This window comes from Pseudomonas sp. MWU13-2100 (assembly GCF_023242365.1).
Classification (GTDB): Bacteria; Pseudomonadota; Gammaproteobacteria; order Pseudomonadales; family Pseudomonadaceae; genus Aquipseudomonas.
The window spans coordinates 114,887-170,301 of the sequence record NZ_JALLIX010000007.1 but is presented as its reverse complement, the minus strand read 5'-3'; the positions used below and the strand labels follow the sequence as shown (position 1 = coordinate 170,301).

Below are 55,415 nucleotides of genomic sequence, written 5' to 3'. Positions count from 1 at the left end.
ATGCTCGCCTTCAGCGGCCAGGCAAGTGCCGAGCAGGCCCTGATACAAGGGTTCGGCGTCGTTACGCCCGAGCAGGCGCAGTATCCGCGCCTTGCGCAGGCGAACCTGAACCAGGTTGTCGGGCAGCCCTTCCAGGTTCGCCAGGCTGGCATACAAACGACCATCGTTGGTCATGTCGTCGGCCAGGTTCAGGCTCAACTGCTGATCCGAACTGGGACTGGCGCAGCTGCTTGGTCGCGAGGACAGGCCATTGCTGGCACAACCTGCGAGCATCACTGTCGCCGCTATGGCTATAAGCGCTTTCATTGAGTGTCCTCTGGGTTCAGGCTCGGACTTATTGCGATAGGCCCATGCGATTGTCGAAGTCGCCACCATCGAGGAAGTACATACGGTAGAAGTTCGGGTCGTAGTTGCGTAGCTGCTCGCCAGGCAACGACGGTAGTTGTGCGTTGGCTGCCAATGGCTGAACCAGGTGCGGGGTGACGATCATCAGCAGTTCGCGCTCTTCACGGTTGATGGTGTTATTGCGAAAGAACGCGCCGAGAATCGGGATATCACCCAACCCCGGAAACTTGTTCACCTGGGAGCTGTTGTTGGTGCTGATCAGGCCGCTGATGACGAAGCTTTCGCCATCGGCCAGGGAAATGCTGGTGTCGGTACGCCGTACGGTCAGCGCCGGGACAATGGTGCCGGCGATCTGTACGGCGTTGGTGAAGTCCAGCTCGCTCACCTCGGGTGCCACCTTCAGGGCAATCCGATTTTTGCCGATGATGGTTGGGGTCAGGGTCAGGCGCACGCCGAACTCCTTGTACTCGATGGAGATGTTGTTGCTGCTTGAACTGGGCACCGGAATCGGCACCTCACCACCGGCCAGGAAGCTCGCACTCTGGCCGCTGAGGGCCACCAGGCTTGGCCGTGCCAGGGTGTAGGCAAAGCCACTGCCTTCCAGGGCATTGATCATCCCCAGTACGTTGCCGCCGCCAAAGCCGATATTGAAAGTGCCGTTATTCAACGGGATGTTGGGCGCCAGACTCCCAATGCGGCCGGGGGTCACCGTCACTCCGGGCACAGTGCCCGGCGAGCCGAACAGAAAATTGCCGCTTTTGCCGAAGATCGACGTGCTGGCCTCTTTCAATTTGGAACGACTGACTTCGACGAAGCGAATATCGGTTTGCACCTGGCTCGGCAGCAGCGGGTCTTCGGAAGGCATCGTCGACAGGCTGGTCAGTGCCGCAGTGGCTTTGCCCTTGACGAACACCATGCTTTGACGCGGTGTCGGCGAACAGCTGGTCCAGACCATCAGGCTGGTGGTGCCCGGAGTGATGCCGGTGAGGATAAAGGCACTACCGCCGCTGGCTTGTACGTCGGCAATTTTCGGGTCGCCCACTGCCAGTTGGGTAATCGCGACCGGCATGCGCAGTTCATCCTGAAGTCCCTGGCCGACCTCGAACGCGCTGGGCAAACTGGCCAATTGCGAACAGTTGTCCGCGGCGGCATGAGCTGCGTCCATACCAAGGACCAGCAACAACAGACTATGAGTAATTGTGTTGCGAACGGGCAGAGTACGATCGTTCATAGGTACATCCTCGCCGAACAGGCCGTCTGTGGGTTGACCTGGTTTGCTCCAGGCCAGCCCAACCACCAATGGTTTGCGCAATATCCTCGATACCGCGCACGACCAGACGTCAGACGCTGGTCTGACTGCTCCGCTATCTGATCGCTGAACAATGCGTGGGTAATTCAAGCCGGTATGGCTTGTTCTTTGTTTGACGGTAGTTCAATCAAGGCAAAGCGCCATGCTCTACCAGAAAACTTTCAGTGCAAATGTGCGGACGAGTCGGCAAGCGGATGGTCGAAGTGGTGTTCGGCGATGGCTCGTCGATTGGCCATTACTCTTCGCGGGTTGCGCAAACCCGCGCCCGCCCGCCACGCTTCGCCTCATAGAGCTGCACATCCGCCGCCGTCAACAACACCTCAGGAGTGCTGCTGAGGGTGGGTAGCAGCGTCGCCACGCCCGCGGAGGAGGTGACCACGTGATCAACGTCCGAGCCTCGATGCTCGATATCCAGCGCCCGGATACGCCCCAGCATGGCCTCGGCTATCCTGACCGCGTCTTCACGTTTCGTTTTTGGCAAAATGCAGGCGAACTCTTCTCCGCCATACCTTGCCACTTTGTCATGTGGACGTCTGAGGGACTCGGCAATCGTTTTGGCGACCAACTTCAGGCAACTGTCGCCACTCTGATGGCCATAGCGGTCGTTGTAATGTTTGAAGTAATCGATATCCAGCAGGATAAGCGAGATGGGCGTCTTGTCGCGCAGGCATTGACGCCAATTGGTGAGCAGGTCGTCATCGAACTTGCGTCGATTGCCCACGCCGGTCAAACCATCCAGGAAGGCACTCGCACGCAACAAGTCGCCCTGCAACTTCAAGGTCAGGTGCGTTCGGACCCGGGCGCGGACGATAACCGAGTTGATGGGTTTTACAATAAAGTCGACCGCCCCTAGTCCTAGTGCAATGACCTCATCCGCGGCCTGGTTCTGCGCGGTGATGAAGATGATCGGTATCGTGCTCGTCAATGGATCGGCCTTCAGTCGACGGCACACCTCGTGACCATCGATATCCTCCATCACGACGTCGAGCAGAATCAGATCCGGCAACTCGGCCTGGCATAGCTGGAGCGCCTGCTCGCCGTTGCTCGCCATAAAGATGTCGCACTGCGCGGAAAACAGCTCGTACAGCACCCGGATATTAGAGGGCTGATCGTCCGCAATCAGAATCTTGGGGCGTCGGTTTGCATGAAGCAGCCAATCTTCGAGAATTCGCTCCATGGTCAGGCTTGCTCCAGCATTTCATAGGCACTCTGTGCCGCCGCTGTAAAATCCAACGCTCTGACCTGTTTGATAAACGGATTGAATCGGGCCAGTCGTTCCGCTGGCGTTTGGCTCAGCAGTGCTTCAGCTGCCGCAATGGCTTGCAGGTTCGAAGCATTCAGCAGCGCTAATATCTCGTTTAAATGTGCCCGCCATTCAGTCAAAGGCAACGCCTCTCCAGCCGGTTCAATCGGCCCCACGGGCTCGGCGAACGCTGTCGTCAATTGCTCAAGGCTGGCCTTTATCAATTGCCGCAGCTCAGCGCTGCACCCATTGACCAGAGGATCGGCGGTTGCCGATGCGGCGCCACCTTTGAGCATCTGTTCAAGCTGGCCGGCTCTTCTTGAAAGCGCGAGGGCACCCATGGTGCCGGCGCTGCCCTTGATGGCATGCAAGACGCTGGCGGCGCCCATCCGGTTTTTTTGCGCTATTTGTTCGTCCAGGTTCGCGAGTTGCTTTTCCATCTCGGCACCAAAGATCTTCAGGACACTGCGTATCAGGTTCAGGTTTCCATCCAGACGCTTGACGATCGATGCATGGGATTCAATGAGTTCATCCTGTTCCGTGAGCTGATAATCCACGGCTGGCGCGGCGACCGGTGCCGGCGGCTCTTTTCCATCGAGTTGCGCTCGCAGCACCGAAACCAGATGTTCGATATCGATCGGTTTGCCGACATGCCCGTTCATACCCGCCTGCAAGCAGGCTTGCCGATCGGAAGAGGACGCATTGGCGGTAATCGCAATGATGGGCAGCGTGGTAAAGCGAGGATTGGCTCGAATTCTCCGGGTCGCTTCGTAGCCATCGATGTCAGGCATCTGTACATCCATCAGCACGGCATCGAAGGACTTGTTCCCCGCTATCACGCAGTTGACCCCCTCAAAACCGCCTTCAGCCAGTTGCACGCAGGCCCCCTCCGACTTCAGCAGTTCCTCGATGACCTGACGGTTCAAGGCATTGTCTTCCACCACCAGGAAGTTGAGACCCGCGAGGCGCCTTGAAGGCTTGTGTTCGAACGCTGGAGTCTCGGTCGGCGTGTCGACGCCTCGCAATGCCCGTAAAATGACCTCGGTCAGCTGTCGGGGCGTCACGGGCTTGGTAATGAAGCCGGCGAAAGGCGCATCGCCTTGATCATGGCTCTCGGCGAGCACTTCGCGGCCGTAGGCGGTGATCATGACGACCACCGGCGGCGGTACCCGTCCTTTCAGTTCGCGAATCAACTTGGCCGCGCTCATGCCATTCAAATCCGGCATGCGCCAATCCATCAGGACCACGTCATAGCGCTCTCCTTGATGGAGGGCCTCACTTATCCTGCTCACGGCGTCGAGACCCGAGGATACGAGATCGGCCTGCCAGCCCAGGGCGGCCACCGTGCGCATCAGCAACTCGGCGGCAATCGGGTTGTCGTCGACCACCAGCACCCGCATCGAATGGTCGGCGGGCAGGGGGATGGTTCTTGTGGTTGTGCCTGTGTCCACCTTCAGCCAGACATCGAACCAGAATCGGCTCCCCACATCCGGACGGCTTTGTACCAGCAGGTCGCCACCCATCAGTTTGACCAGGCGCTTACAGATGACCAAACCGAGACCCGAGCCGCCGAAGCGACGTGAGGTAGAGGCTTCGGCCTGATTGAAGCCTTCAAAGATATGCTCTATCTGCCCGGCGCTCATGCCGATGCCGCTGTCCGTCACGGCAATTCGAACCTGGACCGCCGAATCCCTGCGCTCCAGCAGCTCAAGACTGACGATGACCTGTCCTTTCAAGGTGAACTTGAGGGCGTTGCCGGCGAGATTGATCAAGATCTGCTGCAAGCGCAGGCTGTCGCCAATCAGACCGCCGGGGAGGGCCTGATCGATATCGAACAGCACCTCGATATCCTTCTGGCCCTGGTTGCCGGCCAATACGACGCCCAGGTCCTGCATCAAGGGTTCGAAGTCGAATGGATGCGGATCCAGCTGGAGCTTACCTGCCTCGATCTTCGAATAGTCGAGAATGTCATTGAGCAGGCCGAGCAACGACTGGGCCGCGGACTGGGCCTTGCTCACATAGTCACGCTGACGCAAGTTCAGGGGCGTGAACTGCACCAGATGCAGCATCCCCAATACGGCGTTCATGGGCGTGCGGATTTCATGGCTCATGTTCGCCAGGAATGAAGACTTGGCGGCACTCGCCGCGTCGGCCTGCTCCTTGGCATGGCGCAGGCTCACTTCCATCTCATGCTGGGCCGTCACGTCATGATTGATCCCGGTCATGAGGACCGGTGTACCCTTGGCGTCGCGCTCGACACGGACGCGCGTTTCCAAGTGACGCACGCGTCCGTCGGGCAGTACGATCCGGAACGATGGCAGGCGCTGTTCGCGATCATCGATCACCGCGTTGAGCGCGGCGATGACGATATCCCGGTCATCCGGGTGAAACCGCGAGCGCCAGTGCTCGAAGTTCAGAGCATGTTCGAGCAACGTCTGCGAGTAGCCATAGATCTCGAACATGCGATCATTCCAATGCAAGGTATTGTTGCAAAGGTTCCACGACCAGATGCCGAGCTCGGCGATATCGGCAGCCAACAGCAGGTGGTCACGGGTCGCGGCGAGATCGCTGCGGTCTTTCTTCTGTTCGGTGATATTGGTCATGACACAAACGAAGCAGCGTTCGTCGGTGCCTTTCATGGCGCTGGTGGAGGCGTAGAGGGGAAAGGTCGATCCATTCTTGCGCAAGCCCAGCAATTCCACGCTGCTGCCGCTTTCGATGAAGCCCTGCTGCGAGAACGCGGCGGTGTATTCGTTGTACGCGGCGAGGTGAGACTCCGGGACAAGCGTCCTGATATTGCGCCCGAGTATTTCCTCCAGGTCGTAGCCGAACTCCCGTTGGCCGGCAGGGTTGAGCGATCGCACCTTGCCAGCGCCATCGACCGTGATAATCGGGTTGGCCGCGGTCTCCAGGATCGCCCGTGTGGTTTCCAGGCTCGCGGCCAGCTCTTTTTCCGTTTTGCTTTGCAGATTCACCTGGCGAATCAGACGCAGACCGAAAATCACCAGCACGCAGACCAGCAAACCCACACCCGCGGCATGCCACAGCGTATCCGACCACCAGGCGGCGAGGTTTTCATCCTTCGAGAGTGCCGCGGCGACGAACAGCGGATAGTCATGCAGGCTGCGGTAGCTATTCAGGCGGACAACGCCATCCTGAGCCGAAGCAATGGAAAAGATACCGCTCTCCGGTTGTCGTTTGTGCTCCTGGAAAAGTCGGGTGCTGGTCATGTCCGCACCGATCAGGCGCTCTTCGAATGGACGCCGGACGGCCATGGCGCCTGAGTCAAACTCCAGGGCAACGGCGCCTTCTTGCCCGATCTCGAGGCGATTATAAAACTGCGAGAAAAAATCAATATCGATCGTGGCGCTGGCGACCCCGGCGAAACTGCCGTCTGGATTGTCAATGCGCCGTGACACGGGAATCGTCCATTTTCCAGTAGAGCGACTGCGTAGCGGAGAGGCTATATGCACGCTTAGATCAGGATGAGTTTGATGAAAGATGAAGTATTCACGATCGGCGTTGCTATAACTGCGCAATGGCCCCGGTGATGAACTGGCGATCAATTCGCCGTTGCGGTCGAACAGATAGAGGCCATCGAGTTGCGGGAGCTCGCTGAGCCGCGCGCTGAAGAGTTGGTGCAAGCGCTCCAGTACCGGCGGGGCGGTGCCGTCATGTCGGACGCGCTCGACAATTCCGCTCAGTACGAGGTCGGCTTCCTTGATGGTGTCGTCGGCGTGTTGAGCCATCGCGCGGGCAAGATTGGCGGTGGCGGTTGTCACCTCGCCCAGTTGCACCGAACGCGCGGTAAAACTGCGCCAGATATCGGAGCCGACCAGTACTGCGCACATGATGAAAATGAACAGCGTCATTCTGGATGTGAGCGAGAATCGATGGGTCACGGTTGCATTCCCGAGCGCTGGATCAGCCATTGATAAGGCAGTCTGGATTAAACCTGGTGGTGCGGCAACTTGTCCTTCGGAAGAAATGATGCCCATCCGAACGACGCTTTCCCAAGCCTAGACAGGCTGTTACCGAATGTATTGTCGTGCTGCAAAAGAATTCCGAACGCGGCGGCAGAAAAACCCCCGTCGCCTCAGGTCGCGGTCCCGGCACCCTCGGCATAAACCCGGCCAAGAAAGCCGAGCATCGCCGCATTCACGGCCTCGGCTTTCTCGCTCTGTATCCAGTGCCCGCAATCCTCGATCAGCTGTTGTTCGAGTTGCGGCACCAGCCCCGGCATACGTTTGATGGTGTGGGCTTCCAGTACACCCACCGGGTCGCGATCACCGATCAGGAACAACGTCGGTTGCCGGACCTGCGCGCCAGCCAGGAACTCCGTGCGCTGCCAGTTGCGTTCAAAGTTGCGATACCAGTTCAGCGCGCCGCGAAAGCCCTGGCCGGTAAAGGTCTGCAGGTAGACCTGGTAATCCTCGGGTGCACACCAGTCGGGTAACTCCGTGGCCACTTCCACAGCGTCAAACAAGCGTGCATCGACCGCCTTGGTTTGCAGGAGGAATTCGGTGTCGCCCATGAATGCCCGCAGGCTCCGGTCGATATCCGCGTCGAGTTCCTGTTCGGCGACCCCGGGTTCCTGGAAATAGAGGATGTAGTTGAAGCGATCGGCATAGTGTTCGCGCATCAGCTCGGTCGCCGGGCGCCTTGGGCGTCCGCCAAAGGGCACCGACAGGGTGACCAGCGCCTTGACCCGTTGCGGCTCCAGTAACGCCAGGTGCCAGGCCACCGGCGCGCCCCAGTCGTGGCCGACGATGCAGGCTTGCGTGTGCCCGAATACATCCATGGCCCCCTGGATATCGGCGCAGAGTGTCAGCAGCTCATAAGCGGCCACGTCGGCTGGAGCACTGCTGCGCCCATAACCGCGCATCTGCGGGACAAACACCCGATAACCGGCCTGTACCAGCGCCGGTACCTGGTTACGCCAGGAATGCCAGCATTCCGGGAAACCGTGGAGCAGCCACACCGGCCGGCCGTCGAGCGGGCCGGCCACATGCACACTCAGTTCGATCCCATTGACCGACAAGATCCGTTGTTCGAATTCGTTCATCCGCCGTACTCCCTGACCCAGGTAACAGACCCTAGCAGAACGGCGGCGCGTCGCTAATCATCATTCATTGACCGAATCATGACTAAAACACGCGCTTCAATTCAGGCTGGCGAGCAGGGCCCTGGCGGCGTACAACACCCCGAATAGCGCCATGAGCAGCAGCAGGATGCCGGAAGCGAAGGTGATCTTTGCCTTGTGCCGGATTGCAAAAGCCTGGCGGGCGAGCAGGATGTAGAAGGTCATGGCCGCCAGGTCGATCACCGCCCAGAGCAGCGCAAGCAACGCCACGCTATGGCCGAAGGATGGCGTGACCTGGATGAACTGAGGGAAGAACGAGACGAAAAAGATGATCTCCTTGGGGTTGGAAATACCCACCAGGAATCCGTTGACGAACCCGGTGCCTCGTTCGCTCCTGATGGTTTGTACGCTGTCGTCGACGGCTGTCGAGAGGGCTTCCTGGAGACTTTTTACCCCCAGGTAACCGATAAACAGGCAGCCGCTCAGGCTGACGACATTGATCAGTTGCAGATTCAGCGAAAGACCTCCGCCAAGGATCAGCGCCGCCAGCAGCGCCAGTACCAGCGACGCGCCATTGGTGCCGAGCATCGTCAGCAGCGCCCGGCCGCTGCCCGCGCCCAGGCTGGTGTTGACCAACAGCGCGACCACCGGGCCGGGTGTCACGATCAGCAGGGAAATGCTCAGCAGGTAAAGCAGCAGCAACGAGACGTTCATGGTGGGGCGCCTGCACGGGAGAATCGAGTCCGCCAAGCCTGAGGGCGCGCGAGGTGTTTGAAAAATGGATAAATCTGTGCCTCACTATGATTATTAATCATAGTGAGGCTCGACCATGGCCGAACGTATCCCACCGCTCTATGCTCTGCGTGCCTTCGAGGTGGCGGCCCGCTCCTCTTCGTTTACCCGCGCCGCCGAGGAGTTGTCGCTGACCCAGAGCGCCATCAGTCGACATATTCGCAACCTGGAGGCGCTGTTTGGCTGTCACCTGTTCGAGCGCAACGGCCCGAAACTGCAATTGACCGAGGCCGGACAACGCTTGGCCCATGGCTTGAAAACCGGGTTCAAGGTGATTGAGGAGGCCTGTCTGCCTTTTCGCGCCACTGCCGAGCAACTCCGGCTGAAGGCGCCCTCCAGTCTGACCATGCGCTGGCTGTTGCAGTCGCTGGAAAATCTCAAGCAGGTCAACCCCGACTTGCCGGTACAGTTGTCCAGTGTGTGGATGGACATCGACACCGTGGACCTCCACACCGAACCCTACGACTGTGCGATTCTGCTGGGCGACGGACGCTTTGGTGCCCAGGTCGAGTGTTGCAAGCTGTTCGATGAGTGGCTGATTCCGATCTGTTCGAGCCAGCTTCTGGGGACGGCGCCGTGGAGTCTCGATACCCTGGAGCAGCACGAACTGATCCACTCGTCCACGGACCGGCGCGACTGGCGGCGCTGGCTGGCGGGCATGGGATGGGAAGGGCAGGCGAAGGTGGAGCGCGGCAAGCTGTTCAGTACCCTGGACCAGGGGATCTCGGCCGCCATGCGCGGACATGGTGTTTCGATCGGTGACCTGTACCTGATCCTCGAGGATGTCCGTGGCGGTTTGCTCGGGCTGCCATTCAAGACCGCCGTCGGCTCGGGAGAGGCTTACTACCTGGTCTGGCTGAAAAGCAGCCTGCGCAAGGAACGCATCCTGGCCTTTCGCGATTTCCTGTTGAGCGACGTGCCTGAAATGGATTTGCCGGGCATCGAGTTTCGTTGATCGGTGTCAGGTCGCGCTCAGGGCAGGACGATATAGTCATTGCCCTGCACGATGCCGCGATGCGGCCCCTGCACCAGTTCGATATAACGTCCGCCGACCTGGTCGATGGGCAGGCAGTCGTCGATATCCAGCAGGGCATCGGTGTGCGCCTGGTCCCAGCCTGCCAGCATCCGGCGCTTGCCCAGATGCTTGGCCTCGGCCTTGTCGCGGGCCACCAGCAGCAGGTAATGGTGCGCTTCGCCGAAGGTCCGGGCTTCGTAGCCGCCCAGGTTGATGAAATACAGGCGCGGTGAGCCGGGGGCGGGCGCCAGGTTACTCAGTTCGACTTTCCAACCGTCGATGCCGTCGACCTGCATCCAGGCATCGATGTGCAGGCCGGCCGGGCTGCCGAACCACTCCTGGCGCAGTTGCGGGTAGGTGGCTTCGAGGCTGTCGGCCAGCACAAAGGCCACATCGTGCACTTCTATTTTTGCCCGCGGATGTTTTCCGCCGAGCATGACCACCCAAAGCATGCCTGTTCCTTTCTGTCAGTCGTCGGTCAAACATGAATTTTTTTTCACGAAACGCTCTGCAAGCAGCGTCTATAGTGTTTGCGCTCGTTCAAAAGCTTCCCTTGCCCGCCCTCCCGCGGGCTTTTTTTTGCCTGGGAATTGAGCCGCTCATGGCCGCGCAATCCGGCAGGATACCTGCTGTGCCGATCACCGTTCGTCAGTCCCGTGATTTTTTTCTAAACCTTGCCCGCTCAATTATTTCCAATCCTTCAGCCCACCTGTTTTCTTAAAGTGCTGGAGAAAGCCCATGAGCCGAAAGGCCCCCCTGTTACGTCTCACCTCGCTTGTCCTGCTGCTGGGCGCGAGCCTCGCGGGGCCGGTCAGTGCCGGTACCCCCGCGGAGTTTATCGATACGGCCTCGGCATCCGGGATTGCCGAGATCGAGACCAGCCGCCTGGCGATCCAGAAAACCACATCCACGGACATCAACAGCTTTGCCGTGGAAATGATCAAGGACCACACCGATGCCAATCGCGACCTGAAGGCCATCGCCGCCCATCATGACCTGCCCATGGCCCCGGAGGCGGAAATCCTCGACCGGGCGCGCAAGCTGATGCTGCAGGTGCAGGAAGGCGAATCCTTCGATATCGCCTATGTGGCCAATCAGATCAAAGCCCATGAGGACGCGATCCAGCTGTTCAAGGATGAGGCCGAACATTCCGCGTCCCCGGAATTGAAGGCGTTTGCCATACAAACCTTGCCCAAGTTGCAGATGCACCTGGACATGGCCAGGAAGCTGGAGATGAGTCATCACAAGGGCAATTGAGCGAGTGCCGGGGGGCATCGGAATACTGGAGATGATGGCGTCGGTGTAAGCAATTGCGTACGCAAGTAAAAGCGATCGGTGATGGCGACTAAGTGGCGTCAAATGGCTACGATGGTCGCCAGGGCCTCTATCGAAGGCCCGTGCCAGAAGCGCTGGACTTCTGGCGTTGACAAGGACGCACGGATTGCCTTGCGCGGTTACCTTTCCATCACTCTATAGGGACGTATTGATGTGATTTCCATTCTTGAACTGCGCAACATCATTGAACTCGGTTTTTTACCCCTTCGCTGCCAATGTACGGTGAGCCATGACAGCTCACTGACGGTGAAGGTCTTCGACTCGGAAACGGGGAGGGTGGACTTGCTGGTGACCGGGATTTCCACGGTCAGCTTGACCAGCGCCAGGGCTATTTCCAACCTGGTGGGCGAATTGCGCACCGAGTTGGTGGCCAATCAACGGGGGTTCTTCATTGGCGGGGGACAATTGGCGGGGCAAATGCCCGCCAAACTTCTCTAGGCGTCCGTCAGGGCGTACAGGCTCGAAACAGGCGTTCAGCCGGCCTTTTCCCGGGGCAGATCATTGCTGCTCGGTACCACTACCCGGAAGGTTTTTCTTGGCACCGGAGTCACCGGAGTCACCGGAGCCCCCGGGGTTGCTGCGGGCTTCATTGCCGACGGGGCCATTGCCATCGGTGTTCACACCGCCTTGGCGTCCCGGGTCATTGCCCTGGGTCCGAGGGTCGATGCCGCTGTCGGTGCCGGGCGGCATGGCGCCGTTGTTGATCAGCGGATTATTGCCTGCATTGATACCGCCCGGTGCCAGGGGCGGTTGCCGGCTCTCGAGCGGATCGGTCGGCCCGGTGCTGGTCCGGGCGGCGAAGCTTGTCAGGGACAGAGAGGACAGCAGCGCGGCCAGGGCCAGCTTGGCAATGGGGGACGGATTCATGGTGAGTATCCTTGTCGATAAAGAGTCCTTACCTGGTATTGGTCCCCAGCCGCCGGGCCAAGTGCCGTTGGCGCGACGAACGGCTCAGTCTTCGCTGATTTCATTGAACGAGCGGTACTCGTCCCAGTCCATGCCCAGGGCCTCGGCTACTTCGCGGTGGACTTCCAGGCGCATGGCCTTGAGTTCCTCGGGCGTTTCGGCCACCAGTTGCAGGGTCAGTTCCCAGGCTTCGATCCCCTGGTTTTCGGCTTCATCCTCGAAAGCCCACTGGAACTGTTGCTGTTGCTCTTTCGGGCTCAGGTCGCGGGTTTCTTCGCGCAGGTGCGGGTGGGCGTCGAGGAACTTGGCGAGGGCGACCTCGTTTCGGGATTCTTTGGCAATCATGCTGGCATCTCTGTTGGATGGCCGGGCGGCAGCCGTCGGCGGGCCCGCGGGCCTGGAAAATACAGCGGCCATGCTAGCGACTTCACTCTCGTATGGAAAGAATCGCCCGGCTCTGCGACGCTAGCAGGCTTTCTACCCTGTTTACGGCGGATGCCATGAGCGCAGCACTCTCTACCCTGGGCCCGGTAAAGGCCGTGATTTTCGATATGGACGGTTTGCTGCTCGACACCGAGGGTATCTACTCCGAGGTGACGCAATTGATCGTCGGTCGTTATGGTCGGACGTTCGGCTGGGATCACAAGCAGCACATCATCGGCCGTGGCGCCGGCGACCTGGCCCGTTACGTGGTCGAGGCCATGGCGCTGCCGTTGAGCCCCGAGGAGTTCCTGGCGGTGCGCGAACCGCTGATGCGCGAGCGTTTTCCCAAGGCCGGTTCCATGTCCGGCGCCGAGGCGTTGGTGCGGCATCTGTCGGCCCACGGGATCCCGATTGCGGTGGGCACCAGTTCCTCGCGAAGCTCGTTCGAGTTGAAGACTACCCTGCACCGGGAGTGGTTTGCGCTGTTCGATACCATTGTCACCGCCGATGACCCGGAGGTCGGCGAAGCCAAGCCGGCCCCGGATATTTTCCTGCTGGCGGCCAAGCGCCTGGGGGTGGCGGCCGAGGACTGCCTGGTGTTCGAGGATTCGCCGTTCGGCGTGACAGCGGCCAAGGCGGCGGGGATGTATGCGGTGGCGGTGCCCGATCCGGCGATGGCGGCGGAGAAATACCAGCATGCGGATCGGATCGTGCAGTCGCTCAAGCATTTCCCTCTGACACCGGTGGGGTTGCCGGCAATTGACTGGGCGGTTGTTTGATGGCGTTGTCGTTCAGGCGGCCGACACCGACAGTCCGCTGCGGCGCTGCATCACCACCCAGATCCCCAGCGCCAGGGCGGAAATAAAACCACCGGCGGTGACGATGCCGTTCCAGCCATAGGGCCCGTACAACTGCGCCCCGAGCAGCGAGCCCAGCGCGCCGCCGATGAAATAGCAGGTGATGTAGCCGGCATTCAGGCGGTTGCGCGCCTGGGGGCGGACCTTGAACACGGCGTTCTGGTTGCTGACGTGAATCAGTTGCACGGCAAAGTCCAGCACCAGCACGCCGATCAGCAGCGCCACCAGCGAATGCCCGGCAAAGCCCAGTGGCAGCCACGACAACAGCAACGCCAGCAGGCCCAGGGTGGTGGCGAATTCGCCCTTGCCGCGATCGGCCATGCGTCCCCCCAGGTTGGCTGCCATGGCACCGACGGCGCCGGCCAGGCCGAACAGACCGATGACCCCGTCCGAATAGCCATAGGGCGGGCTTGCCAGCAGGAAGGCCAGGGGCGTCCAGAACAACGCGAACAGGCAGAAGGTCAGCAGGCCCATGACGGCGCGCAGCCGCAGCACCGGCTCCTCGACGAACAGGCGGAACACCGAGCCGAGCAGGGCCGGATAACTCAGTCCGGCGTGCTGGTGATGTTCCGGCAGGGCGCGTAGCAAGGCAAAAGCACAAATGAACATCAGGCCGGCGGCCAGCAGGTAGATGCTGCGCCAGTCGCCGACATCGGACAGCAAGCCGGCCGCCGTGCGCGCCAGGAGAATGCCCAGCAACAAGCCACTCATCAGCGTGCCGACCACCCGCCCGCGCTGTTCCGGCGCGGTCAGGCTGGCGGCCATGGGCACCAGCACCTGGGCCACCACCGAGAACAGGCCTGCCAGCGCGGTGCCGAACAGCAGCCAGGGCAGGCTCGGCGAAAACGCGCTGATCAGCAGCCCGAGGGCGCTGAGCAGGGTCATGATGAAAATCAGCCGGCGTTGTTCGAACAGATCCCCCAGCGGTACCAGCAACAACAGTCCGGCGCCGTAACTCAGCTGGGCGGTGATGACGATGGTGCCGGCGGTGCCAGTGCTCAGGCCCAGGTGCTGGGCGATGGTGTGCAGCAGCGGCTGGGCGTAATAGTTACTGGCGACCGCGAGGCCGGTGGCGATCGACATCAGCAGGATCAGGGCAGAACTCAAAGGTTTGTGTGTGACGTTGGTGTCGGACATTGACTGTCTCTGAGTAGGAATTCGATGCGCGAATTATCTGGAATGTCCTAGCATGACGCCAATGCATTGTTTTCATTCTATCCATCTTGAAACGAGATACAGGCGATGAACCTCAAGCAGATCGAATATGCCCTGGCGGTGGCGGACGAGGGCAGCTTCACCCGCGCGGCCGAGCGCTGCCATGTGGTGCAGTCGGCCCTCAGTCATCAGATCGCCCGTCTGGAAGAGGATCTCGGCGCGTCGCTGTTCGAGCGCAGTTCGCGCAAGGTGCGCCTGACCGCGGCCGGCGAGGCGTTTGTACGCAGTGCGCGACCGGCGTTGGAGGCAACCCGACGGATTGTCGCCGAAGTGGCGGCGGCTTCCGGCGAGGTGCGCGGCAGCCTGTCCATCGGCAAGATCTCGTCCCTGACCGAAGTCGACCTGGTGGGTTTGCTCGCGCGGTTCCACGGACTTTATCCACAGGTGGATATTCACTTGAACATGAGCAAGAGCGAGTCGCTGATGCTCGATGTGCGTGAACGACGGCTGGACCTGGCGTTTGTCGGTTTATGGCCTGGGGAAAAGATCGAGGGCCTGGCGCAGCGTTTGCTGGCGGAGGAAGAGTTGGTGGCGGTGCTGCCGCCCGGGCATCCGTTGACCCGTTTCGAGCGTCTGCCGCTGGCGGAGCTGGAGAACCAGCCGTTGGTGGATTTCCAGGCCGGTACGGCGGGGCGCCGTCAGACCGATGAGGCCTTTGCCGCGGCAGGCTTGCGCCATCGGGTGCAGTTCGAGGCGGGCAATGTGATGCTGGTGGGGGAGTTCGTGCGTCGGGGGCTGGCGTTGGGCTTGGTGCCGAAGAAGATCGCCGAGGGCTTCGAGGGCGTGGTGACGCTGGCGGTGTCCGACGCGCCGTCGCGTCACCTGTACGCGGTGTGGTCGCATACGCCGACGCCTGCGGCCGCGGCATTTCTGCTGTTGCTGGAGCAGGCGTTGGCCGGACGGGATGCCGTGTCGTGAGGGAGAACGCTATCGCAAGCAAGCTCGGCTCCCAGGGTTTGCGGATCGAACCGGAGTTCTGTGCACGAGCGCAATCCTGTGGGAGCCGAGCTTGCTCGCGAAGGCGTCAGTTCGGACAACCGCGCCTCAGGCGCTGAACCCGCCATCGATGGTCAGGCTGGCCCCGGTGATGTAGCCGGCTTCCGGCCCGGCCAGGTAGGCGACGAAGCTGGCGATTTCCTCGACCCGGCCATAACGGCCACCGGCCATGAGGCTGATCAGGCTCCCGGCGAAATCGCTGTCGGCCGGGTTCATGTCGGTGTCCACCGGACCGGGTTGCACGTTGTTGACGGTGATGCCCCGTGGCCCGAGATCCCGTGCCAGGCCCTTGGTCAGGCCCACCAGCGCGGATTTGCTCATGGCGTACGGGGCGCCCCCGGCGAACGGCATGCGCTCGGCGTTGGTGCTGCCGATGTTGATCACCCGACCGCCTTCGCCCATGTGCCGGGCGGCTTCCTGGGTGGCGATAAAGACGCTGCGCACATTCACCGCCAGGGTCCGGTCGAAGTCTTCCAGCTTGAACTCGTCAAGCGGTGCCATGGCCAGTACGCCGGCATTGTTGACCAGGATGTCGATTCGGCCAAAGGCTTCGACGGTGTTGCTGACCGCATGGCGAATGGCTACGGCGTCGGCGCTGTCGGCCTTGATCGCCAGGGCCTTGCCGCCGTCGGCGATCACGCTGTCCTGCAGGGCCTTGGCCTTGGCATCGGAACTGACGTAGGTGAAAGCCACTGCCGCGCCCTGGGCCGCCAGGCGCTTGACGATGGCGGCGCCGATGCCACGCGAGCCGCCCTGGATCAGGGCTACCTTGCCGTTGAGATTGTGTTCGTTCATTTCGTCCTCCAAAGTTCCGGGCCGGGAAGGGAAGCGGCCGCGTTGTTGGAGTCTAGTATCGAGCTCGGGTTACGGGCTGTGTAGACGGTAAACGTTACCGTCTGTGTAAACCGTATCGGGCCGTGCGCCGGGCAGTCGTCGGGCCAACGCTTCGATGCCCTGTTTGACAAGCGGTCCCTCGCCGCCGGATAGTCTGGAGGCCTGCCCAAGCACTGCTTTTCTCTCATCGATCGAATAATAATTAAATCGGAATCGGAGCTTCGGATGTCTGTACCCCGCGAGACGGCTAGTCAAACTATTTCCTATGACGATCTGGTGGCATTGCTTGCCCAGGTCTTCCGGCGGCATGGCACCTCGGCGGAAGTCGCCCGGGTGCTGGCCGAGAACTGCGCCGGCGCCGAGCGCGACGGCGCCCACAGTCACGGTATATTCCGGATTCCCGGTTATGTCTCCACGCTCGCCAGCGGCTGGGTGGATGGCAAGGCCATTCCCCTGGTCGAAGATGTCGCTTCCGGCTTTGTCCGGGTCGATGCCGCCAACGGTTTCGCCCAGCCGGCCCTGGCCGCCGCCCGCGGGTTGTTGCTGGAAAAGGCCCGCAATGCCGGGATCGCCGTGCTGGCGATTCGCAATTCCCATCATTTCGCCGCGCTCTGGCCGGATGTCGAGCCCTTCGCGTATCAGGGGCTGGTGGCTCTGAGCGTGGTCAACAGCATGACCTGCGTGGTGCCTCACGGCGCCGAGCGCCCGCTGTTCGGGACCAACCCGATCGCCTTCGCCGCACCGCGGGCCGGCGGCGACCCGATCGTGTTCGACCTGGCCACCAGCGCCATGGCCCATGGCGATGTACAAATCGCCGCCCGCGAGGGCCGCAGCCTGCCGCCCGGCATCGGCGTGGACCGCGACGGCCAGCCGACCTGCGACCCCAAGGCGATCCTCGACGGCGGCGCGCTGCTGCCGTTCGGCGGCCACAAGGGCTCGGCGTTGTCGATGATGGTCGAGTTGCTGGCGGCGGCCCTGACCGGCGGGAACTTTTCGTTCGAGTTCGACTGGTCGAAACACCCCGGCGCCAAGACCCCCTGGACCGGGCAGCTGATTATTGTCATCGACCCGGCCAAGGCGGCCGGGCAGGACTTCGCCGAGCGCGCCCGGACGCTGGTCAGCCAGATGCAGGGTGTCGGCCTGCAACGCCTGCCGGGAGACCGGCGCCACCAGCAGCGGGCCGAGTCCCTGCGCGACGGGATCGTCCTGGCCGAGGGCGATCTGCAACAGTTGCGCGAACTGGCTGCTCAGTAGGCATTGCCGCCTGGGGTGTGCGACAGCGCAGGCGCGCGGTTGGCCTCTCGCTGGGGGAGGGGGTGGTACTCGAGCGGTCTTCCCAGATGCGTGAGCAGTAAGGTCAGGGAGTCGGCGTTATCCAGGATGACATCGACTCTTTTTTGCTTATCCGAGAAAAAAATTCTGCGGGCTTGCGCCAGACCCCGGGCTCCGGTGAGTTGCAACACTCGCCGGTAAGGTCTTCCCACCACGTCGTTCCAGTGCAAGTCGTCATCGTCGGGTTCTTTGAACAGTTCGCTGGCGGGGGTGGTCGCGGAGAAGGCGTGCTTCTGGACGCGCTCCATGGCGTCGTGGTGCAGCCTTCCCACCAGCGTGCTGGTATCCAGCAGATCCACGAAGGGCCGGCTCGAGTCCAGATAGTTGAAGTCGAGGGTGTCGAGTACCAGATGGCTGACTTCATGCAACAGGACCGCTGCCATGTTGTGTCCCAGCATGTCGAAGGTTCTCAGGCGCGTGGGGTAGTAGGCCTGGAAGCCGGGATCAAAAAAACGTTCGGTCAAATAGATTCTCCTGGTCGTTTCGCTGGGCAAGGTGAACGCCTGGGTGCCCTGCTCCGGATGTAGGGCCGAACCCACGACATAGCGTAACGAGGTCTCGGGACTGAGCGATGGCTTGAGCAGTTCCCCAAGCAACATGTGCGCGCGGAATTTGACTTTCATTATCGTGCGTTCATTCAACGGCGACGTATCGAAGAACTCTTCCATGAAGAGACGGCGCTTCTGATCCTTGGGCGTATCGAAAAAAAGCCGGTCCAGGTTCATCATGGCGGCGTTCAGATAGGCCACGGCTTGTTCGTGGCCATGGCGAATCATGCGCGCCCGATTGGGGTAGAGGAGACGGATATTGTCCATCCCGACCGCCTGCACACGTATTTCCTCGCGGACCGCTTTTTGGTTCACGCAATGATTGAACAGTTTCATGGTTTCAGGTCCTCGATGCAGTGTCCTTGCAGGTCGAATGACCACTGTTGGTGTCGGTCCTGTTGCAGCCAGGGACCGCGGACGCGATCCTTGACGATGCGCCAACGCCGGTCTTCTTGCTGGACCTGGAAGACCCTCCCGCCGACCACCGCGAAGGTGTTGCCGCTCGTCGATTCGCGGTGCAGGCCGGTGGCTTGATCCAGGGTCATCTCCTCCAGCGCCACCTCATGGGCTTCATGCTCGAGGATCCGGTTTTGTTGTCCGGGCGTCAGGCGTCTGTTACCCCAGGCCGGCACGGGAAAGGGCGACTCGATGGCTTTCCTGAGTTCGCTATGGGCGATGCCGGCCAAGCTCGAGCGGCCCCATCCCCGGCGTGCCACCGCCAGTTGCGCAAGGCTGATGGCGAACGCCTCGATCGCCTCGCTCCAACGGTGCTGCCAGGCTTTTTCCGCGGTATCCCTGAGTTGCGGGAGGGTCTGCCAGATCAGCAGCGGCAAGCGCAACCGGCCGAGCAGGTATGTCTCGCCCTGGTCAAGGCCACTCCTGAGCCAGGACAAGGCGTTGCTCCAGGCCGAGCCCTGGTCCTGCACGCTCTGCCGGCCGAGCATGTCCTTGAGCAGCGCGGTTGTATCCCGGTAGAGCTGCTGGAAGAGATTGCCGCGCAGCGGATTGTCAGCGAGCGCCAGGGGAGCTCGCTGCGCCGTTAATGCCTGTTGTGCGTAGTGCTCGCGCCGCTCCGGGGCAAGCCTGTCGAGGACCCGTTGTTGCAGGCTTTCCGAGTCCTTGAGATCAGCCAGCAATGCCGCCTCATCGGGGTACTCCCGGAAAATCGGTTGCGGGCCCTGTGGGCTGAACAGGATTCGCGGGCCGTGCTCGCCGGGTTGCGGGGCGATCAGGTAGAAACCGGCCACGGGGTCGGCTTTCGACTGGGCATCGCTGATCAACTCCAGCGGACGCAGGTCGATGCGTTGTCCGTTCAAGGTTTTCCTGGCGAGACCGTCCGGCATCGCCAGCAGGTGTTTGATAAAACCGTGGGCGCTGGCGGACAGGGTGTTCTGGAGCACCTGGCTGAAAGCGTGCAGCAGGCTTTGCCAGAAAAAGTGCTGGCGAAAGGCAGGACGGCGTTGACGGTCGGACAGATAAGAATCGAGCAGGTTCGCATAGTGGCTGCCAACGGCGGCCTCTTGTACCAGGGTCTTGAGACGATCAGGGGTCAATGCCCTGGGCAGGACACCTTCGAGCAGGCGCACGATGATCGAACCGTGGTCGATGTCATCGAAGTGCCGCAGGGCGAAGTCGGTCAGCGATTCGCGAATGACCTCGGCGGTATTGCGCCGCGTCAGCGCGATGCTGATCTTGTCGGGGTCCAGGCGGGCTGTCGGAAAGTCCCGCGACAGCAGGCTCGTGACCTTGGTCCTGGCGTTGTCGCGGATATCGGGAATGTCCTGGTGATAGTCCGCCGTGGTCGCGGCATCCTGGCGATAGCGGTCGAGCAGGGACGCCAGGGCGAACTGGCGGCTGTCGCTGGTGTTGGCCAGCCAAGTTGGCAAGGCCAGGTGCAGGGCGGCGTTCTCCGCGGCCCGGATGGCTTTTTCCAGCATCGGAACCGTCGAGTGGCTGTCGAGGCAGGACTGCAGGTGCTGGTCAAAGTGCTCGCCCACGAACGTTGACTCCGTGGCCTGGGTCAGATCGCCCAGCGCCTTGTCGACCAGCGAGTGTTGTTGATGGCCGCGAAAGCCGTTTTGAATCAATTCAAAATCCAGGGCCGGATAGGCCCGGTGGTGGCTGGGGTGGTTCTGCGGGATGGGCAGATTTGCCGGTCGTTCGCTTCTGGCGATGTTCTCCAGCAGGGACAGGCGCTCCACGGGGTCATGCAGACGCCGATGCAGTTCGACCTCGGCGGCGTGAAACGAGTGGAAGGCTTCCGCTCCCTGGACCGGCGTCCATAGCAGCACGGTGCCGGAGTGTTCAGTGTCCAGGCCGCCCCGCTCGGTCAGCAGAAAGCAGTTGCGCAGCTTGACCGGCACAGACGCTGCGTCGGTCTTGAGCGTCAGCGCGAAGGCATCCGGAATGAAGCCGCGCAAGCCCGGGCGCTGGTCCCGTCGATGGCTGTCGAGAATGTTGTCGAGCAGCTCCAGGTCGGTTTCGCTCAGGGTGTTGTGCAGCACCTTGAGTTGCGCTTCGCGGCGCAATCCGCTGGTCACGGCCTCGCTCAGGGATTCGGACAGCTCGCCATACAGCGAGCGCTGCTGACGCAGATAGTGGCCGAGAAAATCTGCCAGGGTCTTGTCGACAAGGGTATTGAGCAGCGTTATATCCAGGTTGGCAACCCGCGCCCAGTTGCCCTCGACATCCTTGCTGAACAGGCCGATGTGGGAGGCCTGGGGGAGCGCGCCAGTGTGCTGGGTCAGGCGTTCGAGAAAGTGTTCTACCAGACTCTGCGAGTGGCTGGGCACAAGCGTCGTTTCACCGAGTGCGGGAAGCGCGGACGCATACTGATTGATGTAGAGGTTGACGGGCGACAGGTTGCCTCTATGGGCAAGGTTCAGTTCCCTGGACAGCTCGCTCTGGATGAAGGCCTTGAGGGACGGGCGCCGGTTCAGGCCCGTGGTGATTTTGCCCTTGAGTTCATTCAGGGTTTTCAACTGGTATCTGACGGTGTCCAGGGTCGGCGTCAGGGTTCGTCGCAAGCCCGGTGTCACGGCCTTCTCGCTGGGCGATAGATCCAGACGGTGGCTCCAGCGACCCAGCGGGCCATGTGCAGCCAAGCGCGGGTCGATCAAGGCGCGAACATCCAGTGCTTGCTCGAACGCCGCGGCAAGGGCCAGCGCGCCGTTGCTGGCGCGATAGCGCTCGAGCACGTACGTCACGTTATCCAGTTGCTTGGCGGCGATGGTATTGAACAGTTCCTTGAAGAGCGACGGGTTGCCCGGTGCCAGTGCGACGCTGACGGTCTCCGAGTTCTTCAGGCCGGCGCGTTCGCGCAGTGACAGGCCATGACGCAGATCATTGCCCTGAACCGGGTCCTGAAGCAGAGTCTTGACCGAGGTCAGTAGTGAGGCTTCGCTTTCGAACGTCTGCAGTCGGGCGGCGCCATAGAAGAAGAAAACCGGGTGCTGCCGACGCTCGCTGCGCACGACAAAGGCATTGGCCGGTGCGCACGAGAGTTCGTCGGTTTTGACATCCAGGGTATAGGGCGTCAGCTCGTGCAGTCTTGAGGCATCCAGAGGGTAAAACCCGCACAGTGGGTAGAAGTCCTCGGGACTGAGACTGTTCCAGTCTTGTTCCTGTTGCAGCAGCTCGGCACGGAAGCGGGTGCCCAGGGTATCGATGAACAAATCCCGGCGTGGTTGGCCATTGTCGAGGGGCTGGTTCCAGAAGGCTCGCAGTGCGCTTTCCAGGTGGCTGTACAACTGGCCGGAGAGGCTCGCAAGGGTATTCTCCCAGACGCTGGTATCGGCCGCCGAGCAGGTATAGCCGGGGGCAATGAATTCGCGGCTCTGGCCCGCGGGCCAACCGCCGCGGTTGTAGTGTTCCAGTAAGGTCTCGCTGAGTAAGCGGGTTGAAACCTGCCGTTGCGGCAGCGGCGGCGTGTGCTCGTCCGCGATCGGACGTTCATGGTTGATCACCCTCAGGGCCGTCAGGCTGACCTGGGGGAAGCGCTTGCCCAGTCTGCTCTCGAACAGTTGGTTGAGCAGTGCTTTCAGTGTGGGCAAGTTGAGCAATTCGTCATGCAGGTTTTTCAGGGTGTAGTCGAAGTAGGTTTCGATGGATTGGCGTCGATCGGTCAGGACCAGCCCCCGGATCGGTTCCGAGACCAGGACGGGCGGTGGGTCGTAGCCAATTGCGGACTTGATCCGGAGTGCGACGAAGCGCAGTAACTCGTCGCGTTGCGCGGCCAGGCTCAGGCGTTCGAGCAGTTTCGTCAGCACCTGGTCGCGGGCGTCGAAGCGCTCCAGGCCGAACGCCGGGGTACAGAGGAACACCGGGTGCCCAGGGGGACCGCTGACCAGGAAAGCGCCGGCCAGGTCGGCCGCCGGAGAGCCTTGCGCCACGATGAAGAGTTTATCGACGAACATGGGGGTATCGAGTGCCTGGCGGGTAGCCTGACTGGCCAGAAACAGGTTGCGCAGCCAGTTGCGATCGGCGGTCTCGATATGAAGTGATTGCTCCAGTTCGCTGGGGGTATCACGCAGCTCAAGGGCCTGTGACAAGTAATAGACGGAGGGTTGCTCGGACATGTTCTGTGCCTTCGTTCAGGTTGACGACAGGCGCGTTTCGCCGGGGCGAGGTCGCGCTGGTGAAGGACAGAAACGCTACAGGGACCCATTCGTTGGACGGCATTAGATAGTGCTGGGGGGAAGAGGCCCCCGTCATGAGCGACAGGGGCAAGCCGTTCGCGCCTGGGGATTGGACTCAGGCCGGCGGACCACTGAAAATCGGGTAGAACTCCAGGGGCCGTCCCAGGTAGCTGATGAGCAGGGCGAGGGAGTCCGCATTGGCCAGGATGACATCGACTCTGCGCGCGCCGTCGTAGAGAAACTCCCAGCGTGCATCGTCCAGGTTGGCGGTCCGGGTCAGTTTCAGTACCCGTCGGTACGGTTCGCCGTGGATGTCTTCCCAGGTATCGCTGACCTCGTCCAGAACCTTGAACAACTCCGTGGCGGGCGTGTGCTGTGACAGTGCCGTTTCCTGAAGCTCTTTCAAGCCCATTTGGCGTTCACGCCCTGGTGTGGTGGAGTTGTCAATCAGATCATAGAAGGGCCGGAAGGCGTCCAGGTAGGCGATATCGACGGTATCGAAGACGACGTGGCTGAACTCATGGATCAGAATACAGGCCATGTTATGCAGCACGGTGTTGAAGGTTCTCGGCCTGATGGGTTCATAGTCTTGCAGGCGGGGCTCGAAAAACAGTTCATTCAGATAGATTTTCTGGGCCCGGTCGCAGAGCACCACGAAAGCCGCGCACAATCGCTCCGGTTGCCTGGCGGCCCCGACGACATAGAGCTTGGAGAGGTCAGGCGAGCGGGCGGGCGACAGCAGCTCCATGAGCAATTTATCCAGCATGCCGGCGATTCTCTGGTTCAGGCTTTGGCTGATGCTCCTCAGCCCCAGGAATTCCTTGAGGTAAAAATGTCGCTGTTTGTCCAAGCGGGTATTGGCCGCAAGCGACTTCAAGTGTTGCCGGGCGTTTTTCAGATAGGTGACGGCCAGGGCGTGGGCCTGCCTTAGCTGCCGGGCCTTGTCCGGATAGAGCCGCCTGATTGCCTGCATGCCCACGGCCTGTACCTTCACTTCGGTGCGCACGGTCTGTCGGGCGCTGATGCGATTGACCAGCCGATTGATAGGCCCGCCACCGAGCAAGCGGCCTTTGAGGTCCATGTCCCACAGGTTTTGCGCATCCTTCCTGAGCCACGGTCCGTTTTCCTGATCGCCGACGATCCGCCAGCGTCCGTCCTCGGCCTGGACCCGGAACACTCGTCCGCGCACGCAGGCGTACTGCTGCTGGCTGGCCGAGTCGGTGTAGATCTGCAAAGACCGATCATGCTCCAGATCCTTCAAGGCGATGTCGTGGACTTCATAGCTCAGCAAACGGCTTTGCTGTTCCTGGGTCAGAGCCATGTCTCCCCACTCGGGCTGCGGTGGGAAGGGCGCCGCGAGCGGGGTTGGCGGAGCTCCAGGCGGCTCGGTTGGCTTCTTGCCAGGTGTCTCGGTTGGCTGTAGGAGGCTGTCGAGGGGGCTTGAGAGCGGAGCCTTTCGTGACAGCGCCACTTGCGTCAGGGCACCGATGAATTCCTCCATTGCCACGCGCCAGTGACCCTGCCAGGCATTGTCCGCGGCGTCCTTGAACTGCGGCAGGGTTTGCCAGATCAGCCAGGGTATGCGCAAGCGGCCGAGCATGAATCGGGCGCCCTGCTGGAGTGGGTTGCCGAGCACGGCAACCACAGTGCTCCATGCCGAGTGCTGTCCCTTGACGTTCTGCAACCCCAGCTGTGTTTTCAGCAGGGCAGTCATGTCGTTGTACAGCCGGTGCAGGAAGTTACCCTCGATAATGTTCCAGGTGACGCTGACGGCCTGGAGACTGAATAACTGTTCGGTGTAGTGCTGGCGCACGGTATTGGAAAGCCTGTCGAGTACCAACTGCCGCAGGGGCCCGGGACGGCCGAGTTCGTTCATGAAGGTCGATTCGCTGGTGTACTCCCGGAAGGCGGCGTGCTCGTCGTACGGGCTGTAGAGCACGAGCGGCCCCTGGGTATCGGGTCGTCCGATCAGGTACAGGCCCAGGGCCGTGTCCGCGACCTTTTGGGCCCGGCGCAGCAGTTCCAGTGGACGCACGACAATCTTGCTGTCCGCGAACAAGGTACGGGCCACACCGTCGGGCATGCCCAGCACATGTTTGATAAAGCCGTGGGCCTGGGCCGACAGTGATTTGCGCAGGTACTGGCATAGCGCATGTTCGAGGCTTTGCCAGATCAGGTGGGGACTGAACAGCGCTTGACGCTCGGGGACCCGGCGCTCACCGTGAGACAGATGCGAGTCCAGCAGCGCCGCATAATGCGTGCCGATGTCCGCCTCCTTGATCAGGCTGTTCAAGTGCGTGACCGTCAAGTCCTCCGGGAGGACGCGGGTCCCCGAGAGGGTGATCGCGGCGCTGTCGCTTTCGTCGCGATGCAGCAGCGCGTAGTCGCTCAGCGCCAGCAGTCCGGCGCTCTTGGCATCCGGGGTCAGTACCGATAGCTGCACGGTATCCCGACTCAAACGCAGCGAGGGAAAGTCGCGGGTCAGCAGACCGCGGATTTTTGTCCAGGCAAAGTGCCCAATGGTGGGGATGCCGTGATGGTAGTCCAGGGGCTCGTCGATATGCTGCCGGTACTGGTCCAGCAGGGTGGCCAGGGCCAGTTGTGCCTCGGCGTCGGCACTTGCCAGCCAGGCCGGCAGTGCCGCATTGAAACAGGTGTTCTGTGCGGCTTCCAGGGCCTTTTCCAGGGGCGCCACCGAGGCGTGCTGGAGCAGGCAGGACTCAAGCTGATGTTGCAGGCTGGCGGCCGGCAACTGTGTCGTGCTGGCCAGGGCGATATCGCCCAGTGCCTTGTCGACCACGGAATGGACGCGGTCGCTGAGGAAGTTGTTCCTGATGCGCTCGAAGCCGATCCTCATGCCGTGGTACGGGCGGCTCGTCGAGCGCAGTGCGAGGGGGCGGTCCGCGGCCAGGTTTTCCAACAGCAAAGAGCATTGCTCCGGGGTGTGCAGGCGTCGATTGAGTTCGCTCTCGGCGCAGTGCAGTGACTCGAATGTTTCGAGTCCGGTGGCCGGTGTCCACACCAGTGCGCTTCCCGAATTGAGCGGATCCAGCCCACCCCGCTCGGTGATCAGAAAGCAATTGAACAACGTGTGCGGCAGCGATTGCTCATCGATTATCAGCGTAAGGCCGAAGGCATCCGCAATGAAGCCCCGCAAGCCTTTGCGCCCTGGGCTGTCCGGGCTGTCGAGGAGACTTTCGAGCAGCTCCCGGGCGCTGTCCTCCAGGGTGCCGGCGAGCACCCGTTGCTGTGCTTCGTAACGCAGCCCCTTTTCCAGGGCTTCGCTGATCAGTGCGCTGATTTGCGTATAGATCGAGCGCTGCTCGTGCAGAAAGCCTGGCTGCAAGCCCAACTGCGCGGCCGCGACGAGTTGATTGGCGATCGCGCTGTCCAGGTTGGCGATCCTTGACCAACTGCCGTCCTTGCCGTGACCGAACAGTCCGCTGTTCGGGGCCTCTGCCAGTGGCGGGGCCAAGCCGACCGAGCGTTCCAGAAAATATTCGAGCAGGGTGATCGAGGTGATGGGCTGGGGGGCCTGCTGCTCGGTCCAGTCGCTTTCGAACTGGTTGATGTAAACCGTCGAGGGGTCCAGTTCGGCCCGCTTCATCTTGACCAACTCCTGCTGCAGCGCGCTTTGTGCGAATGCCATGAGACCGGGACGTCTGGCCAGTTCGGTGTTGAGCCGGGTTTTCAGTATCTCGAGCGCGCGCCACTGCTCTTTGGCGCGGGTCCGTGCGCTGGTCAGCGACTCGGGGAGGGGCAATGGCCGAGGCTGATCGTCTGTCGACAGGTCGAGACGGATACTCCAGTCCCCGCGGGGATTGATCGACTGCAGTTTGCTGTTGATCATCTGGCGTACGTCCAGGGCAACCTCCAGGGCCGCCGCGAGATTCAGTTGCCCTTTGCTCCGGCTGTGACGGGTCAGTACGTAATCGATGTTTTCCAGTTGCTTGGCGATGATCGCCTCCAGCCGGTTTGCGAAGACTGGCAGGGGGAGGGGGGCCAGTTGTGTGGTCTGTGCGGGGAACTGTCGCAGATCGGTGAGTTCGCTCAGCGACAGTGTTTCTGCCAGTTCGTCACGGCGTTCGACAGCGTGCAACTCCAGCAGCAGATGGTGGTTCAGGGCGTCCTGGCCATTGAGTTCGACCAGTCGGCCGTAGCTGTAGACAAACAGTGAGCCGGTGACGGATGGGTCGCTGACCAGGAACGCATTGGCGAGTGCGGCCTGGGAGGGCTTGGTGGTTGTGTAGCCCAGGCTCTTGATGTGGGTCTGCGGCAGTCGTGTTGACCTGTAGGGATAAAGGCCGGCCAGCCAGTAGTGGGTCCTGGGACCGATGCTGTCCCATTGCAATTGCTTGAACAGTTCGGTGCGCCAGCAACTGCCCATGACCTCGGCAAAAAAACACCGGCGTGAGTAGCCGTTGCCCATCTTGGCGTTCCAGTAGCTTTCCAGCTCGCTTTGCAAGCGCGCCTTCAGGCTGCCGGAGATTGTCGTGATGGCATTTTCCCAATATTCGATATCAGCCGGCACCGCGTTGTAGCCAGGGGCGACGAAGACGCGGCGCTGATCGGCGGGCCAAGCTCCGGTGCGATAGTGTGACAGCAGCGCCTCGCTCAACGAGTGAGGCGCGGCGGGCGGGCGTTGCGGTTCGCTGGCGTCATCGTCATCGTTGTCGCTTCGGCTGGCGCTGGCATGGCTGAGCATTTTGACGGTCGCCAGGTTGACGTTGGCAAAGCGGCGACCCAGCTCATCGTTGAGCATTTTGTCGAGCAGCGCGGCCAGGCTGGGCAACTTGAGCAATTCCTCGTTCAAGGCCTGCAGGTTGTGTTTTTCATGGGAATCGATCGAGCGGCGTCGGTCGAGGAACACCGCGCCTTCGATAGGTTCTGTCTTGAGCTTGAGGTCAGCGTCGAACTTGAGGTTGATCTTGATATCGAGCGCGACGAAACGCAGCAACTCGTCGCGCTGTGCCTCGCTTGTCAGGCGCTCGAGCACGGCGTCGATGGCTCCGGTTCTTGTTTCGAAATGTTCCAGGCCCCAGCTCGGACTGTAGAGATACGAGCAGTCCTGCGTGCGCGGACTCATCAGGAAGGTCCCCGCCAGATCCACGAGCGCTGCGCCGTATGGGCTGAGGATGATTTTTTCGACAAGCATCGGGTCTTTGAGCGCCTGGCGGGCGACTTGGTTGGGAAGCAGGACGTTTCTCAACCAGATGCGATCAGCCTGGGTGATTTTCAGCGCTTTTTCCCGTGCATTGGGGGCGTCGCGCTGTTCCAGGACTTCGGAAAACTCGTAGGGAAATGAATCGAGGGTCATGGTTTTGCCTTCGTGCGTACTGACGAACCGCTGGGCGCTGGCAGGCCAGGCTTTGCGGGGAATGGCAAAAACGCTATCGAGTGGCGGGGGACTGGGGTGGTAGATAGAGCTGCGGGGGAAGTGTCCCTTGTCGCGGCGGCAAGGGACCGTTCAAACGGCGACGATCAGTGGCGACGGCCCAGCAGCAGGCCGACCACCAGGCCGAAGCCGGCGGAAATCGCCACGGTCTGCCAGGGATGCCCCCCGATATAGATTTCGGTCGCTTCGACCACCGGCTGGGTGCTTTCCCGCACGTGGGTCACGGAGTCCAGCGCCTGCTTGAGCTTCTGGCTGATCTGGGTGCGCAGGCTCTCGCCTTCCTCGCCCACCAGCGAGGCGCTTTCCTTCAATAGCCTCTCCGACTCCTGGATCAGTGCTTGCAGCTCGCTGAAGGCCTGGTCCTTGATCTGGTCTTCGGCGGCTTGTACGGCGGATTTACGGGCCATGGTGATCTTCCTTTCAAGTGAATGAGGGGATTAACAATCTGAGTCGGCTGGGCTGCTGAAAGTTGCAAAATTTTCCGCCATGGCCCAGGGGCGGGCCAAAATCCTCGGCAGGATATTTCCATCGACGGTGTAAGATATACCTCTATTTACACCGCAGGATTTTCCAATGAGCTTCAATCTGGCTAACAAGTCCCTGGCTGAGCGTGCCGCTCTCGAGGACGAGAAGTCCCGGCTGTTCGACCTCTGGCAGAGCAACCTGGGCAAGGCCAAGGGCGAGGCCGCGCGTCTGTTCGGCGAGCGCGCCAAGCGCAAGGGCAAGTGGGCGGAGTGGGTGCGCGCGGAACTCGACACCCTGTCGCCGCCGGAATACACCAGCATGGTCCGCAGTGAGGTCAATCGCCTGATGGCGGCGACCAAGTAGAAGCACTCACTCCACTCGGATGATGCTGTAGCGCTGGGCCACGCCGCCGACCTTGATCGCCACTTCGTCGCCGTCCTGCTTGCCCAGCAGGGCACCGCCCAGGGGCGAGTGCGGGCTGATCACGGTGATCGACTGGCCGCCTTCCTCGACCTTGAGCCCGGCGGCATCGGGCGCCAGGAACAGCCATTGTTCGCTGCCGTTCTCAGCCTCGAGAGCCAGCAGGGCGCCCAACTGGATGCCGCTTTGCTCGTTATACGGGCGCAGGGGCAGTTCCCGGCAGCGCTTGAGAGCCTGGCGGATTTCCTCCATGCGCCGGGCTTGTCCGGTGGCCAGGTACGAGGCTTCCAGGCCCAAGGTGTCGTATTTGTTCTCGGCGACGTTTTCTTCGTGGGTCGCGGTTTCGTAGGCGGTTTGTGCCGCGCGTTGCAGGACGTCGAGATCGATTTCCAGCAATTCGAGGAGCCGTTGATGCACGGCGTGCTTGTCCATCACGGTGATGTCGCTCAATTGCAGAACTGCAGCACGTTGGCGCGGCTCTTGTCAGTGGGGGCGGTCTGGTCCTGCTGCAGCCAGAACTGGCACTTGGGGTTGGACAGATTGCGGTAGCTGCTGCGGGCCTGTTCCAGGCGCTGCTGTTCTTCGTTCTTGGAGAGGTTCTGTTTGTACTGCTCGAACATCTGCGTCGAATCGCCACCGCTTTGTGGTGCCGGCGTGTTGACGGCGGGGGCCGGGTTGCTCAGTTGACGGGCGGCTTCGGCCAGCGGTGCCAGGGGCTGCGGAACAAAGATCCGCGCCACCACCCAGGCCGTCAAGGCCAGGGCCATGACCCCGAGCCAGAGGCCCAGGGCGATGCTGGCGGTCAATTGCAGTGGATTGAGGGTGACATAAATGGGGCGACGCGCTTGTCGGCGGTAAGGCATGGTGACCTCCTGGCAGGGCGATTCGGAGCAAAGGCGCATTGTCGCATGAAGATTAATCAACATCGGCTCTTCTGCACGCGCAGATTTATGCGGACAATCGGCGCTTTTGCCAAACGGAGCCTGGAATGAAGGCCACCTGGGATATTTTCTGTACGGTTGTGGATAACTTCGGCGATATCGGGGTGACCTGGCGTCTGGCCCGACAGTTGGCCGCCGAGCATGACTGTGCCGTGCGTCTGTGGGTCGATGATCTGCGGGCTTTCGAGCATCTGTGCCCGGCGATCGATGTCGGGCTCGAGCGGCAGTCGCAGCGTGGGGTCGAGGTTTGCCGTTGGTCGGCGCCCTGGTCGCTTGTGCCAGCGGCCGATGTGGTGATCGGCGCCTTTGCCTGCGCGTTGCCCCACGAGTACATGGAGGCCATGGCGCAACGGGACAAGGCGCCGTTATGGCTCAATCTCGACTATCTGAGCGCCGAAGACTGGATCGTCGGCTGCCACGGGTTGCCGTCGGTCAAGTTCAAGCAGGTGCAGAAGTTCTTCTTTTTCCCCGGCTTCCAGGTCGGTACGGGTGGCCTGCTGCGGGAGGCCGGGCTGCTGGAGCAGCGTCGGGCTTTTGTGCAGGATCCGCGGGCGCGTTTTGATTTCCTGCGTGGACTCGGCGTCGAACCGACAGACGGTGCACGGCTGATTTCGTTGTTCGCCTACGAGAACGAGGGGCTGGCCGGTTGGCTCGATGCCCTGGCGACCGATATCCGGCCGACGCACCTGCTGGTGCCGGTGGGGCGTATCCTGGCCGATGTCCAGCGTTGGCTGGGCGTCGAGGGCCTGGTGGCGGGCGCCCGTGAGGTCCGTGGTCAGTTGGCGGTGCAGGTGTTGCCGTTCGTCCCCCAGGAGGATTACGACCGCCTGCTGTGGAGCTGCGATTTCAACGCGGTGCGCGGTGAAGACTCGTTCGTGCGGGCGCAATGGGCAGGGCGGCCGCTGCTCTGGCACATCTATCGCCAGGAGGATGACGTTCACCTGGACAAGCTGGAGGCCTTTCTCGGGTTGTATACCCAAGGGCTGTCAGCACCGGCCAAGGCGGCGTTCGAGGGCTGGTGGCGGGCCTGGAATACGGCGGGCGACATGGCGTCGGCCTGGAAAACCTTGCTGGAAAACGAGCGGGAGCTGGCCGAACACGCCGAGCGCTGGTGTCTGGAACAAGGTTCGCGGCCCGATCTTGCCACGGCGCTGGTGAAGCTTTACCTAAATTGGATATGATACGCGGCCTAGATTTATGTACATCCCATCCAAATTCGGATATTCGCAATGAAAACTGGTAAAGAACTGAAACCCGGGACCGTGATCCGTCTCGAAAACGATCCTTGGCTGGTTCAGAAAGCTGAATTCACCAAGTCCGGTCGCAACAGCGCGATCATGAAGACCAAGCTGAAGAACCTGCTGACCGGTTACAAGACCGAGATCGTCTACAGCGCCGATGACAAACTGGACGACGTGATCCTCGACCGTAAAGAAGCGACCTTGTCCTTCATCAGCGGCGACTCCTACACGTTCATGGACACCTCCGACTACACCATGTACGAGCTGAACGCCGAAGACATCGAGGCTGTTCTGCCATTCGTGGAAGAAGGCATGACCGACGTCTGCGAAGCGGTATTCTTCGAAGACCGCCTGGTTTCCGTAGAGCTGCCGACCACTATCGTGCGTCAGGTTGACTACACTGAAGGTTCCGCTCGCGGCGACACTTCCGGCAAGGTGATGAAGCCTGCCAAACTGAAGAACGGTACCGAACTGTCGGTGGCTGACTTCATCGAAATCGGCGACATGATCGAGATCGATACCCGTGAAGGCGGTTCCTACAAAGGTCGTGCTAAATAAGCACTGCTTTTCGCCACACGAACAAAAAAGCCCGGACATGCTCCGGGCTTTTTTGTGTCTGCTTGTTTCTGGGAAGTCACCGCGATTCCCCGTGGGAGCCGGCTTGCCGGCGATGAGGCCCTTGAGTGTTGCATCGACTTCAAGGACGCCATCGCCGGCAAGCCGGCTCCTGCTGGGGGAGGGACCTATTTCAGGTGTTCCTTCAGCTCTTGCGACGCCTGCAGCATGGCTGAGCGGACTTCCGGCACCTGGCTGACCACATTGAGCAAGCCGAAGTCATGGATCATGCCGTTGTAGCGCACGCTGGTCACCGGTACGCCGGCCTCATCCAGCTTGCGAGCGTAGGCCTCGCCCTCGTCCCGCAGTACATCGGCGCCGGCGGTCTGGATCAGCGCGGGCGGCAGGCCCTTGAGCTGATCGGTGGTAGCGCGTAGCGGCGAGGCATAGATCTCGCCGCGTTGCCGGGCATCGGTGGTGTAGTTGTCCCAGAACCATTTCATCATGTTCTTGCTGAGGAAGTGGCCCTCGGCATACTGGTTGTAGGACGCCGTCTCGAAATTGGCATCGGTCACCGGCCACAGCAGCAGCTGGAACTTGATCGTCGGCGTGCCCTTGTCCTTGGCCATCAGGCTGACCACCGCGGCCATATTGCCGCCGACGCTGTTGCCGGCCACGGCCAGGCGCTTGCCGTCGAGATTGATCTCCTTGCCGTGTTCCGCCACCCATTTGGTCGCGGCGTAGGCCTGGTTGATCGCCACCGGGTAGTGCGCTTCCGGAGACGGCGTGTAATTGACGAACACCGCCGCCGCACCCGATCCGACCACCAGATCACGCACCAGTCGCTCGTGGGTCGGGAAATCCCCGAGGACCCAGCCGCCACCGTGGAAGAACATGAACACCGGCAACGTGCCCTTGACCCCGGCCGGGCGGACGATGGTCAGCTCCAGCGGCTTGCCGTCGACCTGGATGGTCTTCTGACTGACATCGGCGCGGGGCAGATTCAGCTTGACTCCCGACTGTGCCCCGGAGAGTACGGCGCGTGCTTCGGTCGGTGTCATCTGTTCCATCGGCTTGCCGCCGCCGCTGTTCAAGGCATTGAGAAATGCCTGGGTGTTGTGCTCGACATCACCGGCGAAGGCGCCCTGGACGGACAGCGCGAGCAGGGTACCGGTCAGGACTTTGCTGAAAGTGTTCATGTTCGGATCCTTGACTGACGAGGTGGTTAGACAGTGACGTGCAGGCGGACGTCGACATTGCCACGGGTGGCGTTGGAGTACGGGCAGACCTGGTGGGCGGCGTCGACCAGGCTCTGCGCTTCGGCTTGTTCCAGGCCCGGCAGGCTGATGTGCAGGTCGATATCCAGGCCGAAACCTCCGGGGATCTGACCGATGCCGACATGGGCGGTGATCGCGGCGTCGGCCGGGATCTGCCGTTGGCTCTGGCTGGCGACGAATTTCAGGGCACCGATGAAGCAGGCCGAGTAACCGGCGGCGAACAGTTGTTCCGGGTTGGTCGCCGCGCCGCCGGCACCGCCGAGTTCTTTCGGGGTGGCGAGCTTGACGTCGAGGATCCGGTCGCTGGAAACCGCACGGCCGTCACGGCCACCGGTGGAGGTTGCGATTGCGGTATAGAGAGTTTGCATGATGAGCCTCGTCGTTTCAGGTTCGTGTATTGTGCGCTAATTGTTTGCGCGTTAACTAAGTGCGAGATAAATGTATCTCGCAAATATATTGCGCGCAAGTTAAATTTTCAAAAAAGACTGGCTTCGGTTTTTTGGGGCTGGATCAGGGAGGGATGCTAACGGTAACCGCGAGGGGGTTCGGCGAGCCGGATCGCTCTTGCGGCTAGGAGCGATCGGGCTTTTCTGTAGGAGCCGGCTTGCCGGCGATCAGCGCGAAGCGCTGAAAAGAGGCGAAATTTGAGGCGGAACACGGTTTTGTGGCGAGCGGGCTTGCCTTAATGCCAGTCAGTTAAGGGGGGATATTGAAAACGTCACTTAACCTGTGGGAGCGCTGCTTGCCCGCGAAGCTTTTAGCGGTCTCAACGGCCTCTTCGCGAGCAAGCTCTGCTCCCACAAGGACCGTGTTCTGCCTTAACTGGCTGGCATCAGGGTCAGAGGCTGTCTTGCAGATGGCCGCGCAGGGCCACCAACTCGGCCTGAAGGGTGCGCAGGCGTTCCAGGGAATCGCCGCTGGCGGCGAGAATGCACTGCGGGATGCCCCGCGCCTGCTCGCGCAAGGCCTGGCCCTGTTCGGTCAATTCGACGATGACCACGCGCTCGTCCTCCTTGCTCCGGGTCCGGCTCAGCAGTCCCTCGCTTTCGAGGCGCTTGAGCAAGGGGGTCAGGGAGCCCGGGTCGGTCAGCAGGCGCGTGCTGATCTCGCCCACGGTCAGGCCGTCCTTTTCCCAGAGCACCATCATCGCCAGGTATTGCGGGTAGGTGAGGTTGAGGGCCTGGAGCAGGGGTTTGTAGACCTTGGTCATCAACAATGAGGTGGAGTGCAGGGCAAAGCACACCTGGTTGTCCAGAAGCAGGTCGTCACAGTTGTCGCGGTTGCTGGTCATCACTAAAGCCTTGTGCGTTACGTTCGATGAATCTAGCGGTCGAATCTTTAATGCGCCAGAGAATTTTCCCGGCCTAGTGTCATCCCAGGCCGCTTTGCAGGGCCAGGTCCCAAGGCGGTATGGGGCTGAAGCGCCCTTTGAGGAACTCCAGCAGCAAGCGGCTGCGGGAGTTGGCCGGTTGTTCCAGGCGCAGGGCATAGACACCGGAGCTTTCCGGCGCCGGCAGGCCGTTTTCGCAGAATAGCGGCAGTAGTTCGCCGCGCAGCAGGTATTCGCTGACCAGCCAGGTCGGCAGATGGGCGATGCCCAGGCCGGCCAGAGCCCCGGACAGCAGCGCCTCGGCGTTGTTCGAGGTCATGCGGACACGTTGTGGACGGTGCAGTTGCATCTGTCCGCCCTGTACGAAGCGCCAGGCCATGAACGGGGCCAGCGCGTCCCAGTCCAGGCCGTCATGGGTACTCAACTCGCTTGGGTGAGTCGGCGTGCCGCGATTTTTCAGATAGGCGGGGCTGGCGCAGGCGATCCGTACGATGCTCGCCAGGGGCGTGGCCACCAGACGGGTATCGGCCATTTGTCCGGCGCGCAGCACCAGGTCGACCTTGCCCAGGTTGGAGCCTTGCATATCGACGAAGCTGTCGATCAGGTGCAATTGCACATCCAGGCCCGGGTATCCGGTGAGGAAGTCGGCAATCGCCGGTGCCAGGTGACGACGACCGAAAGCCGCCGGCGCGTCGACCCGGATCAGCCCCTCGGGGGCGTTGCTCAGGGACACGGCTTCGGCCCGGGCCAGGCGCAGTTCGGCGACGATCCGCCGGGCCCGCTCGGCGAATGCCAGGCCGGCGGGCGTGGCCCGTACCGCATGGGTGCTGCGAATGAACAGGCGGCTGCCGACCGAATTTTCCAGGCTGTCGATCCGTCGGGCCACGGCGGATGGGGTCAACGGATAGAGGCGGGAGGCGGCGGAAAAGCTGCCGGTTTCCAGCACATCGAGAAACAGGCCGAGTTGATCGGTCAGGGTCGTGGGATTCATACGGGATTGCTTGTGCGAGATTGGCATAACCATTGTGCGTTGCTGTGCGTTTCCACGCTAGAGCGGACTGCGTAGCATGGGGCCATTGAGCGGGGAGACGGCGGTGATCGAATTGATTGAGTACTTGGTACTGGGCGCGGTGATGGGGGCGGTGGGTGGCGTGCTCGGCATTGGTGGCGGTCTGATTGCCATCCCGGTGCTGGGCATCCTGTTCGGCCTTGATCAGCAGTTGGCCCAGGGCACGGCACTGGTGATGGTGGTACCCAATGTGGTGCTGGCGTTGTATCGCTACAACCAGCGCAATCGTATCGAGTTGCGTCATGCGTTGCCGTTGGTGCTGATGAGTTTCTGTTTTGCCTGGGTCGGCGCACTCTGGGCGGTGGGGCTGGATGTACGGAGCATGCGCCTGGGTTTTGTCGGTTTTCTGTTGGCTTTGTCGCTCTACACCCTGGTGCGGGTGTTCATGGCGCCGGCGCTGGTCCATGCGCGGATGCGTTATCCCTGGCCTTGGCTGGGGTTGCTGGGCGCCGCGTCGGGGACCATGGGCGGCCTGTTCGGTGTGGGCGGGGCGGTGGTGGCGACGCCGTTCCTGACCAGCGTTTTCGGCACATCACAGGTGGTCGCCCAAGGGTTGTCGCTGGCCTTGGCGCTGCCCAGTACCAGTGTCACGCTGATTACCTATGCGGCGCATCATGAGGTCGATTGGAGGATGGGCGTCCCAATGGCCGTGGGTGGCCTGCTGAGCATCAGTTGGGGGGTGAAGGTTGCCCACGCCTTGTCGGAAAAACTCTTGCGCGTCCTGTTCTGTGGCTTCCTGATGATCTGCGCCGGATTGCTCGCGCTTAAAGTTTGAAGCCCTCGACGATGTGCTCGGCCAGGCATTCGGTGATCGGTGAGGGTTTGTTCAGGTTGCGCACCAGCATGATGTTGAGCAGGGGTAACTGGGGCAAGTCCTCGGCTTCGCCGAGAATCCGCCAGTCCTGGGGAATCAGGCTTTCCAACTGGGCGGTCATCGCCAGGCCGGCATTGACCACCGCCATGATCGTCGACAGGCTCGGGCAGTTGTAGGCCAGACGATAGTCCCGGCCACGGGCGTCCAGGGCATTGCAGGCCCATTGGGTACAGAAGCAATCGATACCGTCCATGGCCAATGGCAGGGGCGTTTGTTCGTGATTGGCGGAACATTGGGCTTCGGCCCACACCAGCCGTTCCTGGCGCAGCAACTGGCCGAGTTCATTGCCCGGTTTGCGGGTGACGATGGTCAGGTCCAGGTCGTGGCGTTGCAGCAGTTGCGTGGACGATTCGCAGTTCACTTCGATCTTGACCAACGGATAGAACTGCGCGAAGTGCGAGAGGATCCCCGGCAGGAAACGCATGACATAGTCGTCGGGCACGCCGATCCGCACCATGCCGACCATATGCGGCTCGCGCAGGGTGTTGAACACTTCGCTGTGCAGTTTCAGGATGCGTCGGGCGTACCCGAGCAGTACCTGGCCTTCGGCGGTCAGTCGCACCTGGCGTCCGTCGCGCTCGAACAACTGGCGTTTGAGCACATCCTCTTCCAGGCGTTTCATCTGCATGCTGACGGCTGATTGCGTGCGGTTGACCAACTCGCCGGCCTTGGTAAAGCCGCCTTGGTCGGCAATCGCGACAAAGGTGCGCAGAACGTCGGTGTCGATGCTCGGGTAGCTGGACAATTCATCAATCTCCGAGATGTATTGCATAAGAAACATTCGTTGGATTGATCTTAGCGCCAGGTACAGACTTTAGTCATCCCCAACTGGAGGGCAGGATGATGAAAGGTCAAAAAGGTTATCTGTTGATCGATGCTGGCGCGCATTCGGCGCTGTCGCCGCGGGCCTTGTGGCAACGGCTTGTCCGTTGGCACGAGGTGTCACGCGAGCGCCAGGTGCTGGCGGCATTGAGTGACGATGCGCTCAAGGACATGGGCCTCAGCCGCGCCGATGTCGAGCAGGAAACCCATCGGCACTTCTGGAGCGATCCGCTGGGCAAGGGCCGTTGATGGCGCTACACAAGCAGGGGGCGACTGCGGTAGTTTGCGGGTTCACAAGGAGGCGTGCATGCCCGCAGACCTGTCGTTTTCATTGAAACAAGCCCGGCGCCTGGCACTCGCCGCCCAGGGGTTCCAGGGGCGTAGAGCCTCGGCGTCGATCAAGCCGGTGCAGGTCAATCGGCTGATCGAGCGCCTGGGTGTTGTGCAGATCGATTCGGTCAACGCGTTGGTGCGTTCGCATTATCTGCCGCTGTTCTCGCGCCTGGGCAACTATGCCCCCGACCTGCTCGACCAGGCCGCCTGGAGCCAGGGGCGACGGCGCACCTTGTTCGAATACTGGGGGCACGAAGCGTCATTGCTGCCGATGTCGTTGTATCCGCTGATGCGCTGGCGCATGCAGCGGGCCTCCCGGGGCGAAGGAATCTACCAGCAGATGGCGCGTTTCGGTCGTGAGCAACAGGTGACCATTCGCCGGGTGCTGGCGCTGGTCGAGGAGCGGGGCGCGTTGGGTGCGGGCAGCCTGTCGAGTCGTGAGGAAAAGGCCGGCCCTTGGTGGGATTGGAGTGCCGAGAAGCATGCGCTGGAATGGTTGTTCGCCGCCGGTGAAGTGACGGTGGCCGGACGCCGGGGGTTCGAACGACTCTACGATCTGCCGGAGCGGGTGATTCCCTCGGCGGTGCTTGCACAGCCGTTGATCGACGAAGCCGAGGCCCAGCGCGGCTTGTTGCGCCAGGCCGCGGCGGCGCTAGGGGTGGCGACGGAGAAAGATCTGCGTGACTACTTTCGCCTGGACCCGGCCGACAGCCGTGCGCGTCTGGCGGAATTGGTCGAGGCGGGCGAGTTGCAGGTGGGCGAGGTGCAGGGTTGGCGCCAGCCGGTGTATTGTTTGCCCGATGCCAAGGTTGCGCGCCGGGTCGAGGCCAGTGCGTTGTTGTCGCCGTTCGATTCGTTGATCTGGGAGCGTAGTCGTACCGAGCGGTTGTTCGATTTCCGTTATCGATTGGAGATCTATACGCCGCAGCACAAGCGGGTGTATGGCTATTACGTGTTGCCGTTCCTGCATAACGAACGGATTGCCGCGCGGGTTGACCTGCGGGCGGAGCGGGCGCTCGGGCGGTTGGCCGTGCATGCGGTGCATGAGGAAGAGCAGGGACTGGATGAGGCGGGGATGGCGGCGTTGGCCGTCAATTTGCGGCAGTTGGCTGATTGGCTGGGGTTGGCGGATATTCAGCTCAATTGTCAGCGGGTCAGTGCGCAGCGGTTGCGGGGATTGTTGTAAACGCTGGTATGGCGGTGTCTGGAAGTGCCTCTTCGCGGGCAAGCTCCGCTCCCACAGTATCGGAGCCGTTCCGGAGTTTTATGGGTAGCCACAAAACCTGTGGGAGCGGAGCTTGTCGGGACGCCGCACCGCCGCGAAGAGACCCTCACAGGCAACAAAAAACCTACTGACTCAACGCCGCACCTGCTTCAACGTCTCGGCAATCAAAAACGCCAGCTCCAGCGACTGATCGGCGTTCATCCGCGGATCGCAATGGGTGTGATAACGATCCGACAATCCATCCTCGGTAATCGGCCGCGCCCCACCGATGCACTCGGTGACGTTCTGCCCGGTCATTTCGATATGAATCCCGCCCGCGTAGCTGCCTTCGGCCTGATGCACCTGGAAGAACTGCTTCACCTCGCTGAGGATCTGCGCGAAATCCCGGGTCTTGTAGCCGCTGCTAGCCTTGATGGTGTTGCCGTGCATCGGGTCGGAGCTCCACAGCACCTTTTTGCCTTCACTCTCCACGGCGCGGATCAGTTGCGGCAGGTGATCGCCGACCTTGTTCGCGCCCATGCGCACGATCAGGTTCAGGCGGCCGGGGTCGTTGTCCGGGTTGAGGATATCGATCAGGCGGACCAGGTCGTCGGTGTTCATGCTGGGGCCGACCTTGACCCCGATCGGGTTGTTCACCCCGCGCAGGAACTCGACATGGGCGCCATCGAGCTGGCGGGTGCGGTCGCCGATCCAGAGCATATGGGCCGAGCAGTCGTAATAATCGTTGGTCAGGCTGTCGCGGCGCACGAAGGCTTCTTCGTAATTCAGCAGCAGCGCTTCGTGGGCGGTGAAAAAGCTGGTTTCGCGCAATTGCGGCGAGCTGTCCATGCCGCAGGCACGCATGAAGGCCAGGGTTTCATCGATACGGTTGGCCAGTTGGCTGTATTTCTCGGCCAGGGCCGAGTTGGCGATGAAATCCAGGTTCCATTTGTGCACCTGGTGCAGGTCGGCAAAGCCGCCCTGGGCGAAGGCGCGCAGCAGGTTCAAAGTGGCGGTGGCCTGATGGTAGGACTGCAGCAGGCGGTCCGGGTCCGGCACGCGGTTTTTTTCATCGAAGCCGATGCCATTGACGATATCGCCACGGTAGGCCGGCAGGGTCACGCCGTTGATGGTTTCGTCGTTGGCCGAACGCGGCTTGGCGAACTGCCCGGCCATGCGCCCGACCTTGACCACCGGGCAGCCGGCGGCGAAGGTCATGACAATGGCCATTTGCAGGAGCACCTTGAAGGTGTCGCGAATCTTCGCTGCCGAGAACTCGGCGAAGCTCTCCGCGCAATCGCCGCCCTGGAGCAGGAAGGCACGGCCCTGGGTGACTTCGGCGAACTGACGACGCAATTCGCGGGCCTCCCCGGCGAACACCAGCGGCGGATAACTGGCCAGGCTTTGCTCGACGCGCAGCAGGTGCGCGGCGTCCGGGTACTGGGGTTGTTGCTGGATCGGCAGGGCGCGCCAGCTGTCGGGGCTCCAGGGTTGGCTCATCATGAACTCGAGGTTTGACGGTGGGAGACCCATGTTAGCAGTAATTAGTGCGTGACCTGCTCTGTCGGCTTGGCTGACAATTGCGCTTTTCCCGCTTGCAAGGATATGAAATGGCTGAGGAGCGCGTGGAGCGTCTGCTCGCCGAAGTGCACGATGCCTTCGGCATGATTCGAGTCCTTGAAGTGGACGATTACCGCTTTCTCGAATTTGGCGATGCCATTGAGCAGAGCTGCGTATTCACTGCCGACCCCAGTTGGCTGGAATACGACTACACCCGGGCCATGCTGATCGGTGCCTTGTGCCACGAGGCGCCGGAGAGCGCGCTGTTCCTGGGGCTTGGGGCGGGGACCTTGACCCAGGCGTGCCTGCGGTTCCTGCCGCTGGAGGATGTCGAAGCCATCGAGCTGCGCCCGGAGGTGCCGCGCCTGGCCATCGAGTACCTGGGGCTGGATGACGATCCGCGCCTGTATATCCGCGTCGGCGATGCGCTGGAACTGCTGGAGAGCGCGGAGTCGGCCGACCTGATCTTCGTCGACCTGTATACCGATGTCGGCCCCGCTGTCGGTCATCTGGCCTGGAGTTTTCTGGAAAACTGCCAGAAGAAACTCAACCCCGGTGGCTGGCTGGTGATCAACCAATGGGCCACCGATGACGGCAAACCGCTGGGCGCCGCGTTGTTGCGCGGGCTTTACCACCGGCACTACTGGGAGCTGCCGGTGAAGGAGGGCAATGTCATCCTGATCGTGCCGGCGGACCTCGATCAGGAACTGGATATGCGTGCGTTACAGGAGCGGGCCGATGAACTGGCGCCGCGCCTGGGCTATTCGTTGCAGACCTTGATTGGCGAGATTCGGCCGGCGACCTAGGCGGCTGGCCGCTGCGTGACGGCGGTCAGTCGGAAAAACCCGTATCAAGCGCCAGTTCTCTCTGGCGTTGTTCCCGCCCTCCATCGGCGACGACTGTTTCGAGGCCCAACGGCAGCGTTTGCTCCACCGCTCCCGGCAGTAACGGTCCCTTGATCCTCGGCCCCGAGCCTATACCCGCGTCCTCGTTCGCCTCCGGTCCGTTCAAGGTGATGCCGTTGGCATCGAGCTTGATGAAATGCGCGCCGACCTTGAGGGTGAGTTGCTCTCCCGCCTCGATCACCATCTTGACCCCGGCCCTAAGGTGAATTTCCTGATCAGCCTCGACGAAATAACCCAGCCCGGTCTTCACCTGTTGGCTCTCGCCGACCAACAGGCTGTCATCGCCCTTCACCTCGACACGGCGGTCCTGGTGAACGGTGTGATGCTCCTGGGCCTTGAGTTCGCAGTAACTGTTGGCCGCCACGTACTCATGCCGTTCATGACCCACGGTGAGCGAAAGATTGCGCTCGATATGCTGTTGCCAATCGCGCTGGGCATGCAGGTAGATCTGTTCCTCGCCCCTGCGGTCTTCAATACGCAGTTCATTGCTGCCGTCACCGCCCGGACTGCTGCGGCTTTTGAAGACGCTACGGGTCTTGTGCAGCGGTAATGGGTAAACCGGCGGGTGGCGCTGGTTGGGTAGGCAGCCGATAATCAGCGGCTGGTCGGGATCACCTTCGAGAAAGGTCACCAGCACTTCCATTCCGACGCGGGGCAAGGTCACGGCGCCATGACCGGGACCGGCCCAGCTGGATGCTACCCGTAACCAGCAACTGCTTTGGGCGCCGGTTTCGTCCGAGCGGTCCCAGTGAAATTTCACTTTCACCCGGCCATATTCGTCGCAGTGAATTTCTTCGCCGGGTGGCCCGGTGACGATGGCGGTCTGGGTATTGAGGCGACGGGATTTGCGCGCTTGCAGCGGCGGGCGGAAGAACACCTCCCAGGGAGTGGCGAGAAAGGTATTGCGGTAGCCCTGGCGGAAATCGCAGACGGCATCGCTCGGATTCGTTGCCAACTCCTCCAGCACTTGCGGCTGCTTGCCTTCGTGGGTCAGTTGGGTCAGTAGCCAGAGCGTGTTCCAGTCTGGCTGTGGGTGGTCGGCCAGGAGCAGGAAGTGTCCGCTGACCAGTCGTGGTTCATTGCTCTTGCCCGATGCCCGGCGGCTGTCGCTTCGATGGCCTTCCAACTGGCGACGATTGAGCTGCCGGCCCTGTTCGTCGCGGTTGTAGTGACCGGGATAGCGGTAATCCTCAAGGTCCGGCTGCGGCAGGGAGTGGAGCACGCAGGCGCTGTTTTCCAGCCGAGCAGCGGGTTGTTTGAAGTCGTAGTCGTGCAAGGTTGCCCGGGTGCTGCGGGTTTCCAGGCGCAGGTCGAAGGACTGGATGCAGGGCCATGGCGCGACCATCCCGCTGTCTGGTCGGTACGGCACGCTGTCGGGCAGTTGGCGGAAATAGGTCTGATCGTCGCCAAAGGCCAGGTGATGGCCCTGCGCGCTGTGCTGGAAGTGATAGTGCAGGCCGTCCTCTTCACACAGCCGCTGGATGAAGTCCAGGTCGGACTCGTTGTACTGCACGCAGTATTCACGGGCGGGGAAGGGCGTGGCGAGGTTGAAGCTGAAGGCATTGCCGAGGAGGCCGTGGTCCTTGAGCACCTGGGCGATGATCTGCGGCACGCTCTGGTTCTGGAAGATACGCTGGTTGAAGCGATGCCCCAGATAGGCCAGTTGCGGCACCAGCGTGAGCTGATAGTGCGTCCAGCGCTGGCCGGTATCGCCCTGGCCGATACCGTAGATCTGGCCGTGAATGCCCGTGCCGCCGTTGTTGAAGGCGAGAAAACCCTGCCGATGCAGCAGCTCGTCGAGGTTGAGGTCCGGCTGCCGGCTGACCAGTTCCAGTTCGAAACGGTAGGGTTGGCTGATAGCTTCCGTACCCTTGAACGCCAGGACTTCCAGTCCCTGTTCGAGGCCGACAAGGCTGAAGGTGAAGCGAGGTGCCGAGGTGAACATCCGTTGTGCCTCCTGCAAGGGGAAAGCACGAAGTGTGGACCCGTCGGTGGTAGTGTTGAATGCTCGAAAGCAAAATCAGAATCAGGCTACAAGTCCCTCTATTGTCGGGCTGTAGGGAGATGTAGGAATAAGGGCGAAGTTTTTGCGGGAAGACGGATCTGCAAAGATGAAAATAGGCTTCCACTCAACACATCTATCGCCGTCTTGATGTTTGGGGTGATTTTTGTGCGGGAGGAAGAATTACCATTCAATTGTTGCTATTAGTTTCGGTGTGAGCGTGCCTGGATGACAGCGGGTCCTACAGGTAAATCGCAATATAGAGCGGTTGCTTTAAACTGCCTGCTGCATGTGTTGTATGAAATATCTTACGTGTCGGTCTTTTTAGGGGGGGGAAATCCTTTGGGAGCACCCTCGTCCCACGTTGAAGAGTTGACAAGAATGAGTGTGTCTATCTAAATTGAAATTGACCAGTACGGGGTCTGACAAAATGAAAATACATTAGCGCTTAAATAGTAAATTTTATTCAGGACGGGCCGATAAGGCCTGAAAAATAAAAAACGAAATCATGAGTTCAACATCGTTGCAAAAATGCAATGCGCGAAGTACTTTGCCATCCGACCACTCAAGCAGCTCAGGCCTACGCCGAAAATACAGTCAAAGCCTTTCTCAAAAAAGACTAGGCAGACGCTGGTGTTTTGAAGTTTTTCAATGGGTGGAGTGAAACCCACAAAACGTATAGTAGGTTGATCGGAGCCTCTAACCCGCGTAGCGTCCCCTGAGTAGGCATTCATAATGCCTAGTCAAGAACGCAAACCCTGATTGGGTATGTTATATGGATTTTGAACACACCTTAATTGTGTTGGGCTTTTTTGCTTTTTGCGGTGGTTTGATTGATGCGGCCGTTGGCGGCGGTGGACTTGTACAGCTACCTGCACTTTTGCACGCTTTACCTCAATACAGTTTGGCCACGGTTTTTGGAACCAATAAATTGGCGGTTTTAGCGGGTAATTTTTCTTCCGTATTTACCTATCTCAAGAGAATAAAAATCCTATGGAAGCTTATGCTTCCAATTATGTGTTCAGCTTTTATATTTTCCTTTTTGGGTGCCCTCTCTGTTTCGCTCGTTCCAAAGAGGCTTATGGAGTATGTTGCTTTCTTTGTTTTGATAATGATGGCTGCGTATACTTTTTTTAAAAAAAATTTGGGTCGAGTCAATTCTGATATTCAAATCGGAAAGAAAGAGGTTCTGCTGGGGTTTTTTTTTGGCGGATTGATCGGTTTTTACGATGGCGTGTTCGGGCCCGGTAGCGGCAGCCTTCTGCTTTTTGTTTTTGTAAGGTATTTTGGATTCGATTTTCTAAATGCATCAGCTTCAGCAAAGCTGGTTAATTTAGGGACATTTAGCGCGGCGCTCATGTTTTTTATCCCGTCGGGTAACGTTTTATGGACCCTAGGTGGAGTCGTTGCCGTCTGCAATATGGCAGGCTCTATGACTGGGGTTTTTTTAGCACTACGTTATGGGAGTGGCTTTATTCGAATATTCTTTTTGATTTTACTTGTGTTTCTCATCGGAAGGATGGGGGTGTCCATGTTCTTATAAGTCAAGCCGTTTGTAAGTGCTCAATAAAAGGTCAGGTTGTCGTCTTTACCCAATCCCATTCTGAATCAATAATCCTCCCCACGCCCGGTAATATCCTTCTCCACGGGCGCCGCATCGGGATCCTGGCCGGCCGGAAATTTCCCCTTGAGCTTCCAGGCAAAGGCGATGATCTCGGCGATGGTCCGGTACAACTCTTCCGGAATACTGTCGCCCAACTCCATCCGGGCCAGCAGTTTCACCAGCTCGGCATTCTCGTAGATCGGCACTTCATAGTCGCGGGCCAGCTTCAGGATGGCTTCGGCCAGCTCCTCGTCGCCCTTGGCGGTGAGGGTCGGAGCTTGTTGGCCGTCGTACTTGAGGGCGATGGCCTGGCGTGGGGTGTTGGGATTCTTCATGCGGTTTCGTCGACCCAGCGTTGGTCCAGTCGGGTTTGCTTGCCCTGGGGAGGCCTGCCCTGATGACAATCGAGGTCGCTGACATTCAGGCCCGAGGCGCGCAGACGTTCACGCAACTCGCCCAGTTGGCTGGCGATCAGGCTGGCGGTGTAGGGGCGTTCGGCCCACAACTGGCTGGACAGGCTGCCGCGCAGCAACTGTGCCTGGACTTGCAGCGGCCCCAGCGGTTCGAGATCAAAGGCCAACTCCACTCGCCACAGTTGTTCCTTCTGCTCGCGCTTTTCGCGTTTTTCCTGCTCGGCTGGCGGCTCCTTTTCCTCATGCTGGATCTTGATCTGCAAGGGCACGATGTCGTGCAGGTTGCGCATGGGGATTTCCAGTTGCCAAGTAGTCTGCAGATTGCCCTCCGGCGTGCGTCCGGTTTGCTCCAGGCTTGACAACTGATGGCTTTGCAGGCGCGAAACGGCCGCCGCGGCCAGGCGCAGCAGGCCTTCCAGGTCGCCATCGGCGGCGAGGCTTTGCAGCAGGCGCGCGGGCAGCGGAAAGCTGATCGGCTGGGTCGTTTCACCGACCTGGCCGAGGGTGCCCAGGGCACTGCGGACAAAGCCCGGCAATGTGCGGGCGAGCAGGGCGGCGGCGGCTCCGGGGTCGAAGCTCGGGCTGCCGGGCAATTGCGGCATGATCTGGGCGATCAGGCGCAGCAGGTTGCTCTTGAGGTCCGGTGTCAGCGCCGGGTTCTGCCCTTGCAACAGATTGGCTTCGAGGAACAGCCCGCTGTTTTGCAGGGCCTGGGCCAGGCCCTTGGGGTTGCTCAACTGATTGATGTCGGGCAGGTCCGTCAGCAGGGTGTTGATGGCCGCGCGCAGGTCGTCGGGCAATTCGGTGTTTTGTGTCAGGTTCTGCAGGGTGCTGATCAGGCTGTCGAGCGAACCTTGCCGGCCTTGTTGGGTCATCAACTGTTGGGCCACCGCCAGTTGGTCCTGACGGGCGGCCAACGGCACCAGGCTCAGGCTCTGCGCGCCTTGCACCAGGGCGCTCAGCAGGCTGCCGATGCGTAGCGGCTGCGGGCTGTCGAGGGTCAGGGTAGTACCGCTCAGGGCCGTGTTGAGCAGGGTCACCAGCGAACGATAGACCGCCGGCTGTCCGGGGGCTTGTGGCAACAGCTGGGCAGTCATGACCTTGCCTTGCAGCAGAGTGCCGACCGGCAGTTGCGTGGTGTCCAGGCGGGTCAGGGCGGCGATGCTGGCACTCAGCGCCTGCTGCACGGTGATCGCCAGGTTGCCAGGGGACGGTTGGGTCACGGCGATGCTGGCGCCTTGTGGCAGCGGTTGGTTGCCGCTGACCTGCACGGTGGTTTGCTGGCCGCTGTCGGTGGTGACCTTGAGCAGCATCTGGAAGGTCTGGTCGGTTTGCTTGAGCGAGAGGACTTCGGCCTCGGCACTCTGCCCGGGCGCGATCAGGCCTGCCAGCGGCGGTGTCAGCTGTAGCAGTTCGCTGGCCAGCAGCATCGGACGGCTGTTGGCCGGGATCAACTGGGGCAGCGGGAGGATGTTGATTTCGCCTGTCATCGGGTCGCAGCCTGTCGAAATAGCCCTCTTTGGAGTAGGGCATCGCATGTATAATGCGGTCCATCTCCGAAAGTGTGTCCAAAATAGCGCAAAAATTGACACAGCTCTGTAGGTCGAGCTGCAAAAGCATTTATTCTGCTTCACTTTAACGGCTGCGCCCGTGCCGACTTGAACTGTAAAAAGGCCTCGATCATTTGACCAGCCCTCTTCTAGAAGCCTTGGCGCTCGCCTGTGAACGGGACGGGCGGCTGCTTTTCGAGCACCTCGAATTGCAGCTGCGTCCCGGTGACCTGTTGCAGATCAGCGGTCCCAATGGCAGCGGCAAGACCAGCCTGTTGCGCCTGCTGGCCGGCCTGATGCAGCCGACCGCCGGTGAGATACGGCTCAACGGGCAGCCGCTGAATGCCCAGCGCAACGAGCTGGCCCGGATGTTGTTGTGGATCGGTCACGCTGCCGGGATCAAGGATCTGCTCAGCGCCGAAGAAAACCTGCGCTGGCTCTGTGCCCTGCATCAGCCGGCCGGGCGCGAGGCGATCTGGCAGGCTCTCGCGGCGGTCGGGCTGCACGGTTTCGAGGATGTCTCCTGCCATACCCTGTCCGCCGGCCAGCAGCGCCGCGTGGCCTTGGCCCGGTTGTACCTGGACAGCCCGCCGCTGTGGATTCTCGATGAACCCTTCACCGCCCTGGACAAGCAGGGCGTCGCCCAACTCGAAGAACACCTGGCCGGCCATTGCGAGCGCGGCGGCATGATTGTGTTGACCACCCACCACACGCTGACCCGCGTCCCCGCCGGTTACCGCGATCTCGACCTGGGGCGGTGGGCCGCATGAGTGTCTTCGGCCTGTTGTTCGCCCGTGAAGCGCGCCTGCTGTTTCGCCGTCCGGCGGAGCTGGCCAATCCACTGGTGTTCTTCGCCATTGTGATTGCACTGTTCCCGTTGGCGGTCGGTCCCGAGACAAATATGTTGCAAACCTTGTCTCCGGGACTGGTCTGGGTGGCGGCCCTGTTGGCGGTCCTGCTCTCGCTGGACGGGCTTTTCCGCAGCGATTTCGAGGACGGTTCCCTGGAACAGTGGGTCCTTTCGTCGCACCCCCTGGCCCTTCTGGTTTTGGCCAAGGTGCTGGCACACTGGGTTTTTTCCGGCCTGGCCCTGGTTCTGCTCGCGCCTTTGCTGGCGCTGATGCTCGGATTACCGACTGCTTGCTTGCCGGTGCTGCTGTTATCGCTACTCTTGGGTACGCCGGTACTGAGTCTGCTCGGTGCGGTAGGGGCGGCCCTGACGGTGGGATTGAAGCGCGGTGGCCTGCTGCTGGCCCTGCTGATCCTGCCGCTGTACATCCCGGTACTGATTCTCGGCAGCGGGGCCTTGCAGGCCGCGTTGCAGGGCATGCCGGCCACCGGTTACCTGCTCTGGCTCGGTAGCCTGGCCGCCCTGGCGGTGACCCTGACACCTTTTGCAATAGCGGCTGGCCTGAAGATCAGCGTCGGCGAATAATGAGGTCTGGTCCGTTGATGACCAGCGAAGACCCTTGGATGTACCGTGATGAACTGGACTTGGTTTCATAAGCTGGGCTCGCCCAAATGGTTCTATGGCATCAGCGGGCGCCTGTTGCCCTGGCTGAGCGTGGCCGCCGTACTGCTGATCGGTAGCGGCGTGGTCTGGGGCCTGGCCTTCGCGCCGCCTGACTACCAGCAGGGCAACAGCTTTCGCATCATCTATATCCACGTGCCGGCGGCCATGCTGGCCCAGTCCTGCTATGTGATGCTGGCAGTCTGCGGGGTGGTGGGGCTGGTGTGGAAGATGAAACTGGCCGACGTCGCCTTGCAATGCGCCGCGCCCATCGGTGCCTGGATGACCGCCGTGGCCCTGGTTACCGGGGCCATCTGGGGCAAGCCGACCTGGGGCGCGTGGTGGGTCTGGGATGCGCGCCTGACTTCGATGCTGATCCTGCTGTTCCTCTATTTCGGCCTGATCGCCCTGGGCAACGCCATCACCAATCGCGACAGCGCGGCCAAGGCCTGCGCGGTGCTGGCGATTGTCGGGGTGATCAATATCCCGATCATCAAATACTCGGTGGAGTGGTGGAGTACCCTGCACCAGGGCTCGACCTTCAGCCTGACCGAGAAACCCGCCATGCCCGCTGAGATGTGGCTGCCGCTGTTGTTGACGGTGCTGGGCTTCTACTGTTTCTTCGGCGCCGTGGTGCTGCTGCGCATGCGCCTCGAAGTGCTCAAGCGCGAGGCCCGGGCCAGTTGGGTCAAGGCCGAAGTCCTGAGCGAGCTGGGGGTGGCTCGATGAGTTTTGCCACCTTCGGCGATTTTCTCGCCATGGGTCATCACGGCCTGTATGTCTGGTCGGCCTACGGCATCTGCCTGGCCGTGCTGGCTTTGAACGTCGCGGCGCCGATCCTGGCCCGGCGGCGTTACCTGCAACAAGAGGCGCGTCGTCTGCGCCGGGAGAATGCCAAGTGAACCCGCTGCGCAAAAAACGCCTGATCATCATCCTCGCCATCTTGGTCGGCGTCGGCGCTGCCGTGGGCCTGGCCTTGAGTGCGCTGCAGGAAAACATCAACCTGTTCTACACGCCGACCCAGATCGCCAACGGCGAAGCGCCCCATGGCACGCGGATTCGCGCCGGTGGCATGGTCGAGAAAGGCTCGCTGCAACGTTCCGGCGATTCGCTGGACGTGAAGTTCGTGGTCACCGATTTCAACAAGTCCGTCACCATTACCTATCGCGGCATCCTCCCGGACCTGTTCCGCGAAGGGCAGGGCATTGTTGCCCTGGGCAAGCTCAACGCCGACGGCGTGGTGGTGGCCGACGAAGTACTGGCCAAGCACGATGAGAAGTACATGCCGCCGGAAGTCACCAAGGCGTTGAAAGACAGCGGTCAATCCGCCCCGACGCAAGCGAAGGAGGGTTGATCGATGATTCCTGAGTTGGGCCATCTGGCCATGATCCTTGCACTGTGTTTCGCCCTGGTGCAGGCCACCGTCCCGCTGTTCGGCGCCTGGCGCGGTGACCGCCTGTGGATGAGCCTGGCGCGGCCGGCGGCCTGGGGACAGTTCTCTTTCCTGGTGTTCGCCTTCGGGGTGCTGACCTACGCCTTCATGACCGACGACTTTTCCGTCAGCTATGTCGCCAACAACTCCAACAGCGCCTTGCCCTGGTACTTCAAGTTCAGCGCCGTGTGGGGCGCCCACGAAGGCTCGCTGCTGCTCTGGGCCCTGATCCTCGGCGGCTGGACCTTTGCCGTGTCGGTCTTTTCCCGGCAACTGCCGCAGGTGATGCTGGCCCGGGTGCTGGCGGTGATGGGCATGATCAGCACCGGCTTCCTGTTGTTCCTGATCCTGACTTCCAACCCGTTCTCGCGGATCCTGCCGCAGATTCCGGCGGACGGTCGTGACCTCAACCCGTTGTTGCAGGACGTCGGCCTGATCGTCCATCCGCCGATGCTCTACATGGGCTATGTCGGCTTCTCGGTGGCCTTTGCCTTCGCCATCGCCGCCTTGCTTGGCGGGCGTCTCGACGCGGCCTGGGCGCGCTGGTCGCGGCCCTGGACCATCGTCGCCTGGGCGTTCCTGGGGGTTGGGATCACCCTCGGTTCCTGGTGGGCCTACTACGAACTTGGCTGGGGCGGCTGGTGGTTCTGGGACCCGGTGGAAAACGCCTCGTTCATGCCCTGGCTGGTGGGCACGGCGCTGATCCACTCCCTGGCGGTCACGGAAAAACGCGGGGTGTTCAAGAGCTGGACCGTGCTCCTGGCGATCGCGGCGTTTTCCCTGAGCCTGCTGGGAACCTTCCTGGTGCGTTCCGGGGTGCTGACCTCGGTGCACGCCTTCGCCTCCGACCCAGCGCGCGGGGTGTTCATTCTGATCTTCCTGCTGTTCGTGGTCGGTGGATCGCTGACCCTGTTCGCCCTGCGCGCACCGGTGGTGAAAAGCCATGTCGGCTTCAATTTGTGGTCGCGGGAAACCCTGCTGCTGGGCAACAACCTGGTGCTGGTGGTGGCGGCCTCGATGATCCTGCTGGGCACGTTGTACCCGCTGGTGCTCGATGCCCTCAGTGGCGCCAAGCTGTCGGTTGGGCCGCCGTACTTCAATGCCTTGTTCATCCCATTGATGGCGCTTTTGATGGTGGTGATGGCGGTCGGCGTGCTGGTGCGCTGGAAAGACACCCCGGTGAAATGGCTGGTGGGCATGCTGACCCCGGTGTTGCTGGGTAGCGTTGCCCTGGCGGTGGTGGCCGGGCTGGTCTATGGCGATTTCAACTGGGCGGTGCTGGCGACCTTCCTGCTCGCCGCCTGGGTGCTGCTGGCCGGCGTCCGCGACATCCTCGACAAGACCCGCAACAAGGGCCTGATCAAGGGCCTGCCGAGCCTGACCCGCAGCTATTGGGGCATGCAGCTGGCGCACCTGGGGATCGTGGTCTGCGCCCTGGGCGTGGTGCTGTCGAGCCAGGAGAGCGCCGAACGCGACCTGCGCATGGCGCCGGGCGAGTCCATGGAGCTGGGCGGTTACCACTTCATCTTCGAAGGCGCCAAGCATGTCGAAGGGCCGAACTTCACCTCGGACAGAGGTACGATCCGGGTGATTGAAAACGGCAAGGAAGTGGCGCTGCTGCACCCGGAGAAACGGTTGTACACCGTGCAGCAATCGATGATGACCGAAGCCGGGATCGACGCCGGTTTCACCCGTGACCTCTACGTCGCCCTCGGCGAGCCGCTGGAAAACGGCGCTTGGGCGGTGCGGGTGCACGTCAAGCCGTTCGTGCGCTGGATCTGGTTCGGCGGTCTGCTGACTGGCTTGGGCGGCGCACTGGCGGCGCTGGACCGGCGTTATCGGGTCAAGGTGAAGAGCCGTGTGCGTGAAGCGCTGGGCCTGAGTGGAGCGACGGCATGAAGCGTTGGTTGATGGTATTGCCGCTGGCGGCGTTCCTGGTGATGGCGGTGTTCCTTTATCGCGGTTTGTACCTGGATCCCTCCGAGCTGCCGTCGGCGATGATCGGCAAGCCGTTTCCGGCGTTCGCGTTGCCCAACGTGCAGGGCGACAAGCAACTGAGCGTGGCCGACCTGCATGGCAAGCCGGCGTTGGTGAATGTCTGGGGCACCTGGTGCATTTCCTGCCGGGTCGAGCACCCGGTGCTGAACAAGCTGGCCCAGCAGGGTGTGTTGATCTATGGCATCAACTACAAGGATGACAATGCCGAGGCATTGAAGTGGCTGAAGGATTTCCATAACCCCTACCAGCTGGATATCCGCGACGAGCAAGGTACCTTGGGCCTGGATCTGGGGGTCTATGGCGCGCCGGAGACCTTCTTCATCGACGCCAAGGGCGTTATTCGCTACAAGCACGTCGGTGTGATCGACGAGACGGTCTGGCGTGAGCAACTGGCGACGGTGTATCAGTCGCTGGTGGACGAGGCCCGCCCATGAAGCGCTGGTTAGCCGCGGCCGCCCTGGGCCTGAGTCTGGTCGGAATGGCCCATGCCGCCATCGACACCTATGAATTCGCCAACGATGCCGAACGTGAACGCTTTCACGATCTGACCAAGGAACTGCGCTGCCCCAAGTGCCAGAACCAGGACATCGCCGACTCCAACGCACCGATTGCCGCCGACCTGCGCCGGGAGATTTTCCGCATGCTCGGCGAGGGCAAGGACAATCAGCAGATCATCGACTTCATGGTTGACCGTTATGGCGACTTCGTGCGCTACAAGCCGGCCCTGAGCGGCAAGACCGCCTTGCTCTGGTTCGGCCCGGCCGGCCTGCTGCTGGGCGGTTTTGTCGTGATCGCGGTGATCATCCGCCGCCGTCGCGCCGAGGGTGCTGCTGCCCCGGACGCGCTTTCCGCCGAGGAGCGCCAGCGCCTCGACCACCTGCTGGATAAGAAAACCGAATGATTGATTTCTGGCTCGCTACAGGTCTGTTGTTACTGATTGCCCTGAGTTTCCTGTTGATTCCGATTTTGCGTGAACGCCGCGTGCAGCGCGAAGAAGATCGCACCGCGCTGAACGTCGCCCTCTACCAGGAGCGTGTCGCCGAGTTGCAGGCGCAGCAGGTCGAAGGTGTGCTCAGCACCGAGCAAATGGACAGCGGTCGGGCGGAAGCGGCCCGTGAATTGCTGGCCGATACCGAAGGCGTGGCACCGGCCCGTGTTTCGCGACTGGGCAAGCCATTGCCGTTGCTGGCGGCTTTGCTGGTCCCGGTGCTGGGGTTGGCGTTGTACCTGCATTTTGGCGCCAGCGACAAGGTCGAACTGACCCGTGAATTCGCCCAGGCACCGCAGTCCGTGGAAGAGATGACCCGGCGCCTGGAGCGGGCGGTGGCGGCCCAGCCGGATTCGGCCGAGGGCCTGTATTTCCTCGGACGTGCCTATATGGCCCAGGACCGTGCGGCCGATGCGGCGAAAGTGTTCGAGCGTACCGTCAAGGTGGCCGGGCGCCAGCCGGAGCTGCTCGGGCAGTGGGCCCAGGCGCAGTACTTTGCCGATGGCAAGCAGTGGTCGCCGCAGGTCCAGGCGCTGACCGATGAAGCGCTCAAGATCGATCCGAAGGAAGTCACCAGCCTGGGCTTGTTGGGGATCGCGGCGTTTGAAGGGCAGCGTTACCAGGAAGCCATCGACTACTGGAAACGTCTGCTGGCGCAATTACCGCCGGACGATAATTCCCGTGCCGCGTTGCAGGGCGGTATTGATCGCGCCAGTGAAAAGCTGGTGGCCAGCGGCGGCAAGGTCGTCGAGGCGCCCGTGGTCAAAGGCGCGTTGTTGAAAGTGCGAGTCGAGTTGGCGGCGGCACTGAAGGCCAAGGTGCAGCCGGGCGACAGCGTCTTCATCTTCGCCCGGGCGACCCAGGGGCCGCCCGCGCCGTTGGCGGCCAAGCGCCTGACCGTCGCCGACCTGCCAGCGACAGTGGAGTTGGGCGACAGCGACGCGATGATGCCGCAATTGAAACTGTCGAACTTTCCTGAAGTCCAACTGGTTGCACGGATTTCCCGCGCCGGCCAACCGACGGCGGGCGAGTGGATCGGGCGCAGCCAACCATTGGCCAGCAGCACCTCCGCGCAGCAGAACCTGACCATCGACAGCCCTGATAAATAGAGAATCGCCATGACCGCCATCGCTCGCCTCACCCTGTTAACGCTGGTCCTGGGGCTGAGCGCTTGTGCGGTCCATCGCCCGCCGCCGGAGGGGCCGACGATCCCGCCTTCCGGTCCGACGACCCAACCGTATCCACCGTACACGCCGGGTAAACCGGTCCCATCGAGCAAACCACGTCCGAGCTTCTCGCCGACGTTCGCCCCGCCACCGGGTGGTAACAGCCACTGGGACGGGCAGATGGGCGTCTATGTCCTCGACAACCAGACCAACACCTTCTATCGCCAGCGCACTTACTACCGCTGGAACAACGGCTGGAGCCGCTCCATCAGCCCCAGCGGACCGTGGGAAGACACCGATATCCATGGCGTGCCACCGGGACTGAGCAAACAGTTCGGTCAGTGAGCGAAAACGGCGATCCCGACAGGTCGCCGTTTTTTTGGGGGCGCCAGGCATGGCGCGTAGCGCCGTGACTGGCGCTGTTCGGCTCACTGTGGTGGTGAAGTCGGACGACTTGGAGGTGAAAGTCCTCTACACACCCGGCAAGGGGAAGTGTTAGCCAGAGGCAAGGGTGTCGCGGGTGACTGCGAATCCGAAGGAAGCCCGAGGCAAAATGCTGGGCTGACGAACCCAAAGGCGGCACAAGACAACTGGGCATCCCCAACGTCGTGGATCGCTTGATCCAGCAGGCACTGCTGCAACAGCCAGCGTTTGAAACTGACGCTGAATCGGGAAAAGAGCCGCGTAGCACGGCCTTGGGTCTGCGATTACTTGGGTTATGGGATGAGTTGGCACAAGCAGCCAAAATCAGGAACTTTCGATCAAAAAAATTATTCGTTATCAGAAATTAATTTCTCCAGATATTGCCCGTTGGAGTTTATAACGGCCTTATAAATACTGTAAGCCTCCATGTCACAAGCGTTAGCCGATGCCAAAACTCCATCATGTAAGTGCATGAGCTCGCCGTTCGGAATGAACATCATGATAGGGGAATGTGTGGCGATAATAAATTGTGAACCCTGTTTGGATAACTCAACGATTCTAAGTGCCAGGCTGAGTTGGCGAGAGGGGTGCAAGGAGGCTTCGGGCTCGTCCAATATGTAAATGCCATTGGCTTTGAATCTGTTTTGGTAAAGTGACTCCATTGCTTCGCCATGAGAGAGGGTATGTAGGTCCCGCCCTCCGTAATAGGACTTTATTTCAGGGTCGAAGCTACCCGCACTGTCCAATCGCCTCACTTCTGAGCTGAAATTATAAAAAGTTTCCGCCCGATAAAAGAAAAGATCTTTCTCTTTTCGATAGCCTTTGGAAATAATAATGTGGTTGTGCAGATCTGAGTGGGTGGATTCTGTATTGAATCTGAAGTTTTTACCTCCTCCTTCAGGGTTGCAGCCCAATTTGACGGCAATGGCCTCCAGGAGTGTGGATTTTCCTGCGCCGTTATCTCCAGCGATAAGGGTTATGGGATGGTTCAGATCCAACGGAAAAATACCCGCGATTGGGTTAGCCGGAAACGTGTCGGCCTTGAGTCGTATGGATTTAACGAATAGAT

Annotated in this window: 53 protein-coding genes (3 of these 53 only partly in view); 24 read left to right on the top strand and 29 right to left on the bottom strand. The window is 61.2% G+C overall.

Annotation, left to right across the window (positions count from 1 at the left end; genetic code table 11):
* The 6 genes from M5B99_RS07780 to M5B99_RS07755 all read right to left on the bottom strand — a co-directional run.
* On the bottom strand, window positions 1-306 hold the 5' end (the start) of the coding sequence (locus tag M5B99_RS07780) for a tetratricopeptide repeat protein (protein ID WP_248803484.1). It extends 405 nt beyond the left edge of the window; only the first 306 of its 711 coding nucleotides appear in the window; the start codon lies at window positions 304-306; its stop codon lies off the left edge, out of view.
* Window positions 307-334: 28 nt separating this feature from the next.
* Window positions 335-1,576, bottom strand: a complete 1,242-nt coding sequence (locus M5B99_RS07775; RefSeq protein WP_248803483.1) for a type II and III secretion system protein family protein — start codon at window positions 1,574-1,576, stop codon at window positions 335-337.
* Window positions 1,577-1,889: 313 nt separating this feature from the next.
* The gene (locus M5B99_RS07770; protein ID WP_248803482.1) at window positions 1,890-2,831 is read right to left on the bottom strand and encodes a diguanylate cyclase domain-containing protein; all 942 of its coding nucleotides are present in this window, start codon (window positions 2,829-2,831) and stop codon (window positions 1,890-1,892) included.
* A gap of 2 nt (window positions 2,832-2,833) precedes the next feature.
* Window positions 2,834-6,799, bottom strand: a complete 3,966-nt coding sequence (locus tag M5B99_RS07765) for a response regulator (RefSeq protein WP_248803481.1) — start codon at window positions 6,797-6,799, stop codon at window positions 2,834-2,836.
* Between the two features lie 194 nt (window positions 6,800-6,993).
* Window positions 6,994-7,962 carry an alpha/beta fold hydrolase gene (locus M5B99_RS07760; RefSeq protein ID WP_248803480.1) on the bottom strand — a complete coding sequence of 323 codons (969 nt, stop codon included), beginning with the start codon at window positions 7,960-7,962 and terminating at the stop codon, window positions 6,994-6,996.
* Between the two features lie 96 nt (window positions 7,963-8,058).
* Entirely contained in the window at window positions 8,059-8,694 is a 636-nt protein-coding gene (locus tag M5B99_RS07755; protein WP_248803479.1) for a LysE family translocator, read from the bottom strand.
* A 115-nt stretch (window positions 8,695-8,809) separates the two neighbouring features.
* Here M5B99_RS07755 and M5B99_RS07750 point away from each other — a divergent pair, with 115 nt between their 5' ends.
* The gene (locus M5B99_RS07750) at window positions 8,810-9,727 is read left to right on the top strand and encodes a LysR substrate-binding domain-containing protein (protein WP_248803478.1); all 918 of its coding nucleotides are present in this window, start codon (window positions 8,810-8,812) and stop codon (window positions 9,725-9,727) included.
* 17 nt (window positions 9,728-9,744) lie between these two features.
* Here the strand turns inward: M5B99_RS07750 and M5B99_RS07745 are convergent, their stop codons facing one another.
* Window positions 9,745-10,239 (bottom strand): DUF1543 domain-containing protein, encoded by a 495-nt coding sequence (locus M5B99_RS07745; protein WP_248803477.1) that lies wholly within the window; start codon window positions 10,237-10,239, stop codon window positions 9,745-9,747.
* Between the two features lie 286 nt (window positions 10,240-10,525).
* On the opposite strand from M5B99_RS07745, the gene M5B99_RS07740 reads away from it, so the two are divergent.
* Complete coding sequence (locus M5B99_RS07740; RefSeq protein WP_248803476.1) at window positions 10,526-11,044, top strand: DUF4142 domain-containing protein; 519 nt, start codon at window positions 10,526-10,528, stop codon at window positions 11,042-11,044.
* Window positions 11,045-11,275: 231 nt separating this feature from the next.
* Entirely contained in the window at window positions 11,276-11,560 is a 285-nt protein-coding gene (locus tag M5B99_RS07735) for a DUF1652 domain-containing protein (protein ID WP_248803475.1), read from the top strand.
* A 60-nt stretch (window positions 11,561-11,620) separates the two neighbouring features.
* On the opposite strand, the gene M5B99_RS07730 is transcribed toward M5B99_RS07735, so the two are convergent.
* Both M5B99_RS07730 and M5B99_RS07725 read right to left on the bottom strand, forming a co-directional pair.
* A complete protein-coding gene (locus M5B99_RS07730; protein WP_248803474.1) occupies window positions 11,621-11,989 on the bottom strand; it encodes a hypothetical protein in 369 nt (122 codons plus the stop codon).
* 84 nt (window positions 11,990-12,073) lie between these two features.
* Window positions 12,074-12,373, bottom strand: coding sequence for a DUF6388 family protein (locus M5B99_RS07725; protein WP_248803473.1), 300 nt, complete (start codon window positions 12,371-12,373; stop codon window positions 12,074-12,076).
* Between the two features lie 155 nt (window positions 12,374-12,528).
* On the opposite strand from M5B99_RS07725, the gene M5B99_RS07720 reads away from it, so the two are divergent.
* Complete coding sequence (locus tag M5B99_RS07720; RefSeq protein ID WP_248803472.1) at window positions 12,529-13,230, top strand: HAD-IA family hydrolase; 702 nt, start codon at window positions 12,529-12,531, stop codon at window positions 13,228-13,230.
* A gap of 12 nt (window positions 13,231-13,242) precedes the next feature.
* Here M5B99_RS07720 and M5B99_RS07715 read toward each other — a convergent pair whose 3' ends face one another.
* The gene (locus M5B99_RS07715; protein WP_248803471.1) at window positions 13,243-14,445 is read right to left on the bottom strand and encodes an MFS transporter; all 1,203 of its coding nucleotides are present in this window, start codon (window positions 14,443-14,445) and stop codon (window positions 13,243-13,245) included.
* 105 nt (window positions 14,446-14,550) lie between these two features.
* On the opposite strand from M5B99_RS07715, the gene M5B99_RS07710 reads away from it, so the two are divergent.
* Window positions 14,551-15,441: a LysR family transcriptional regulator gene (locus M5B99_RS07710; protein WP_248803470.1), complete on the top strand. Its 891-nt coding sequence runs from the start codon at window positions 14,551-14,553 to the stop codon at window positions 15,439-15,441.
* Window positions 15,442-15,567: 126 nt separating this feature from the next.
* On the opposite strand, the gene M5B99_RS07705 is transcribed toward M5B99_RS07710, so the two are convergent.
* On the bottom strand, window positions 15,568-16,314 hold the full coding sequence (locus tag M5B99_RS07705) for a 3-oxoacyl-ACP reductase family protein (protein ID WP_248803469.1): 747 nt from the start codon (window positions 16,312-16,314) through the stop codon (window positions 15,568-15,570).
* A gap of 264 nt (window positions 16,315-16,578) precedes the next feature.
* On the opposite strand from M5B99_RS07705, the gene M5B99_RS07700 reads away from it, so the two are divergent.
* Window positions 16,579-17,607 carry an Ldh family oxidoreductase gene (locus tag M5B99_RS07700; protein ID WP_248803468.1) on the top strand — a complete coding sequence of 343 codons (1,029 nt, stop codon included), beginning with the start codon at window positions 16,579-16,581 and terminating at the stop codon, window positions 17,605-17,607.
* On the opposite strand, the gene M5B99_RS07695 is transcribed toward M5B99_RS07700, so the two are convergent.
* From M5B99_RS07695 to M5B99_RS07680, 5 genes are all read right to left on the bottom strand, one after another.
* Window positions 17,601-18,569 carry a hypothetical protein gene (locus M5B99_RS07695; protein ID WP_248803467.1) on the bottom strand — a complete coding sequence of 323 codons (969 nt, stop codon included), beginning with the start codon at window positions 18,567-18,569 and terminating at the stop codon, window positions 17,601-17,603. The genes M5B99_RS07700 and M5B99_RS07695 overlap by 7 nt on opposite strands.
* Window positions 18,566-22,810, bottom strand: a complete 4,245-nt coding sequence (locus M5B99_RS07690) for a dermonecrotic toxin domain-containing protein (protein ID WP_248803466.1) — start codon at window positions 22,808-22,810, stop codon at window positions 18,566-18,568. Before M5B99_RS07690 ends, M5B99_RS07695 begins: the two co-directional genes overlap by 4 nt.
* A gap of 175 nt (window positions 22,811-22,985) precedes the next feature.
* On the bottom strand, window positions 22,986-26,720 hold the full coding sequence (locus M5B99_RS07685; protein WP_412548704.1) for a dermonecrotic toxin domain-containing protein: 3,735 nt from the start codon (window positions 26,718-26,720) through the stop codon (window positions 22,986-22,988).
* Window positions 26,721-27,774: 1,054 nt separating this feature from the next.
* A complete protein-coding gene (locus M5B99_RS30150) occupies window positions 27,775-27,996 on the bottom strand; it encodes a hypothetical protein (protein ID WP_412548703.1) in 222 nt (73 codons plus the stop codon).
* 355 nt (window positions 27,997-28,351) lie between these two features.
* Window positions 28,352-28,672: a DUF883 family protein gene (locus M5B99_RS07680; protein ID WP_248803464.1), complete on the bottom strand. Its 321-nt coding sequence runs from the start codon at window positions 28,670-28,672 to the stop codon at window positions 28,352-28,354.
* Window positions 28,673-28,838: 166 nt separating this feature from the next.
* Here M5B99_RS07680 and M5B99_RS07675 point away from each other — a divergent pair, with 166 nt between their 5' ends.
* The gene (locus M5B99_RS07675; protein WP_248803463.1) at window positions 28,839-29,093 is read left to right on the top strand and encodes a hypothetical protein; all 255 of its coding nucleotides are present in this window, start codon (window positions 28,839-28,841) and stop codon (window positions 29,091-29,093) included.
* A gap of 6 nt (window positions 29,094-29,099) precedes the next feature.
* Here M5B99_RS07675 and M5B99_RS07670 read toward each other — a convergent pair whose 3' ends face one another.
* Together M5B99_RS07670 and M5B99_RS07665 are read right to left on the bottom strand one after the other, a co-directional pair.
* Entirely contained in the window at window positions 29,100-29,582 is a 483-nt protein-coding gene (locus M5B99_RS07670) for a GreA/GreB family elongation factor (protein ID WP_248803501.1), read from the bottom strand.
* Window positions 29,583-29,596: 14 nt separating this feature from the next.
* Window positions 29,597-30,013 (bottom strand): hypothetical protein, encoded by a 417-nt coding sequence (locus M5B99_RS07665; protein ID WP_248803462.1) that lies wholly within the window; start codon window positions 30,011-30,013, stop codon window positions 29,597-29,599.
* Window positions 30,014-30,138: 125 nt separating this feature from the next.
* Here M5B99_RS07665 and earP point away from each other — a divergent pair, with 125 nt between their 5' ends.
* Both earP and M5B99_RS07655 read left to right on the top strand, forming a co-directional pair.
* Entirely contained in the window at window positions 30,139-31,272 is a 1,134-nt protein-coding gene (gene earP, locus M5B99_RS07660) for an elongation factor P maturation arginine rhamnosyltransferase EarP (protein ID WP_248803461.1), read from the top strand.
* A 48-nt stretch (window positions 31,273-31,320) separates the two neighbouring features.
* The gene (locus tag M5B99_RS07655) at window positions 31,321-31,890 is read left to right on the top strand and encodes an elongation factor P (protein ID WP_100940667.1); all 570 of its coding nucleotides are present in this window, start codon (window positions 31,321-31,323) and stop codon (window positions 31,888-31,890) included.
* Between the two features lie 185 nt (window positions 31,891-32,075).
* Here the strand turns inward: M5B99_RS07655 and M5B99_RS07650 are convergent, their stop codons facing one another.
* From M5B99_RS07650 to M5B99_RS07635, 4 genes are all read right to left on the bottom strand, one after another.
* The gene (locus tag M5B99_RS07650; protein WP_248803460.1) at window positions 32,076-33,086 is read right to left on the bottom strand and encodes an alpha/beta hydrolase; all 1,011 of its coding nucleotides are present in this window, start codon (window positions 33,084-33,086) and stop codon (window positions 32,076-32,078) included.
* 26 nt (window positions 33,087-33,112) lie between these two features.
* A complete protein-coding gene (locus M5B99_RS07645; protein ID WP_248803459.1) occupies window positions 33,113-33,532 on the bottom strand; it encodes an organic hydroperoxide resistance protein in 420 nt (139 codons plus the stop codon).
* A 470-nt stretch (window positions 33,533-34,002) separates the two neighbouring features.
* The gene (locus tag M5B99_RS07640; protein ID WP_248803458.1) at window positions 34,003-34,455 is read right to left on the bottom strand and encodes a MarR family winged helix-turn-helix transcriptional regulator; all 453 of its coding nucleotides are present in this window, start codon (window positions 34,453-34,455) and stop codon (window positions 34,003-34,005) included.
* Window positions 34,456-34,534: 79 nt separating this feature from the next.
* Window positions 34,535-35,485, bottom strand: coding sequence for a LysR family transcriptional regulator (locus M5B99_RS07635; RefSeq protein WP_248803457.1), 951 nt, complete (start codon window positions 35,483-35,485; stop codon window positions 34,535-34,537).
* Between the two features lie 76 nt (window positions 35,486-35,561).
* Here M5B99_RS07635 and M5B99_RS07630 point away from each other — a divergent pair, with 76 nt between their 5' ends.
* Window positions 35,562-36,338 (top strand): sulfite exporter TauE/SafE family protein, encoded by a 777-nt coding sequence (locus M5B99_RS07630; protein WP_263860428.1) that lies wholly within the window; start codon window positions 35,562-35,564, stop codon window positions 36,336-36,338.
* Here the strand turns inward: M5B99_RS07630 and M5B99_RS07625 are convergent.
* Window positions 36,328-37,182: a LysR family transcriptional regulator gene (locus tag M5B99_RS07625; protein ID WP_177101648.1), complete on the bottom strand. Its 855-nt coding sequence runs from the start codon at window positions 37,180-37,182 to the stop codon at window positions 36,328-36,330. The two genes, M5B99_RS07630 and M5B99_RS07625, sit on opposite strands and share 11 nt — an antisense overlap.
* A gap of 98 nt (window positions 37,183-37,280) precedes the next feature.
* Between M5B99_RS07625 and M5B99_RS07620 the strand changes: the two genes are divergently transcribed.
* Both M5B99_RS07620 and M5B99_RS07615 read left to right on the top strand, forming a co-directional pair.
* A complete protein-coding gene (locus M5B99_RS07620) occupies window positions 37,281-37,508 on the top strand; it encodes a DUF1127 domain-containing protein (protein ID WP_248803500.1) in 228 nt (75 codons plus the stop codon).
* A gap of 58 nt (window positions 37,509-37,566) precedes the next feature.
* Complete coding sequence (locus M5B99_RS07615; protein ID WP_248803455.1) at window positions 37,567-38,778, top strand: winged helix-turn-helix domain-containing protein; 1,212 nt, start codon at window positions 37,567-37,569, stop codon at window positions 38,776-38,778.
* A 171-nt stretch (window positions 38,779-38,949) separates the two neighbouring features.
* On the opposite strand, the gene M5B99_RS07610 is transcribed toward M5B99_RS07615, so the two are convergent.
* Window positions 38,950-40,296: a class II 3-deoxy-7-phosphoheptulonate synthase gene (locus M5B99_RS07610; RefSeq protein ID WP_248803454.1), complete on the bottom strand. Its 1,347-nt coding sequence runs from the start codon at window positions 40,294-40,296 to the stop codon at window positions 38,950-38,952.
* Between the two features lie 110 nt (window positions 40,297-40,406).
* On the opposite strand from M5B99_RS07610, the gene M5B99_RS07605 reads away from it, so the two are divergent.
* Entirely contained in the window at window positions 40,407-41,162 is a 756-nt protein-coding gene (locus M5B99_RS07605; protein WP_248803453.1) for a spermidine synthase, read from the top strand.
* 25 nt (window positions 41,163-41,187) lie between these two features.
* On the opposite strand, the gene M5B99_RS07600 is transcribed toward M5B99_RS07605, so the two are convergent.
* The gene (locus M5B99_RS07600; RefSeq protein WP_248803452.1) at window positions 41,188-43,206 is read right to left on the bottom strand and encodes a type VI secretion system tip protein VgrG; all 2,019 of its coding nucleotides are present in this window, start codon (window positions 43,204-43,206) and stop codon (window positions 41,188-41,190) included.
* 832 nt (window positions 43,207-44,038) lie between these two features.
* Here M5B99_RS07600 and M5B99_RS07595 point away from each other — a divergent pair.
* Window positions 44,039-44,806 (top strand): sulfite exporter TauE/SafE family protein, encoded by a 768-nt coding sequence (locus tag M5B99_RS07595; RefSeq protein ID WP_248803451.1) that lies wholly within the window; start codon window positions 44,039-44,041, stop codon window positions 44,804-44,806.
* A 65-nt stretch (window positions 44,807-44,871) separates the two neighbouring features.
* Here the strand turns inward: M5B99_RS07595 and M5B99_RS07590 are convergent, their stop codons facing one another.
* Window positions 44,872-45,201, bottom strand: coding sequence for an EscU/YscU/HrcU family type III secretion system export apparatus switch protein (locus tag M5B99_RS07590; protein WP_248803450.1), 330 nt, complete (start codon window positions 45,199-45,201; stop codon window positions 44,872-44,874).
* The gene (locus M5B99_RS07585; protein ID WP_248803449.1) at window positions 45,198-46,769 is read right to left on the bottom strand and encodes a flagellar hook-length control protein FliK; all 1,572 of its coding nucleotides are present in this window, start codon (window positions 46,767-46,769) and stop codon (window positions 45,198-45,200) included. Before M5B99_RS07585 ends, M5B99_RS07590 begins: the two co-directional genes overlap by 4 nt.
* Before the next feature lie 194 nt (window positions 46,770-46,963).
* On the opposite strand from M5B99_RS07585, the gene ccmA reads away from it, so the two are divergent.
* The 10 genes from ccmA to M5B99_RS07535 are packed head-to-tail and all read left to right on the top strand — an operon-like array spanning window position 46,964 to window position 54,268.
* Window positions 46,964-47,599, top strand: a complete 636-nt coding sequence (gene ccmA, locus M5B99_RS07580) for a cytochrome c biogenesis heme-transporting ATPase CcmA (protein ID WP_248803448.1) — start codon at window positions 46,964-46,966, stop codon at window positions 47,597-47,599.
* On the top strand, window positions 47,596-48,264 hold the full coding sequence (gene ccmB, locus M5B99_RS07575) for a heme exporter protein CcmB (RefSeq protein WP_248803447.1): 669 nt from the start codon (window positions 47,596-47,598) through the stop codon (window positions 48,262-48,264). Before ccmA ends, ccmB begins: the two co-directional genes overlap by 4 nt.
* A gap of 45 nt (window positions 48,265-48,309) precedes the next feature.
* A complete protein-coding gene (locus M5B99_RS07570) occupies window positions 48,310-49,068 on the top strand; it encodes a heme ABC transporter permease (protein WP_248803446.1) in 759 nt (252 codons plus the stop codon).
* Window positions 49,065-49,241 carry a heme exporter protein CcmD gene (ccmD, locus tag M5B99_RS07565; RefSeq protein ID WP_103499454.1) on the top strand — a complete coding sequence of 59 codons (177 nt, stop codon included), beginning with the start codon at window positions 49,065-49,067 and terminating at the stop codon, window positions 49,239-49,241. Before M5B99_RS07570 ends, ccmD begins: the two co-directional genes overlap by 4 nt.
* A complete protein-coding gene (ccmE, locus tag M5B99_RS07560; RefSeq protein ID WP_248803445.1) occupies window positions 49,238-49,693 on the top strand; it encodes a cytochrome c maturation protein CcmE in 456 nt (151 codons plus the stop codon). The genes ccmD and ccmE overlap by 4 nt, the downstream gene beginning before the upstream one ends.
* Before the next feature lie 3 nt (window positions 49,694-49,696).
* The gene (locus M5B99_RS07555; RefSeq protein WP_248803444.1) at window positions 49,697-51,670 is read left to right on the top strand and encodes a heme lyase CcmF/NrfE family subunit; all 1,974 of its coding nucleotides are present in this window, start codon (window positions 49,697-49,699) and stop codon (window positions 51,668-51,670) included.
* Window positions 51,667-52,203 carry a DsbE family thiol:disulfide interchange protein gene (locus M5B99_RS07550; RefSeq protein ID WP_248803443.1) on the top strand — a complete coding sequence of 179 codons (537 nt, stop codon included), beginning with the start codon at window positions 51,667-51,669 and terminating at the stop codon, window positions 52,201-52,203. The genes M5B99_RS07555 and M5B99_RS07550 overlap by 4 nt, the downstream gene beginning before the upstream one ends.
* Entirely contained in the window at window positions 52,200-52,670 is a 471-nt protein-coding gene (locus tag M5B99_RS07545; RefSeq protein ID WP_248803442.1) for a cytochrome c-type biogenesis protein, read from the top strand. Before M5B99_RS07550 ends, M5B99_RS07545 begins: the two co-directional genes overlap by 4 nt.
* Complete coding sequence (gene ccmI, locus M5B99_RS07540) at window positions 52,667-53,866, top strand: c-type cytochrome biogenesis protein CcmI (protein ID WP_248803441.1); 1,200 nt, start codon at window positions 52,667-52,669, stop codon at window positions 53,864-53,866. The genes M5B99_RS07545 and ccmI overlap by 4 nt, the downstream gene beginning before the upstream one ends.
* A gap of 9 nt (window positions 53,867-53,875) precedes the next feature.
* The gene (locus M5B99_RS07535; protein ID WP_248803440.1) at window positions 53,876-54,268 is read left to right on the top strand and encodes a hypothetical protein; all 393 of its coding nucleotides are present in this window, start codon (window positions 53,876-53,878) and stop codon (window positions 54,266-54,268) included.
* Between the two features lie 425 nt (window positions 54,269-54,693).
* Here M5B99_RS07535 and M5B99_RS07530 read toward each other — a convergent pair whose 3' ends face one another.
* Window positions 54,694-55,415, bottom strand: the 3' portion of a protein-coding gene (locus M5B99_RS07530) for an AAA family ATPase (RefSeq protein WP_248803439.1). Its footprint extends 7 nt past the window's final position; only the last 722 of its 729 coding nucleotides appear in the window; its start codon lies off the right edge, out of view; the stop codon is at window positions 54,694-54,696.
* Window positions 55,403-55,415: the final stretch of a hypothetical protein gene (locus M5B99_RS07525; RefSeq protein ID WP_248803438.1), read on the bottom strand. The gene runs 881 nt beyond the window's last position; the window shows 13 of its 894 coding nt (coding positions 882-894); the start codon falls outside the window, past its right edge — the gene reads right to left on this strand; it ends in the stop codon at window positions 55,403-55,405. The genes M5B99_RS07530 and M5B99_RS07525 overlap by 20 nt, the downstream gene beginning before the upstream one ends.

Coding starts and splice junctions, on each gene's coding strand:
- M5B99_RS07775 (WP_248803483.1), bottom strand. CDS start 1,576: ATGAACGATCGTACTCTGCCCGTTCGCAACACAATTACTCATAGTCTG.
- M5B99_RS07770 (WP_248803482.1), bottom strand. CDS start 2,831: ATGGAGCGAATTCTCGAAGATTGGCTGCTTCATGCAAACCGACGCCCC.
- M5B99_RS07760 (WP_248803480.1), bottom strand. CDS start 7,962: ATGAACGAATTCGAACAACGGATCTTGTCGGTCAATGGGATCGAACTG.
- M5B99_RS07755 (WP_248803479.1), bottom strand. CDS start 8,694: ATGAACGTCTCGTTGCTGCTGCTTTACCTGCTGAGCATTTCCCTGCTG.
- M5B99_RS07750 (WP_248803478.1), top strand. CDS start 8,810: ATGGCCGAACGTATCCCACCGCTCTATGCTCTGCGTGCCTTCGAGGTG.
- M5B99_RS07745 (WP_248803477.1), bottom strand. CDS start 10,239: ATGCTTTGGGTGGTCATGCTCGGCGGAAAACATCCGCGGGCAAAAATA.
- M5B99_RS07740 (WP_248803476.1), top strand. CDS start 10,526: ATGAGCCGAAAGGCCCCCCTGTTACGTCTCACCTCGCTTGTCCTGCTG.
- M5B99_RS07730 (WP_248803474.1), bottom strand. CDS start 11,989: ATGAATCCGTCCCCCATTGCCAAGCTGGCCCTGGCCGCGCTGCTGTCC.
- M5B99_RS07725 (WP_248803473.1), bottom strand. CDS start 12,373: ATGATTGCCAAAGAATCCCGAAACGAGGTCGCCCTCGCCAAGTTCCTC.
- M5B99_RS07720 (WP_248803472.1), top strand. CDS start 12,529: ATGAGCGCAGCACTCTCTACCCTGGGCCCGGTAAAGGCCGTGATTTTC.
- M5B99_RS07715 (WP_248803471.1), bottom strand. CDS start 14,445: ATGTCCGACACCAACGTCACACACAAACCTTTGAGTTCTGCCCTGATC.
- M5B99_RS07710 (WP_248803470.1), top strand. CDS start 14,551: ATGAACCTCAAGCAGATCGAATATGCCCTGGCGGTGGCGGACGAGGGC.
- M5B99_RS07705 (WP_248803469.1), bottom strand. CDS start 16,314: ATGAACGAACACAATCTCAACGGCAAGGTAGCCCTGATCCAGGGCGGC.
- M5B99_RS07700 (WP_248803468.1), top strand. CDS start 16,579: ATGTCTGTACCCCGCGAGACGGCTAGTCAAACTATTTCCTATGACGAT.
- M5B99_RS07695 (WP_248803467.1), bottom strand. CDS start 18,569: ATGAAACTGTTCAATCATTGCGTGAACCAAAAAGCGGTCCGCGAGGAA.
- M5B99_RS07690 (WP_248803466.1), bottom strand. CDS start 22,810: ATGTCCGAGCAACCCTCCGTCTATTACTTGTCACAGGCCCTTGAGCTG.
- M5B99_RS07685 (WP_412548704.1), bottom strand. CDS start 26,720: ATGATCAACAGCAAACTGCAGTCGATCAATCCCCGCGGGGACTGGAGT.
- M5B99_RS07680 (WP_248803464.1), bottom strand. CDS start 28,672: ATGGCCCGTAAATCCGCCGTACAAGCCGCCGAAGACCAGATCAAGGAC.
- M5B99_RS07675 (WP_248803463.1), top strand. CDS start 28,839: ATGAGCTTCAATCTGGCTAACAAGTCCCTGGCTGAGCGTGCCGCTCTC.
- M5B99_RS07670 (WP_248803501.1), bottom strand. CDS start 29,582: ATGGACAAGCACGCCGTGCATCAACGGCTCCTCGAATTGCTGGAAATC.
- M5B99_RS07665 (WP_248803462.1), bottom strand. CDS start 30,013: ATGCCTTACCGCCGACAAGCGCGTCGCCCCATTTATGTCACCCTCAAT.
- earP (WP_248803461.1), top strand. CDS start 30,139: ATGAAGGCCACCTGGGATATTTTCTGTACGGTTGTGGATAACTTCGGC.
- M5B99_RS07655 (WP_100940667.1), top strand. CDS start 31,321: ATGAAAACTGGTAAAGAACTGAAACCCGGGACCGTGATCCGTCTCGAA.
- M5B99_RS07650 (WP_248803460.1), bottom strand. CDS start 33,086: ATGAACACTTTCAGCAAAGTCCTGACCGGTACCCTGCTCGCGCTGTCC.
- M5B99_RS07645 (WP_248803459.1), bottom strand. CDS start 33,532: ATGCAAACTCTCTATACCGCAATCGCAACCTCCACCGGTGGCCGTGAC.
- M5B99_RS07640 (WP_248803458.1), bottom strand. CDS start 34,455: ATGACCAGCAACCGCGACAACTGTGACGACCTGCTTCTGGACAACCAG.
- M5B99_RS07635 (WP_248803457.1), bottom strand. CDS start 35,485: ATGAATCCCACGACCCTGACCGATCAACTCGGCCTGTTTCTCGATGTG.
- M5B99_RS07630 (WP_263860428.1), top strand. CDS start 35,562: ATGGGGCCATTGAGCGGGGAGACGGCGGTGATCGAATTGATTGAGTAC.
- M5B99_RS07620 (WP_248803500.1), top strand. CDS start 37,281: ATGAAAGGTCAAAAAGGTTATCTGTTGATCGATGCTGGCGCGCATTCG.
- M5B99_RS07615 (WP_248803455.1), top strand. CDS start 37,567: ATGCCCGCAGACCTGTCGTTTTCATTGAAACAAGCCCGGCGCCTGGCA.
- M5B99_RS07610 (WP_248803454.1), bottom strand. CDS start 40,296: ATGAGCCAACCCTGGAGCCCCGACAGCTGGCGCGCCCTGCCGATCCAG.
- M5B99_RS07605 (WP_248803453.1), top strand. CDS start 40,407: ATGGCTGAGGAGCGCGTGGAGCGTCTGCTCGCCGAAGTGCACGATGCC.
- M5B99_RS07600 (WP_248803452.1), bottom strand. CDS start 43,206: ATGTTCACCTCGGCACCTCGCTTCACCTTCAGCCTTGTCGGCCTCGAA.
- M5B99_RS07595 (WP_248803451.1), top strand. CDS start 44,039: ATGGATTTTGAACACACCTTAATTGTGTTGGGCTTTTTTGCTTTTTGC.
- M5B99_RS07590 (WP_248803450.1), bottom strand. CDS start 45,201: ATGAAGAATCCCAACACCCCACGCCAGGCCATCGCCCTCAAGTACGAC.
- M5B99_RS07585 (WP_248803449.1), bottom strand. CDS start 46,769: ATGACAGGCGAAATCAACATCCTCCCGCTGCCCCAGTTGATCCCGGCC.
- ccmB (WP_248803447.1), top strand. CDS start 47,596: ATGAGTGTCTTCGGCCTGTTGTTCGCCCGTGAAGCGCGCCTGCTGTTT.
- ccmD (WP_103499454.1), top strand. CDS start 49,065: ATGAGTTTTGCCACCTTCGGCGATTTTCTCGCCATGGGTCATCACGGC.
- M5B99_RS07555 (WP_248803444.1), top strand. CDS start 49,697: ATGATTCCTGAGTTGGGCCATCTGGCCATGATCCTTGCACTGTGTTTC.
- M5B99_RS07550 (WP_248803443.1), top strand. CDS start 51,667: ATGAAGCGTTGGTTGATGGTATTGCCGCTGGCGGCGTTCCTGGTGATG.
- M5B99_RS07545 (WP_248803442.1), top strand. CDS start 52,200: ATGAAGCGCTGGTTAGCCGCGGCCGCCCTGGGCCTGAGTCTGGTCGGA.
- ccmI (WP_248803441.1), top strand. CDS start 52,667: ATGATTGATTTCTGGCTCGCTACAGGTCTGTTGTTACTGATTGCCCTG.
- M5B99_RS07535 (WP_248803440.1), top strand. CDS start 53,876: ATGACCGCCATCGCTCGCCTCACCCTGTTAACGCTGGTCCTGGGGCTG.